Genomic DNA, 54,012 nt, shown 5'->3' on the forward strand with positions numbered 1-54,012 from the left:
GCCTCGCGGCCGAGGTCTTCCTTGCGCTTGCCGTCGGCCTTGAGCTGCTTCTCCAGGATCGTCTGCACGGCGATCGAGGCGTGGTCGGTGCCGGGCAGGCAGAGCACGTTTTTGCCCTGCAGCCGCTGGAAGCGGACGATCGTGTCGATCAGGGCCGTGTTGAAGGCGTGGCCCATGTGCAGGCTGCCGGTCACATTCGGCGGTGGAATCACCACCGAAAACGGCTCACCGGGGGCCTTGGGATCCGGGTGAAACGCGCCTTGGGTTTCCCAGGCCTGCTGCCACCGCGCCTCGGTGCCTACCGGGTCATAGGTCTTCGGCAGGGCGTCGGTCACGTCAACAGATCAGGCGATCGCCCCATGCTCGCAAAGGGCCGCCGGGGCCTCAGCCCGCCGCCAGGCGCTTGAGATAGGCCTCCCGGCTGCCGGCATTGATCCAGCCGGTGGCGATGGTCTTGCTCGCGCTCTGATTGACCCGGCCCCGGTGGATGTGGGAAGGCCCGGCCGGGAAGATCACGAGCTTGCCCCGCTGGGCCTCCTCGTGGTGCTCCTGCCAATGGAACTCCGTGCCGGCCTCCTCAACGCTGTTGCAATAGAGGATCCAGGCCAGAACGCGATGCACCGGTTCGGTGGCCTCATCGCTGATGGTCCAATCGCAGTGCCAGCGCTTGAAGCCCTCACCGGGGGCATAGCGCTGCAGGTTGAAGATCGGGTTCACGAAGAGCTCCTGATCCGGGCAGCAGTCCCGGAAGAGGGGACGCTCCTGCAGGTAGCGCTCCAGGCCGGCCGTCACCCCCCGCAGGATCACCTCCGCGAGCGCAAAGGCCTCGGGGTCGGAGCGATCGATCGCCACCAGGCTGATGTCAGTCGAAACCTTGGCGGGCTCAGCCCCATCGGGCCCAAACGCCACACCGGGACGCTGCAGGTCCTCGCGCCGCTCAAAGAAGGCCATCACCCCATCGGAGAGGGCCTCAAAGCCGGGGTTGCTGTAGCGCGCAATCAGCTCCATCAAGCCTGCTCCAGCCAGGGAATGGCCACAAGGGCGTCCAGACGCTGCCACCGTTCCTGATCAGCGGGCAAGCGCTCCGTCAGCCCAACGCGCTCCAGGGCGCGGGTGATGCGCCCTGGCTCCAGCACCTCATCGGCGGGGCCCTGGGGCAGCACCAGCACCTGCTGCTCCGCGGGATCGGCCATCAGTTGCAGCTCCAGATCCCCCAGCTCCCGCTCAAAGAACACCCGCCGCATCCGTCCGGTCTGAACCGCACCGAGGGCCTCAGCGAAGGTCTTCAGACCCTCCTCATCGCCGCTGCAGCCGCAGTTCAGGGCCATCCAGATCAGCAATTTCGCCCAGCTCTCACTGCTCCAGAGGGGCTGGAAGCTCTCTCGGTTTTGGCGCACCAACTCCGCCAGGGCGAAATCCACCAAGGTCGCCTGCAGGGCCAGTGGGTCAGGAGATGCAGTTGTCATGACATCCATCCTCCCCATCGGTGTGCAGACTGCGGTCAAGTGAACGCCGAGCCATGGCCCTCGACTTCAACGACGCCGATCTGGAGTTTGCCGATCTGGTCTACGCCTACCAGAGCTGGGTAATGGCGGTGATCAATGACGAGAAGCTCGGCGGCGAGAAGCTTCTGAGCGACGAGATCACCGATGACGCCCTGAGCGCCATGCGCTTCCTGCCCGGCGAGGTGACCGCTGCGATCGAGACCAGCCTGGCCCGCGTCTACGACGTGGATCCCGACGAACTCGCCTCCCTGCTCTTCCCCGAAGACTGAGCCGCGGGGCCATGGCCTCGGACTACGTCCTGGGGACCCACCAGAGCGAACTGGAACGCCTGCGCTTTCAGCACGAGCTCTGGTCTCCCATCAGCCAAGCCGCCTGGGCTCGGGCCGGCATCCACAGCGGGCAGCACCTGCTCGACCTCGGAGCCGGTCCAGGTTTTGCTGCAGCCGATCTCGCTGCCCTCGTCGGACCCAGCGGCCGTGTCCTGGGCCTGGAGCTCAGCGCTGACTACGTCGCCGAGGCCCAAGCCCTGGCGCGCCGAAGCGGCATCGATCAGCTGGAGGTCCGCCAACACGATCTGCTGAAGGATCCCTGGCCCCAAGAGCAGTTCGATCTCGCCTGGTGCCGCTGGCTGGCGATGTTCCTGCCGGACCTGGAACCGCTCCTGGCGGGCCTGGGGCAATGCATCCGCCCCGGCGGCCAGGTGCTGTTCCACGAGTACGTCCACTGGGACACCTTCGCCCTGCACCCCGGGGCCGAAGCGATTGCTCGCTTTGGCCAGGCCTGCCAGCGGAGTTTCCGCGCGGCCGGCGGTGATCCGGATGTGAACCGCAGGCTGCCGTCGCTGCTGACGGCGCGGGGCTGGAGCATCGAAGAGCTGCGCCCACTGCCCGTGCTCGGTCCCCAAGGTTCGATGGCGGCGCAGTGGCTGGAGCGCTTTGTTGCGGTCTACGGGCTGCAGCTGCAGCGCCTCGGGCTCTGGAGCGCTGCGGACCAAACCGCAGCACTCGGGCAGATCCAGGCGGCCGCCTCGGATCCCGGCAGTTTCTGGGTCGGACCCACGGTGCTGGAGCTGCGGGCGAGACGATTGGGGCCGTAGTGCCCCGCCCCGCCGTGCCCTGGACCGCCGCTGAGATTCCCGATCAACGGGGGCGGACCGCCCTGATCACCGGGGCCAACAGCGGCCTGGGACTGGAGAGCGCCCGGGCCCTCGCCGCCAAGGGGGCCCGCGTGCTGCTGGCCTGCCGCAGCCTGGAGAAAGCCAACGCCGCCGCCGCGGCCCTGCGCTCGGACACCGGCGGAGAGCTGATCCCGCTGGAACTGGACCTGGCGGACCTGGAGAGCGTGCGGCGGGCCGCCGCCCAGGTGGAGCAGCTGGACCTGCTGCTGAATAACGCCGGAGTGATGGCGCCGCCCCGGACCCTGAGCCGCCAGGGCTTCGAGCTGCAATTCGCGGTCAACCACCTGGGCCACGTCGCCTTGACCCAGGCCCTGCTGCCCCTGCTGAAGCAAAGCCCCAGTGGACGGGTGGTGCATGTGAGTTCCGGTGCGGCCTACTTCGGCCGGATCGCGTTCGATGACCTGCAGGGCGAGACGCGCTACAGGCCTTGGGATGCCTACGGCCAAAGCAAGCTCGCCAACGCCATGACGGCCCTGGAGCTGCAACGCCAGCTCGAGCAGGAGGGCTCCAGCGTGCTCTCGCTGGTGGCGCACCCGGGCCTGGCCCGCACCAACCTGCAGCCCACCTCCGTGGCCTCGAAAAACGCCAAGCTCGAGGGACTGGCCTACCGCCTGATGGACCCGCTCTTCCAGAGCGCCGCCATGGGGGCCCTGCCCCAGCTCTTTGCCGCGACCGCGCCGGAGGCCAAGGCCGGGGTGTTCTACGGACCAGGCGGCTTCGGGAACCTGCGGGGCTATCCCACCAGCTGCCGCATGCCCCCTCAAGCGCTGGACGCCGAGGCCTGCGCACGCCTCAGGTCGGTCAGTGCAGCACTGATAGGGTCGGCCCCAGCGGGCGGTTCCCTGTAGGGAACGCCAGACGACAGCCGCCGCCGATCCCTATGACTTTCGCCCTCAAAGAATGGTGGGGCAAACCCCATCGGGACATCCTCTCGGGCCTGGTGGTGGCCTTCGCGATGATCCCCGAGGCGATCGCCTTCTCCGGAATCGCCGGCGTGGATCCGCGGGTGGGTCTCTTTGGCGCCTTCATGCTCTCGGTGACCTTGGCGGTCTTCGGCGGGCGCACCGCGATGATCACCTCGGCCACGGGCTCCACCGCCCTGCTGATGACCGGGCTGGTGGAGCAGGGCAACGCCCTCGGCGAAGGCATGGGCCTGCAGTACCTGCTGGCGGCCGGGGTCCTGACGGGAGTCCTGCAGATCGCTTGGGGCTATCTACGGCTCGCCCACCAGATGCGCTTCGTGCCGCAACCGGTGATGGCGGGCTTCGTCAATGCCCTGGCAATCCTGATCTTCCTGGCCCAGCTTCCTCAGCTCGGCCTTGATTTCTTCCACCCCGAGAAGGTGGCGGTGACCGCGGGGCAGCTGCCGGCGGTCTGGGGCCTGATGGCCCTGACCCTGGTGATCATCTACGTGATGCCGCGCTTCACCAAGGTCGTGCCATCGGCCCTGGTGGCGATCCTGATCTCGACGGGGATCTCGATTCGCATGGGCCTGGATGTGCCCACGGTCAGCAGCCTCGGCACCCTGCCCAGCGGCCTTCCTCAATTCGGGATCCCGCAGGTTCCCTTCACCACGGGCACCCTGGGCCTGATCCTTCCGACCGCCCTGGCCATCTCCCTGGTGGGTCTGATGGAGACCTTCTTGACCCAGGACATCCTCGACGACGTCACCGACAGCTCGTCCCACAAAAACCAGGAAGCCCGCGGCCAGGGCATCGGCAACATCGTCAGTTCGTTCTTCGGCGGCATGGCCGGCTGCGCCCTGGTGGGCCAGTCGGTGATGAACGTGGGCTATGGCGGCCGCACCCGCCTCTCCACCCTGACCTCGGGCGTGAGCCTGCTGGCGATGATCCTGCTGGCCAGCCAATGGGTGAATCAGATCCCGATGGCCACCCTGGTGGGGGTGATGGTGATGATCGCCATCAACACCGCCAACTGGGATTCGATCCGCAGCATCCGCCGCATCCCCAAGAGCGACACCTCGGTGATGCTGCTGACGGTGGTGGTGACCGTGCTGACCCACAACCTGGCGGTGGGCCTGCTCTCCGGTGTGGCTCTGGCGGGGATCCTCTTCAGCCGCAAGGTCGCCAAGGTGATCGAGGTCAGCAGTGAGCAGAGCGGCAGCGAGCACCGCATCTACCGCGTCCGCGGTCAGCTGTTCTTCGTCAGCAGCATCTACTTCCGCCAGGGCTTTGAGCTGCACGAGCATCCCGCTCGCGTCACCATCGACATGGGTGAGGCCCACATCTGGGATCAAAGCGGCGTGACCGCCCTGGATCAGGTCATCCGCAAGCTCAAGCTCGGCGGCAGCCAGGTCGAGGTGATCAACCTCAACCAAGAGAGCACCGATCTCTTCGCCCGCATCGGTGTGGCGGAAGAGGCCGGCGGACGCGGCGGGGAGCTGTCCTCAGCCCACTAGTGCAGTGATGCCCGGTGCCGGGTTCGAACCAGCGACATCCTGCTTGTAAGGCAGGCGCTCTACCGCTGAGCTAACCGGGCGGTTACGGCATTCTGCAGGGCAGCATTCACCCCCAGCGATGGCCAGCGGCCAGCAACACGACCGCGCCACCTGCTGGCTGGCCCTGCCCTATGGGCTGCTCTGGTGGCCCTGGCTTGGACCTCTCGGAACGGTCGTCAGCGCCCTGGCCTTCCTGATCGGAGGCCTCTGGCTCTCCCCCGATCTCGACACCAACTCCCGGCCCTACCAACGCTGGGGGCCCCTGCGCTGGCTCTGGTGGCCCTACCGCAAGACCCTGCGCCATCGCTCGATCCTGTCCCACACGCCGGTGGTCGGAACCCTGGTGCGGGTGGGCTATGGCCTCGGCATTGTCCTGCTGCTGAGCGGCCTGCTGCACCCCTGGGGAGCCCCCTCGAGCAGCGAAGTTCTGATCTGGCTCAAGCAGCAGGAGCGGCTGCTCTGGGTGGCCCTGGTTGGCATCGAGGCCAGCGCCTGGCTGCACCTGCTCCAGGACGGTGATCCCATGCCACGGCTCTGGCGCCGTCGCTAAACAACGGGCAACGGCGAAGCCCCATGGCGCTCCTTGATTTCGATGGCGACTACGGCCGCCACTACGACCAGAGCATTCGCCGGCTGATCCCCGCCTACGACAGCCACTTCGAGCTCGCCGCTGCCGCACTCGGGGCCCTCGTGCCAACGGCCTCATCGGCGCTCGTGGTGGGCCCTGGGGCAGGGGAAGAACTGCCAAGCCTGCTGAGGGCCATGCCCGGCGCACACCTGCAGCTGGTGGAGCCGAGCGAGCAGATGCGGGGGTTCTGCGACGCCGTGATCGCCCGCGTCCAAGCGGGCAGTCGCATCGGCTGGGCCCCAAACGACCTCAAGGAGGTGCCAGGCCGTTTTGACGCGGTGATCTGCCACAACGTCCTGCACCTGCTTCCTCCGGCTGAGCAAGAGGACTGCCTCCAACAGCTCTGTGCCCGCGTCAGCCCTGGGGGCGTGCTGGTGATCAGCGGCTTCAGTGAGGAACCGGGGGCGGACATGGAGCTCTGGCAGGCGATCGCCCGGGCCCGCTTCCACGCCCAAGGCATGGACTCCGAAACGATCGAGCGCGTGATGGCCTCCCGCAATGCCGGGGTCTACTCCGTGGATGCAGATCGCCTGGCGGGGCAGTTGCATCGGGCGGGAATGGAGCCAGCGACACAACTGCTGCAGGCCCTGTTCAACCGGCTTTGGTTTAGCCGCCGGCCTGCAGCGCAATGAGATCGTGAGGAGCCAGCTGGCCCCCCTTCGATGAGCGACGCCCTGCAAGAGCTGATCGCGGTGGTCGCCAAGCTGCGCGATCCCGATGGGGGCTGCCCCTGGGACCTGGAGCAAACCCACCAGTCCCTCGTGCCCTATGTGCTCGAGGAGGCCCACGAGGTGGCCGACGCCATCCGCCATGGGGATGACGCCCACCTCAAAGAGGAACTCGGCGATCTACTGCTGCAGGTGGTCCTCCATGCCCAGATCGCCCAGGAGGAGCAGCGCTTCGATCTCGAGGCCATCGCCCAGGGAATCAGCGAGAAATTGATCCGCCGCCACCCCCACGTCTTTGGCGATGCCATCGCCAAAGACAGCGCCGCGGTCAAGGACACCTGGGAGGCCATCAAGGCCAGCGAAAAAGGAGAGGCTCCGCCCTCCGCCAGTCCCCTGAGCGATCGCCTGGCGGGCAAGGTGCGCGGCCAAGGCGCCCTGGCCGGAGCGATGACCATCTCCAAGAAAGCCGCCAAGGCGGGCTTCGAATGGGATGACATGAACGGTGTCTGGGAGAAGGTCCACGAGGAGCTCGATGAGCTCAAGGAAGCCGTGGCCTCAGGGGACAAGCGCCACGCCCAGGAGGAACTCGGTGATGTCCTCTTCACCCTGGTGAACGTGGCGCGCTGGTGCGGCATCGAACCCGAGGAGGGCCTCGCGGGCACCAACCGGCGCTTCCTCGATCGCTTCTCCCGCGTCGAAGCCGCCCTGGGGGGCGATCTTCAGGGCCGCAGCATCCGCGAACTCGAGGGTCTCTGGCAGCAGGCCAAGGCCCAGATCCGCCAGGAGCAGCAGGACGCGGTCTGATCGAAAAACCATTTCTAGTTTGAGGGGCCGGCACTGGAGCCCCCATGGGTTTTCGCTACCTCGATCGCCTGGCCAGCCCCGAGCAAATCCAGGGCTTTCTGGGCTTGATGGACCTGGCGGCTGGAGGAGGGGAGTCAGCCCAGAACGTCTTTGAGCTCTCCCACCGGCTGCGGGACTCCAACCCGATGAAGCTCTGCCGCAAGCGTCTGGCCCGCGATCCCGAAGCCGAGCGGCTGATCCAAACCCGGCAGCTCAGCGGGCCCTACGACCCAGCGGCCCTGAAAGCCCTGCCCAAAGGCAGCCTGGGTCACACCTACGCCACGGTGCTCGGGGCGCTGGGCTACGACATCAACTTCTTCCCCGAGCCCAGCTTCTTCAGCAATCTCGAGACCGACGCCGACTACATCAACTACCGGGTCTACGCGACCCACGACCTACACCACATCCTCACCGGCTTCAGCCTGGACAACTTCGGCGAATTGGGGGTGATCAGCGTCAGCGTCGCCCAGTTCTCCCACCCAGGATTGGCCTTCACCGACCTGATGTCCCTGCTGCTGAATTGGTTCAGGGATGACACCCCGATCGATGAGCTGGAAAGCCACGCCGACAAGGCCCACACCACGGCCTATGCCTTTGGCCGCATCAGTGAAGGGCTGGAGATGGGTGCCAACGCCCAACCCCTCTTTGCCCAGCCCTGGGAAGCTCTGATGCCCCGCAACCTGGAGGACCTGCGCCGGGAGCTGCAGATCGACGCCGTCACCAGCGGCCCCTGGAGCTGGCACAGCCGCCCTGAGCTCATCGAGGCCCTCAAGGCCTAGGGAGGGCGGTGCGCAAATCTGGAGAGATCTCCCCGCGCCCCTGCGATGGCCGACAGTGCCGCTCCCGCTCCAACCCCCGGCTGGGTGGACGAGATCTTTGATGGTGTCCGCTACGGACTGGCCGGGCGGGTGATCGCCGAAGAGCAATCCCCCTTCCAGACGGTCACCATCATCGAGAGCGAGCGCTACGGCAAGGGCCTGCTGCTCGACGGCTGCTGGATGACCGCCGAGCGCCAGGAGCGGCACTACCACGAATCGATCGTGCACCCGGCGCTCTGCAGCGCCGCAGCGGTGGAGCGGGTGCTGGTGATTGGCGGTGGCGACGGCGGCACCGCCCGCGAGTGCCTGCGCCACACCGGCGTGCAGCACCTGGACATGGTCGAGATCGACGGACTGGTGGTGGAGTGGAGCCAGCAGCACCTGCCCTCCATCGGCGGAGGCTGCTGGAGCGATCCCCGCTTCCACCTGACCGTGGGCGACGGCATCGCCTGGGCCGCCAATGCCGCTGACGCCAGTTACGACGTGGTGATCGTCGATGGATCCGATCCCGCTGGCCCCGCCGAAGGCCTGTTCAACCGGGCCTTCTTCGAGCAGTGCCGCCGCATCCTCAAGCCCGGTGGCGTCTTCGCCACCCAGAGCGAATCCCCCGAGGCCTTCCGTCAGGTCCACATCGACACCGTCCAGGTGATCCGCGAGGTCTTTGGCCATGCCGATCCGATGTACGGCTGGGTGCCGATGTACCCGAGCGGCTGGTGGAGTTGGACCTTCGCCGCCATCGACGGCCGCCGCTATCTGGAGCCGGATCCCTCCCGCGCCGCGGCCGTGGTCGATGGCTGCCAGATCTGGAGTCCCCGCTGGCAGCGCGGCGCCTTTGACGCCATCCCCGCCGCCATCGAACGCGCGATCAACGCATGAACGACCTCTTTGACAGCGACGGCGCCATCTACATGGGCAGCCAGCGGGATCCCGCCGGCTGCCGGGTGGGCCTATTCGGCGTGCCCTACGACGGCACCACCTCCTTCCGGCCTGGCACCCGCTTTGGCCCAGCGGCGATCCGCGAGGTCAGCCCGGGCCTCGAGAGCTACTGCCCCCAGCTCGATCGGGATCTCGAGGAACTGGCCATTGCCGACCTGGGCGCCGTGGACATCCCCTTCGGCGCCCCAGAGCCGGTGGTGGCCGCGGTGAAGCAGGCGACGCAGGCGGTGCTGGGGCTGGGCCTCAAGCCGCTGATGCTGGGCGGTGAGCACTCCATCAGCTCAGGAGCAGTGGCCGCCGTCGCCGAGCAGCATCCCGAACTGGTGCTGGTGCAACTCGATGCCCACGCCGACCTGCGCCATGAGTGGCTCGGCGCCAACCACAGCCATGCCTGCGCCATGCGCCGCTGCCTGGAGGTCCTGCCCAGCCAACAGCTGCTGCAGATCGCCATCCGCAGTGGCACCCGCGAGGAATTCAGCGAACTGCGCCAAACCGGACGCCTGGTCGCGATCGAGCGGATGGCCGAGGCGCTCAAGCCACTCCGGGGCAAGCCGCTCTATCTCACGGTTGATCTGGACTGGTTTGACCCGGCGGTGATGGCCGGTACGGGCACCCCGGAGCCGGGGGGGTTCCTCTGGCGGGACTTCGCCGCCCTGGTGGATGAACTGCGCCACCACAACCTGGTGGCCGCCGATGTGGTGGAACTGGCGCCCATGCTCGACCCCAGCGGGGTCAGCAGCGTGCTGGCCGCCAAGGTGGTGCGCAGCCTGCTCTTCCTGCTGGATCGCTGATTCAGTAGGAGCAGGTGCCGCTGGCGCGCTGCTCACGCAGGCGCTCGTGCTGCTGGGCGATCAACTGCACCGCCAGGGTCGGGTGGTTATGCAGCAGGTTCAGGAAGCGCAGGCGATCGAGCTTGACCAACTCCACCGGCGTGCGGGCGATGGCGTCATTGCGGTAGACGCCGTCCTTCCAAACGATGTCCTGGTAGCTGAACAACTCACCCGGCCTGCAGCAGAGCTTGTCGCCGTTGGCATCAATCACCTCGACGATGCCGCGGCGCACGCCGTAAATGGCGTTAGCCGTCTGGCCACTGCTGAAGATCGCAGCACCGGTGGGGAACGAGAGGGTCTCGCTGTCCACCTGGGCGGACATCAGCTCAATCGGGGTCGCGATGGTGGACGTGAGCATGCGTCTCTGACCTCCCGTACCCCAAAACCTGATCGGCTCAGCTTGACACCTACAGCCCGGCAATCCAGGACGCCCAGACAACAAAACAGAAGAGATCAGAAATCTTCGGTTTTGCTTCAGCTTTCAAGCACGTCGGTGAGGGCGAGCTGGCGGTCGCGCATCGCTGGCTGCAGGCCATCCCCTTGACCGACAACGGGCAGACGCGGCGGCCGAGCCGTCCAGTGATGGCACCACAACTCCCCCGCCAGCTCCGGATGAATCGGCAGCTTGCGCAGACGGCACCAACCCAACTCCACCCCCTTGGGGGAGGCGCAGTGGCGGCAACTTCTGCAGCAGGGACGCGGGCCTATCGCTTTGGAGGCTTGGGCTGCCAACCGTAATCAGGCCGTCCCGTGGCGGCCATAGGAAGCGGCAAAGCTCCGGGTTCTCTTCCCCTTGTTGAACAAGATCCATAGGATCCGCCTGAGCATTGGACTGCCATGGCCGCCTCGCCTTCCCTCCAGCGCACGCCGCTCTTCGATGCGGCGCGGGAGGCCGGCGGACGGATGGTCCCGTTTGCCGGCTGGGAGATGGCCGTGCAATTCAGCGGCCTGATCGACGAGCACCAAGCCGTCCGTGAGCACTGCGGCCTGTTTGACATCTCCCATATGGGCGTCCTGCGCCTGCGGGGAGCCAACGTCAAGGACGCCATGCAGGGCCTGGTGCCCAGCGACCTCTTTCGGATTGGGCCTGGCGAGGCCTGCTATTCGGTCCTGCTCAATGCCGAAGGGGGCATCCGGGACGACCTGATCATTTACGACCGGGGCTGGCTGGAGAACGAGCAGGTCCACGAACTGGTGCTGGTGATCAACGCCGCCTGTGCCGAGAGCGACACGGCCTGGATGCGCAGCCAGCTGGAGCCCGCCGGCATCGAGCTGATCGACCTGAAGGGCTCCGGCACGCTGCTGGCCCTACAGGGACCGGAGGCCGCACAGCTCCTGGAGGAGTTGGCGGGCTGCTCCCTCGCTGGGCTGCCGCGCTTTGGCCACCGGGAGCTGACGCTGCCTGGCCTGGGTGAGGCGTTCGTTGGACGGACCGGATACACCGGTGAGGACGGCTTTGAGCTGCTGCTCTCCGCCGATGCCGGCCAACGCTTCTGGACCACCTGCCTGGAGCGGGGCGTCAAACCCTGCGGCCTGGGTGCCCGCGACACCCTCCGACTGGAGGCGGGCATGCATCTCTATGGCAGTGACATGGATGCCAGCACCTCGCCCTTGGAGGCCGGTCTGGGCTGGCTGGTGCACCTGGAGATGCCCAAGGACTTCATCGGCCGCCCGGTCCTCGAGCAGCAAACCGCGGACGGGCTGAAACGGCGCCTGGTTGGGCTGAAGCTCCAGGGCCGCGCCATCCCCCGCCATGGCTACCCGGTTCTCCAGAACGGAGAGGTGGTTGGAACCGTCACCAGCGGCACCTGGTCCCCGAGCCTGCAGGCCGGGATTGCCCTGGCCAGCGTGGCCACCGGCGCCGCCAAGCTCGGCACCAGCCTGGCCGTCGAAATCCGGGGCAAAGCCGAAGCCGCCGAGGTGGTCAGGCGCCCCTTCTACCGGCGCTGAGCCCACTCCAAGTGGGACAATCGCCGATCACCCACTTGTTTCCACATGCGCAGCCACGGATGCGGCGACCTGCGTCAGAGCGCCACCGGCCAGGCTGTGCAGCTGTGCGGCTGGGTCGACCGCAGCCGTGACCACGGCGGTGTGATCTTCATCGATCTGCGCGACCGCAGCGGCACCGTTCAAATCACCGTCGACCCCGACAACGGCGCCGAGATGTTCGCCGTGGCGGAACACCTGCGCAACGAAACGGTGATCCAGGTGGAGGGCAAGGTGCGCGAGCGCCCCGCCGATGCCATTAACGACAAGCTCTCCACCGGTCAGATCGAGGTGCTGGCCAGCTCCATCCGCGTGCTGAACAGCGTCAAGGGCAACCTGCCCTTTGCCGTCTCGGTGCACGACGAGGAGAACACCCGCGAGGAGCTGCGGCTGCGCCACCGCTACCTCGACCTGCGCCGCGAGCGCATGAACAGCAACCTGCGCCTGCGCGCCCAGACGATTCAGGCCGCGCGCCGCTTCCTCGAAGAGCAGGGCTTCATCGAGGTCGAGACGCCTGTGCTGACGCGCTCGACCCCCGAAGGCGCCCGCGACTACATCCTCCCCAGCCGGGTCTGCGGCGGCGAGTGGTTTGCCCTGCCCCAATCCCCCCAGCTGTTCAAGCAGCTGCTGATGGTGGGCGGCATCGAGCGCTACTACCAAGTGGCCCGCTGCTTCCGCGACGAGGACCTGCGGGCCGACCGCCAGCCGGAATTCACCCAGCTGGACATGGAGATGAGCTTCATGGATCAGGAGCAGATCCTGGAGCTCAATGAATCCCTGATCGCCGCCATCTGGAAGAGCGTCAAAGGCATCGAGTTGCCCCGACCCTTCCCGCGCCTGACCTGGCACGAGGCCATGGAGCGCTACGGCACCGATCGCCCCGACACCCGCTACGGCATGGAGCTGGTCAACGTCAGCGACCTGGTGGCTGACATGGGCTTCAAGGTCTTCAGCGGCGCCGTGGCCTCCGGGGGCTCGGTCAAATGCATCGCCGTCCCCGGCGGCAACGACGCCGTCTCCAACGTCCGCATCAAACCCGGCGGCGATGTCTTCAGCGAAGCCCAAAAAGCCGGCGCCGGCGGCCTGGCCTTCATCCGCGTCCGCGAAGGCGGTGAGATCGACACGATCGGCGCCATCAAGGACAACCTCAGCGACGAGAAGAAGGCGGAGCTGCTCAAGCGCACTGGCGCCGAGCCCGGCACCTTGATCCTCTTCGGGGCCGGCGACACCGCAACGGTCAACAAGGCCCTGGACCGCGTCCGTCAGTACCTGGCCCGGGAACTGGGCATGGTCAAAGCCGACGGCGAGAACGACAGCTGGAACTTCCTCTGGGTGGTGGATTTCCCGATGTTCGAGTTCAACGCCGACGAGAACCGCTACGAGGCGCTGCACCACCCCTTCTGCGCCCCGAACACCGACGACCTCGGCAGCGACCCGGCCGCCTGGGCCGAGACCCTGCCCGGCGCCCGCGCCCAGGCCTACGACCTGGTGCTCAACGGCCTAGAGCTCGGTGGCGGCTCCCTGCGCATCCACGATTCGGCCCTGCAGCGCCAGGTGCTGGAGACCGTGGGCCTGCCCCTGGAGGAGGCCAATGCCCAGTTCGGCTTCCTGATGGAAGCCCTCGACATGGGCGCCCCGCCACACGGCGGCCTGGCCTTCGGTGTCGACCGGATGGTGATGCTGCTGGCGGGCGAGGAATCGATCCGCGACACCATCGCCTTCCCAAAAACCCAGCAGGCCCGCTGCCTGATGACCAGCGCCCCCGGCGGTGTGGCCGAGAAGCAGCTCGAGGAGCTGCATGTGGCCAGCACCTGGGTGGACGAGGAGGACTGATCCTTCCCGGCAGAACCCGAATACAAACAAAGGCTTTAGGGCACTGTCTCAGTTGAGACCTGAAGCTTGATGGTGGCAATCGCCATCGGCCTATGGCCAAAGGTCCTCCCCGTCCACCAGCAAACTCCGGCAAAAAGCGCGGCAGCAGTGACCTGGTGCGCCTGTACCTGCAGGACATCGGTCGCGTTGACCTGCTCAGCCATGAGGAGGAACTCACCCTGGCCCGGCTGGTCCAGCGTCGCGAACGACTGCTGCAGGAACGCCGCAAACTCGCCCAACAATCGCCTGAAGTCCAGGTCCTGGAGGAGCTGGAGCACAGCCGCCAACAGTTGGCCTCCCATCTGGGGCACTGGCCCAGCCTTCAGCTCTGGTCCGAACACCAGCAGCGCAGCGGCGCCGAGCTCAAAGAGTCCCTCAAGGCAGGCCATGAAGCCTGGGCCACCCTCTCGGAGCTGAGCATCGCCGAACTCAAGCAGGCGCTCCACCAGGGGCGCCGGGCCCGAGATCGGATGATCCAGGCCAACCTGCGCCTGGTGGTGGCCGTCGCCAAGAAATACCAGCAACGGGGCATGGAGCTGCTGGACCTGGTGCAGGAGGGCACCCTGGGCCTCGAGCGGGCGGTGGAGAAGTACGACCCCACCCGCGGCTTCCGCTTCAGCACCTACGCCTACTGGTGGATCCGCCAGGGGATTACCCGGGCCATCGCCACCCAAAGCCGCACGATCCGCCTGCCGGTTCACGTCACCGAGAAGCTCAACCGGATCAAAAAAGCGCAGCGCCAGATCGCCAGCGAACACGGACGTCTGGCCTCCGTGGCCGACCTCGCCAAGGAACTGGGCCTCAGCGAAGAGGTGATTCGCCTCACCCTGATGCGGGTGCCGCGCTCGGTCTCCCTGGACACCCGGGTGGGCCGCGACCAAGACACGGAGCTGGGGGATCTGCTGGAGGACGGCCACGCCACCCCGGAGCAGGCCCTGACCAAGACCCAACTCCACGACGACCTCGAAGCCCTCCTCGAGGAGCTGAGCGGCCGCGAGGCCGAGGTCATCCGCCTGCGCTTCGGCTTGGAGAACGACACCCCGCAAACCCTCTCCCAGATCGGCGAAGACCTGCACCTCTCCCGTGAGCGCGTCCGCCAGATCGAAACCCGCGCCCTGCTCAAACTGCGGCAACCCCAGCGCCGCTGCCGGGTGCACGACTACTTGCTGAACATCGACGGAGACAGCGCTCCCAGCGGCTGAAAATCCAGCTATCAATCGGGCAGCAGCGCGCCCGAGAGATGGCCAATTCCATGCCCAGCATCGACATCGGCATCCCCGAGGCCCAGCGCCAGGAGATCGCCCAGGGCCTCAGCCGCCTACTGGCGGACACCTATGTCCTCTACGGCAACACCCACGGGTTCCACTGGAACGTCACGGGGCCGATGTTCAACACGCTCCATCTGATGTTCATGGACCAGTACACGGAGCTCTGGACCGCCCTGGACGTCATCGCCGAACGCATCCGCGCCCTCGGGGTCGTCGCCCCCCATGGCGGCAGCAGCCTGGCCAAGCTCGCCTCCATTCAGGAAGCCCCCCAGCAACCCGCCGCCCTGGAGATGGTTCGGCTGCTGGTCAGCGGCCATGAGTCCGTGGCCCGCACCGCCCGCAGCATCTTCCCCCTGGCCGATGCCGCCAGCGATGAGCCCACGGCCGATCTGCTCACCCAACGGCTGCAGATCCACGAAAAAACCGCCTGGATGCTCCGCAGCCTGCTGGATCAATAGGCCTTCGCGGCGAGGGCCCCTAGATCAGGCCGGTACATTGAAGGGTCGCTTCAGGAGCCATGGCCAAATTCGTCTTCGTGACCGGTGGCGTGGTGTCCAGCATCGGCAAAGGGATCGTGGCGGCCAGCCTGGGGCGCCTGCTCAAGAGCCGCGGCTACAGCGTCTCGATCCTGAAGCTCGACCCCTACTTAAACGTGGACCCGGGCACGATGAGCCCGTTCCAGCACGGTGAGGTCTTCGTCACCGAAGACGGCGCCGAGACCGACCTGGACCTGGGGCACTACGAGCGCTTCACCGACACCGCCATGTCGCGCCTGAACAGCGTGACCACCGGTTCGATCTATCAATCGGTCATCAACAAGGAGCGCCGCGGCGACTACAACGGCGGCACCGTGCAGGTGATCCCCCACATCACCGGTGAGATCCGCGAGCGCATCCACCGCGTCGCCGCCAACAGTGGTGCTGATGTGGTGATCACCGAGATCGGCGGCACGGTCGGTGACATCGAGTCCCTGCCCTTCCTCGAAGCCATCCGCGAATTCCGGGGGGATGTGGGCCGCAACGACCTGGCCTACGTGCACGTGACCCTGCTGCCCTACATCGGCACCTCAGGCGAACTCAAGACCAAGCCCACCCAGCACTCGGTCAAGGAGCTCCGCTCCATTGGCATCCAGCCCGACGTCCTGGTCTGCCGCAGCGACCGCGAGATCAATGAGGAGCTGAAGGGCAAGATCGGCGGCTTCTGCGGCGTCCCCACCCGGGCGGTGATCCCCGCCCTGGATGCCGACAGCATCTACGCCGTTCCGATCACCCTCGAGAAGGAGGGGCTCTGCCGCGAGGTGCTCGATCTGTTGGGCCTGACGGACCACGAGTCCGACATGCAGCGCTGGGAGCAGATGGTCGCCAAGCTGCGCAACCCCGGCCCCGCCGTGAAGGTGGCCCTGGTGGGCAAGTACGTGCAGCTCAACGACGCCTACCTCTCGGTGGTCGAAGCCCTGCGCCATGCCTGCATCGACCGCGATGCCGCCCTGGATCTGCATTGGATCTGTGCCGAGCAAATCGAAGAGCAAGGGCCGGAGGCCCTGCTGCGCGGCATGGATGCCGTGGTCGTCCCCGGTGGCTTTGGCAACCGCGGCGTCGACGGCAAGGTGGCGGCCATCCGCTGGGCCCGGGAGCAGCGGGTCCCCTTCCTGGGCCTCTGCCTGGGGATGCAATGTGCCGTGATCGAGTGGGCCCGCAACCAGGCCGGACTGACGGGAGCCACCAGCGCCGAACTGAACGCCGACAGCCCGCACCCGGTGATTCACCTGCTGCCCGAGCAACAGGATGTGGTCGATCTGGGCGGAACGATGCGCCTCGGGGTCTACCCCTGCCGCGTCGCGCCCGGCACCCTGGCCCACCGCCTCTATGGCGATGAGGTGGTCTACGAGCGCCACCGCCACCGCTACGAGTTCAACAACGCCTACCGCAACCTCTTCCTGGAGTCGGGCTACGAGATCAGCGGCACCTCCCCCGATGGCCGCCTGGTGGAGCTGATCGAGCTGAAGAACCACCCCTTCTTCACCGCCTGCCAGTACCACCCGGAATTCCTCTCCCGCCCGGGCCAACCCCACCCGCTCTTCCGGGGTCTGATCGAAGCGGCGCAACAGCGCCTGCCCTCCAGCCCCAGTGAAGCGATTGCCCAAGGGGCGAACATCTCGGCGGCATGAGTGAGCAGGAGCCATTGGGCTCCAGCGGCCTACCCGTCGTGGAGACCTTCCACTCCCTGCAGGGGGAGGGCCTCCATGCCGGCCGCAGCGCCTTTTTCATTCGCCTGGGGGGCTGCAGGGTCGGTTGCAGCTGGTGCGACACCAAGCACTCCTGGCCCGCCGAGGTGCACCCGCAGCAGACCCTCGAGGCCCTGGCCCTGGCCTGCGCAGAGGCGGCCTCAGCGGGCGCGGCCTTCGTTGTACTCACGGGCGGCGAACCGCTGCACCACAACCTCGACGCGCTCAGCGCGGCCATCCGCCAGCACTGCTCGCTGCCCATTCACCTGGAAACCAGCGGCGTGGATCCCCTGACGGGATCTCCCGACTGGATCAGCCTCTCCCCCAAGCGCCATCAACCTCCCAGGGCCGAGCTGCTGCAACGCTGCGATGAGCTGAAGGTCGTGGTGCATGAGGCTGCCGATCTGCTTTTTGCCGAGGTCAGCGCCAGCCAGGCCCCCCAGGCGACCTGGCTGCTGCAACCGGGCTGGGACTGCCGCGAAGGACAGGCCCTGGCCCTGGAGTTTGTGCAGGCCCAGCCCCGCTGGCGCCTGAGCCTGCAATCCCACAAGTGGCTGGGGGTGCGCTGAGGCGAGTGGGCATCATGGAGTCGGTGCCCTCCACCGAAACCTTGCCCACTGCGATCGCCCTGCTCTCCGGAGGGCTGGATTCCGCCACCGCCGCCGCCCTCGCCCAAGCGGAGGGCTACCGCGTGATCGGCCTCTCCTTCGACTACGGCCAGCGCCACCGGCGCGAGCTGCAGGCCGCCGCGGCCGTCGCCCAGACCCTGGGCCTCGCCGAGCACCAGAGCATTCACGTCAACCTGGCCGCCTGGGGCGGCTCCGCCCTGACCGACACCGCCATGGATGTGCCCAACGAGGGGGTGCAGGAGGGCGTCATCCCCAGCACCTATGTCCCGGGGCGGAACACGGTCTTCATCGCCATCGGCCTGAGCCTGGCGGAAGCGCGCGGGGCCGAGCGGCTGGTCCTGGGGGTCAATGCCGTCGATTACTCCGGCTACCCCGACTGCCGTCCGGATTACCTCGATGCCTTCCAGACCCTGGCCGACCTGGCCAGCAAGGCCGGCCGCGAGGGCCATGGCACCCAGCTCTGGGCCCCCCTGGTGGAGTGGAGCAAGACCAAGATCGTCGAAGAGGCCCTGCGCTTGGGGGTCCCGATTGATCAAACCTGGAGCTGCTACAGCGGCGGCGAGCAGCCCTGCGGCGTCTGCGACAGCTGCCGCATTCGTGATGCGGCCCTGATCGAGGCCGGGCGCCCCGATCTGGCGAGCCGCTGAGTGATGGCCAGAGCGCCGCTGCCCTGGATCGAACCCGCTGATCTAGCCCGCCACCTCGCCGCCCGTTTTGGACCAGAGGGGCTGATCTGGCTGGATGGGGACGGCAGCGACTTGGGGCGCTGGGCCAGCCTGGCCGCAGACCCGCTCGAGCAGATCGTCTGCCGCGGCCTCCCCGGGGAAACCGAAAGCCGCGATCCGTTTGCGGCCTTGCGGGAGCTCGGGGAAGGGCACTGGTGCGGCTGGCTGAGCTACGAGGCGGCGGCCTGGGTGGAACCCGCGGCGCACTGGAAGCCCGATGCGATGGCGACCCTCTGGATGGCGCGCCACGACCCCATCTTTCGCTTTGACCTGCAGGAGCGCACCCTCTGGCTGGAGGGAGTCGATCCAGGGCGCCTCGAAGCCATGGCCACCTGGGCCTCAGGACTGGCAACCAGCAGCCCCGGCCCAGCAGCGGCGGCGGCCATTGCGGACTGGCAGTGGCAGACCAGCCCAGAGCAGTTCAGCGATGGGGTCCAGCAGATCCGCGAACGGATCGCCAGCGGAGACATCTTTCAGGCCAACCTCACCGCCTGCTGCTCCACTGAGCTGCCCGCTCCCGCCGACCCGCTGCAGCTGTTTGAGCGGCTGCGGCGGCGCTGCCCCGCCCCCTTCGCCGGCCTGGTCGTGGCCCCCGGAGAAGCGGTGATCTCCGCCTCACCGGAGCGCTTTCTGCAGGTCAGCCCCAGCGGCCTGGTGGAGACCAGGCCGATCAAAGGCACCCGGCCGCGGAGATCCGATCCGGAGCAGGACGCCGACCAGGCGGCGGACTTGGTCTGCAGCAGCAAAGACCGCGCCGAGAACGTGATGATCGTGGACCTGCTGCGCAACGACCTGGGCCGGGTCTGCCAAAGCGGCTCGATCCAAGTCCCGCAACTGGTGGGACTGGAGAGTTACGCGCAGGTCCACCACCTCACCTCTGTGGTGACCGGGCAACTGCAAGCCGGAGCCGACTGGGTGGACCTGCTCGAGGCCTGCTGGCCGGGGGGCTCGATCACAGGGGCGCCCAAGTTGCGGGCCTGCCAGCGCATCGCTGAACTCGAGCCCGTGGCCCGCGGGCCCTACTGCGGCTCCTTGCTGCGGCGGGATTGGGATGGCAGCTTCGACAGCAGCATCTTGATCCGCACCGTGCTGCAACACGGCACCACCCTGCGCTGCCATGCGGGCTGCGGCATCGTGGCCGACTCCGATCCCAAAGCTGAAGCCGAGGAGCTGGGTTGGAAGCTGAACCCGCTGCTGGAGGCCCTGGCATGACAGGCCACAGCCTGGTCTGGAGCGATGGGCGCTGGGGCGAAGCCAACGCCCTACAACTCCCCCTGAACGACCGCGGCCTGCTGCTCGCCGATGGCCTGTTCGAAACGGTGCTGGTGCTGGACGGACGTGCCCGTCTACTGGAGCCCCACCTTGAGCGCTGGCGCAGTAGTGCGGCGCTGCTGGGCCTGCCCGAACCGCCCCAAACGGCCGTGGTCCAACCACTGGTGGAGGAAGCGATTGCGCGTTGCAACCTGCCTGCAGGCCAGGGCGCCCTGCGGCTGAACTGGAGTGCCGGCAGCGGCGGCCGCGGTCTGGATCGCCCAGACACCCTAGATCCGCGTTTCTGGCTGCAGCTCAGCGCCCACACCCCGACGTTTGCGCCGGTTCAGGTCATCGTCAGTCGCCATGAGCGGCGCAATGGCTCCAGCCGCCTGAGCCATTGCAAGACCTTTGCCTACGGGCAGGCGGTGCAAGCCCGCCGCGAGGCCCGCGGCGCCGGAGCCGAAGACGCCCTACTGCTGAGCACCAGCGGTGAACTCTGCTGCGGGACCGCCGCCAACCTGCTGGTGCAGCGTCAAGGGCAATGGCTCACGCCCGCGCTCAGCAGCGGCTGTCTCCCCGGGGTCATGCGGGGGCAACTGCTTGAGCGTGGCCTAGCCACAGAATCGCAGTTGGATGCCACACCCCAAGACGGCGACCGTTGGCTGCTGATCAACAGCCTTAGCTGCAGGCCCATCACCAGCGTGGATGGAGCCGCTCTGACTCCCCTCAGCTTGGAAGAGGTCAGAGCGCTCTTTGATCCACTCCTGGCGGACTGAGCTCAGACGCTGAGGAAGCGATTGACCACGTCCTGACTGAGCTCACCGGTGGGACCGCTGGCCACGATGCCCCCCCGTTGCATCGCGTAGTAGCGATCCGCCTGGCGAACGAAGTGCAGGTGCTGCTCGACGAGCAGAACACCGATGCCGGTCTCAGCAATGATCCGGCGCACCGCGGACTCAATGTCCTGCACGATGTTGGGCTGAATCCCTTCGGTGGGCTCGTCCAACAGCAGGAGCTTGGGCTGACCCAGCAGGGCACGGGCAATCGCCAACTGCTGCTGTTGACCGCCGCTCAGGTCCCCGCCCTTGCGGGGTAAAAACTCCCTCAGGATCGGGAACAACTCATAGACGAAGGGATCAATGCGGCGATGGCGGGCCAATCCTCCGGGGAGGGCCTCCATGCCGAGCATCAGGTTCTCCTCAACCGTCAGCTGCGGAATGATCTCGCGCCCCTGGGGGACGTAGCCCACACCAGCGCGGGCCCGTTGGTGGGGCGCCTGGCGGTCCAGGGCCGCACCGTTGAACACGATCGTGCCCTGACGGGCCCGCAGCAAACCGATCAGGGACTTCAGCAGGGTGGTTTTTCCCACCCCATTGCGGCCAATCAGGCAGACCATCTCCCCGGCATTCACGGTGAGATCGACATCGCGCAGGATGTGGCTCTCGCCGTAATAGGTGTTCAGCCCGCGGATCTCCAGCAGGGCGGTCATGGGTGTTCCTCCTCTGATGTTCCGAGATAGACCTCAATCACCCGGGGATCGGCCTGCACCTGATCCATCGTTCCCTCGCAGAGGACGTGGCCCTGGTGCAGCACCGTCACGGGACTCTCCAAGCGGCGGATGAACTCCATGTCGTGCTCGATCACCAGCACGGTGTGATCACCAGCGAGGGACTTGAGCAAATCGGCCGTCAGGTCGGTCTCCTCATCGGTCAGGCCCGCCACCGGTTCATCCACCAGCAGCAGATCGGGGTCCTGTCCCACCAGCATCGCGATCTCCAGCCATTGCTTCTGGCCATGGGAAAGCGCCCCGGCCTGCCAATCGGCGCGGCTCTGCAGGTTGACGATGCCCATCAGGTGTTGAACCCGATCGCGCTCCCCTGAACCGAGACCGCCAAACAGCAGGGGCCAGGGCTGCTTCGGCCGGCTGACCGCTAAGGCCAGATTCTCCTGAACGCTGAGCTTCTCAAACACCCGCGGGCTTTGGAACTTGCGACCAATCCCCAACCGGGCAATGCGGTGCTCCGCGCGGCCCACCAAGGAGCGGCCCTTGAAGACCACATCCCCCTCCGTCGGAGCGGTCTTGCCGGTGATCACATCCAAGAAGGTGGTCTTGCCAGCCCCATTCGGGCCGATCACCGCCCGCAGCTCCCCGGGCTGGAGGCTGAGATTCAGATCGCGCAGGGCCAGAAAGCCGTCAAAGCTGACGGTGATCTGGCTCAGCTCAAGCAACGGTGCACTCATGGCTGAACCTCCTCTTGTCCTTCCAGTTCCAGTTGCGGGTAGGTCCCCATGCGCCGGGCGACGCCCAGGCGCGAGAGCAGGTTGCGGGGGCCGTCGCTACGCCACCAACCGATCACACCCTCCGGCAGGGCGGTGACCACCAGGATGAACAGACCGCCCTGGATGAACAGCCAGCTCTGGGGCATGGCTTCACTCACGAGGCTCTTGGCGTAGTTGATCGCCACGGCACCCAAGATCGCCCCCACCAAGGTTCCCCGTCCGCCAACGGCGACCCAAATCACCATCTCGATCGAGAAGGGAACGGTCATGTACTGAGGCGAGACAATCCCGGATTGCACCGTGTAGAGCGCTCCGCCGATGCCGGCCAAACCACCGGCAATCGCGAAGACGATCGTCTTGAACAAGGTGGGATTGAATCCCGCAAAGCGCAGCCGCGGCTCGTCATCGCGAATGGCGATCAACACATCGCCGAAGCGGCCGCGGACCACCCAGCGCACAAAGGCCCAGGCCGCAATCACCATCAGGGCGGTGAACCAGAAGAAGCCGCGCTGCATCTCTGGTGAACCCACCATCTGACCAAACAGCTGGGTCACATCGGTCTTGAGACCGTTGGTGCCGTTGATCAATTTCTGCTGGCCGTTAAAGAAGTTGAAAAAGACCAGCAGGGCCGCCTGGGTCAGGATCGAGAAGTAGACCCCTTTGATCCGGTTACGGAAGACCAGGTTCCCCAGAACAGCGGCCAACACCGCGGGGATGAGCCAGATCGCCACCAGGGTGAACAGGGGCGAATGGAACGGAACCCAGAACGCCGGGAGTTGCTTCACGCCGTAGAGACCGAAGAACTCCGGAATCCCATTGGGGAAACCCGCTGAACTATTCAGCTGCAGATACATGGCGGCCGCATAGCCCCCCAAGGCAAAGAAGATGCCCTGCCCAAGGCTGAGCAACCCCGTGAAGCCCCAAATCAGATCGATGCCCAGGGCGACGATCGCCAAGGAGAGAAAGCGTCCCAGCAGGTTGAGACGAAAGACGGGAAGAACCGCCGGAGCCGCGACGATCGCAGCGATGATCACCACCCAAAGCAGCAGCTTTGGCCAGCGGGACTGTTGAAGGCGTCCAAACATTGGTTCAGGCCTCCACCATGCGTCCCTTCTGCGGGAACAAGCCCGCGGGACGGAATTGCAGGAAGAGCACGATCAGGGCGAAGACCATCACCTGGGCCATGCTCGTGGTCGCAAAAAACTTCACCGTGGCGGCCAGCGGCGACGGCATGGCCGGCCAGAGGCTGAGCAGACGGCCGGCGCCGATCAGATCGGTCAGCCAACCAATCGCGAAGGACGCCAGAACGGCGCCAAAGAGGTTGCCGACGCCGCCCAGCACCACAACCATGAAGCAGCCCACGATGTAAGAACCACCGACGTTCGGCCCCACCGAACCCAACAACGAGACAGCCACACCAGCGATTCCCGCCAGTCCAGAACCGATGCCAAAGGTCAGGACATCGACCGTGTCGGTGGGAATACCCAGGCAGTCGCTCATCGTGCGGTTCTGGGTCACCGCGCGTATGCGTGTTCCCCAAACGCTGCGGTTGAGGAACAGGGTGACGCCCAGAACAGAAACCACCGTCATCGCGATGATCACCAACCGGGGCACCGGCAGGGTGAGATCGGCCCACTCCAGGCCGCCGCGCATCCATTGGGGCGCAGTCACATCAACGTTGCGGGAGGTCGCCCGGGCAATCCGCGAGATCTGGGAGGCCAGTCCACCGGCCAACAGCACCCCGGCAAGCGCCGAGGTGGCCCAGCAGCCGGCACGCACCAGCCGCGCCCGCGGGCCTTCGAGCAGGGGGGCCGGCAAGAGCAGCGGCAAGCTGAAGCCCACCACCAAGGCGAGAACCACTCCAGCAGCCGTCGCCAGCGGAACACTGCGCACAAACTGCTGGAGGATCAGGCTCACGCCCCAGGTCGCCAGCAGGGTCTCCAGGGGATTGCCGTAGAGACGGCGAATGACCGTGCGCTCCAGCAGGATTCCGACAACGCCGCTCACCACGAAGGCCAGCGGAATCGCCACCAAGACATAGAGGTTGTAGACGGGCTCAAAGGCCGGCAGCTTGAAGATCAGCTGCACGACGTAGGTCGTGTAGGCGCCGAGCATGATCAGCTCGCCATGGGCGAGGTTGATCACCCCCATCAAGCCGAACACAATCGCCAATCCAAGGGCGGCCATCAGCAAGACCGAGCCGATGGCCACTCCGTTGAAGAGGCTTTCAAACAGCAATTGCACGGAAATCCGAAGCGGGGCAGCAAGGGAGAAAGCAGAAAAAGAGGAGCCCCCGGAAGGACTCCTCCATCAGTCAGAGCAACCGGAAAGGGCGATCAGAGCTTGTAGCGCTCACCCTTCTTGGCGTCCGTCCAGTCGCAGGCGTAGCCCTTGGAGCTGGGCTCGTACTGGTTCCAGGCCTGGGGAGCCACAGGACCATTGGTGGACTGGAGGATCTTGAACTGACCGTCCTTGGTGATCTCACCGATGCGCACGGTCTGGGAGAGGTGGTGGTTCGGCATCACCTTGACCTTGCCCTGGGGCGCATCGAATTCGATACCAATCAGGGCTTCGCGCACCTTGTCGTCATCGAAGCTGTTGGCCTTCTCAACGGCGGCCTTCCAGAGGTAGACCATGTTGTAAGCCGACTCCTGCGGGTCAGCGACCATGCGATTGCTGCCGTACTTCTTCTTGAAGTCAGCGGCGAACTTCTTCGATGCCGGGGTATCGATCGACATCATGTAGTTCCAGGCGCCGTAGTGGCCCTCAAGGAACTCAGGTCCAATGGTGCTGATCTCTTCTTCCGCGATGGAGTAGCTCATCACGTAGTAGCCATTCGCCGGGGTCAGACCGGCGTCCTGGATCTGCTTGAAGAAGGCAACGTTCTGGTCACCATTCAGGGTGTTGATGATCACACCGCCGTTGGGCATCGCCTTTTTGATCTTGGCGATGATCGGAGCCACCTCGGTGTTACCCAGGGGCAGGTAGTCCTCGCCAACCACCTTGCCGCCCAGGGACTTGAGCTGCTGCTTGGTGATGGTGTTGGAGGTGCGGGGGAAGACGTAGTCGGATCCCACCAGGAAGAAGGGCTTGCCAGCGGCAGGCGACTTCTTGAACATGAACTCAGTTGCAGGCTCCGACTGCTGGTTCGGAGTTGCACCGGTGTAGAAGATGTTCTTGGAACACTCCTGACCTTCGTACTGAATCGGGTAGTAGAGGAACGCGTCCTTCGACTCGTAGACCGGCAGCATCGCCTTTCGGCTTGCTGACGTCCAACCACCGAAGACCACAGGCACCTTGTCCTGATCGATCAGCTTTTTGGACTTCTCAGCGAAGGTCGGCCAGTCGGAAGCGCCGTCTTCAACGATGTATTCAATCTTGTATTTCTTGCCATCAACGGTGACACCACCGGCGGCATTAATCTCATCAATAGCCATCTTCTCAGTGTCCACCAGGGTGGACTCCGAGATCGCCATTGTGCCGGTCAAGGAGTGAAGAATCCCGACCTTGACCGTGTCGTCGTACTGAACATTGGAGGCAGAATCACCACCACCACAAGCCACCAGACTCACAGAGGTGGCGAGAGCCGTTGCACCGGTCAGCAGACGCAACGAAGACTTTCGCATCAAAGGAGATGCCATAACTTTGAATCAATGAAGGCCGCCGCCGTCGTTCAGCGGTTCAAGGAATGTATTGATCGAGGCAGGCGCTCACGGGTAGCAATAAGCACCAAATCGGCAATTGCGAGACTGATCAGACTCGCGGCAATTCTCCCGAGGATTCACCACCCTTTGCGCCGTATCAACGGCCACCAATCGGCGGCTACTTCGGTAGCTGTTGCAACAAAAACGCCTCGACCTGCTCGAGGCCCTCGCCGCTGTGGAGGTTGGTGAAGCACCAGCTCCGGCCCGAGCGCATCCGCTCGGTGTCACGCTCCATGACCTCCAGGCTGGCCCCCACCATCGGAGCCAAATCGATCTTGTTGATCACCAGCAGGTCCGAGCGGGTGATGCCGGGCCCTCCCTTGCGCGGAATCTTGTCGCCGGCGGCCACGTCAATGACGTAGATGCAGAGGTCCACCAACTCCGGACTGAAACTCGCCGCCAAGTTGTCGCCGCCGCTCTCGACCAACACCAGATCGAGATTCGGGTAGGCCGCCTCGAGGTCCGCGACGGCAGCTCGATTGATCGAGCAGTCCTCCCGGATCGCCGTGTGGGGACAGCCCCCGGTTTCCACACCGCGAATGCGGCCGGGCTCCAGAGCGCCAGCGCGGGTCAGGAACTGGGCGTCCTCCTGGGTATAGATGTCGTTGGTGACCACCGCCAGCTCCAACCGATCGCGAAGGCGCCGGCAGAGGGCCTCGACGAGGGCGGTCTTACCCGAACCCACGGGCCCAGCCACACCAACCCGCAGACGACTGGTGGTCATCTCCTTCGCCAATTCATTCTCAGCATTGTGCTCAGCTCAACTGCGGAACAGGCGGGAGTAGAGCTCTGCGTGGCGCAGCTGGGCCAGCCCCGCACCGACGCCGCCATTCCACTGCTGCTCTGGATCCATCGACGCCAGCTCCTGAGCCCGCTGAGCGAGAAGCGGAGCGAGCCTCAACTGCAGCCGCTGGGCCTGGGTTGGCCCAAGAGGCACCAAGCGCACCGCTGCACTGAGCTGGTTGGCGACCCAGGAATAGAGGTAGGCCTCCTCCACCTCCGGGGAGTCCAACTCCAAAACCGCGCAGGCCCAGGCATAGGCCGCCGGCCAGGCCAACAACGTTCCGGCTCGGGGCAAGGGCCAGCCCAGATCCGCCAACAACTGCAGGAGCGAACGCCCCATCTGCCGCTGCTGAGCCCGCAGCTCCGCTGATTCCCGCTGCACCAGCAACCACTGATCAAGGCTGCGCAGCTCCTGCTCCGCCTGCGGCTCACCGTCTTTCCAGGCGCGCATGAACGCCATCAAGGGCGCGAGCGCTGCGGCCTCAATCGCCACCCCACCACGCCGCAACTCAGCGCTGAGCCAATCCTCCATCGCCTGCTCGGAGGTGACCTGACCGGCCTGAACCAAGACCTCAAGACCCTCGGAATAACTGAAGGCCCCCACCGGCAAGGCCGGACTCACCAGTTGATAGAGCCTGAGCCGCGCCAGTTGCCGATCAGCCATGGGAGTGGGCATGGGGAACGCCCGCATAGGCACCGGCCTCCGGCTGAAAGGGAGCATCCAGGCAGTCCACCTGCAGCTGCCTTTGGCGCAGTAGCTCCGCCAACACGCTGTCCTGCAACAGAACCAAGCGGTCGGGATGCAGCTCCATCGCCACGTGGCGATTACCCAGGTGATAAGCAGCCTGCAGCAGAGCCAGGGGCTCAGCGCTGCGCACCTGCATCACCGGCTCCGGTGCCGCCTCCACCAGAACCTGCCAACAGCCGTCGTCACTCAGCAGCTGATCACCGGGCTGCAGGGCAGCACCACGGGGAAGCTGCAGCACCAGATCCCGCCCGCAGCGACTGCGGCGATGGCCCCGCAGGCTGGTGCGCTCATCCGCCGTCAACGCCAAGGTCAACGCCTGGGGTCCAGGCTCCGGCAGCACGCCCTTGGGGCGGCGCTCCACCAACACGATCGCTGAACCCTGCTCCACCTGAGGCGACCCGAGGGCCATCACCCTGACGAGCCACCGCACTGGACCTTTGTGGCGATTGTTACCAAAGCTGGACCGGTGGGACCGGAGTATGCGGCCATGGCTGAGTCGCAATCCACCTGGAGGGGACGTGTCGCGCTCCAGTTCGAGCGAAGAGGCTCGGCGGGGGGCGAACGAACCATTCACCAAGGACAGGCCAGCTCCCCGCTCAAATTGCAGCGCGCCCAGTGGCAGAGCAGTGGCCACTGCGAGCTGCCGATCCTGCACACCGCCGGGGGCTTGGTCGGTGGTGACGAACTCGAGATCAGCGCCCAGCTCGCACCCCAGAGCCAGGCCCTACTCACCAGCGTCGCAGCCCAGAAGGTCTACGGAAGCGTTGGACGCTCCCGCCAACAACCGCAGGGACGCTGGTCTCGGCAAGCCTTGAGGTTTGAACTCAAACAGGGCAGCCAACTCGAATGGCTTCCGCAGGAGCTGGTGCTCTACGCCAATGGCCTGTTCGAGCAGACCTGCCGTATCGAGCTGGAACCGGGTGCCAGCTTCCTCGGAGCGGAGGTCGTGCGCCTGGGGCGAACCGCCGCGGGGGAGTCCCTCGAGCAGGGCTGCTGGCGTTCCGCCCTGGAGATCCACCGCAGCGGAGCCAACGGCGGACGCTGGGAATTGGTCGATCGCCTGGAGCTCAAGGATGCAGCTCTGACGGGGGAACACGGCATGGCAGCCCAGCCGGTCTTCGGCTCCCTGACCTGGATCGCCGGGGACCCACTCCCCCCAGCTGTCATCGAAGAATTACTCCAAGCCTGCCGCCAGCAGCGCGCTGGTCTCGAAGGAACCATGGCCTGCGGCGCCCTCGAGCAGGGCCTGGTGGCCCGCTATCGCGGCCCCTCCAGCCAAGCCGCCCGGTTCTGGTTCTGCCGCATCTGGGCCTTACTTCGCTCCATCCAAGGGCAATCCCCGCCGGAGCTTCCCCGGGTCTGGCCCTTTCAGGAAAACCCCTTGGAGCAGGCGGCTGAGTGTTCAGCCTGAACAGAGGACGGTCCAGCGCGCAACCAGAGTGAAGGCTTCTGATCAACTGGATCAGGCTCCTGCCCCGCCATGCATCTGACCCCTCAGGAGAAGGACAAGCTCCTGATCGTCACCGCGGCCCTCTTGGCCGAACGCCGGTTGAACCGCGGCCTCAAGCTCAACCATCCCGAGGCGGTGGCCTGGCTGAGCTTCCTGGTGCTCGAAGGAGCACGGGACGGAAAAACCGTGGCGGAACTCATGGCCGAGGGGACCACCTGGCTGAGCCGAGATCAGGTGATGGAGGGCATCCCTGAGCTGGTCCACGAAGTCCAGATCGAGGCGGTGTTTCCCGACGGCACCAAGCTCGTGACCCTGCATGACCCCATTCGCTGATCGGCCATGGCTGCACTCATTCCCGGCGAACTGATTCCCGAACCAGGGGAGCTGGAGCTCAACAGCGGACGCCCCATCACCACGGTGCTGGTGGCGAACACCGGAGATCGCCCCGTTCAGGTGGGCTCCCACTTCCACTTCTTTGAGGCCAATGCCGCCCTGCAGTTCGACCGCGAGGCCACCCGGGGACAACGGCTCGACATTCCTGCGGGCACGGCGATCCGCTTTGAGCCTGGCGACAGCCGCGAAGTGCAGCTGATTCCCTTCGCAGGCGGACGACGCGTCTTTGGCTTCAACGGCCTGATCAACGGCCCCCTCGACTGAACGGACACCCCATGCCCTACCGGATTTCCCGCCGTCAGTACGCCGAGACCTACGGCCCCACCACCGGCGATCGCCTGCGCCTGGCGGACACAGAGCTGATCCTTGAGGTGGAACGGGACCTCACCGTCTACGGCGATGAAGTGAAATTCGGCGGCGGCAAGGTCATCCGCGATGGCATGGGGCAAGCCCAGACCACGCGGGCAGCCGGAGCGGTGGACACCGTGATCACCAATGCCCTGATCCTCGACTGGTGGGGCATCGTCAAAGCCGACATCGGCATCCGCGATGGCCGCATCTGCGGCATTGGCAAAGCGGGCAACCCGGATACCCAGGCAGGGGTCGACATCGTCGTGGGCCCAGGCACCGAAGCCATCGCCGGGGAGGGACACATCCTCACCGCGGGCTCGATCGACACCCACATTCACTTCATCTGCCCCCAGCAGATCGAAACGGCCCTGGCCAGTGGGGTGACCACCTTGCTCGGCGGCGGTACCGGCCCGGCGACGGGAACCAACGCCACCACCTGCACCCCCGGGGCCTTCCACATCAGCCGGATGTTGCAGGCCGCTGAGGGGCTGCCGGTCAACCTGGGCTTCTTTGGCAAGGGCAACGCCTCCACCCCAGAGGCGATTGAGGAGCAGGTCCAGGCCGGCGCTTGCGGGCTCAAGCTGCATGAGGACTGGGGCACCACTCCGGCGGCCATCGACTGCTGCTTGAGCGTTGCCGATCGGATGGATGTGCAGGTCTGCATCCACAGCGACACCCTCAATGAAGCGGGCTTTGTCGAGGACACGATCCGAGCCATCGGCGGCCGCACGATCCACACCTTCCACACCGAAGGGGCCGGTGGTGGTCACGCCCCCGACATCATCAAAATCTGCGGCGAAGCCAACGTCCTGCCGAGCAGCACGAACCCGACGCGCCCCTACACCCGCAACACGCTCGAGGAGCACCTCGACATGCTGATGGTGTGCCACCACCTCGATCCGAAGATTCCGGAGGATGTGGCCTTCGCCGAGTCGCGCATCCGCCGCGAGACCATCGCCGCCGAGGACATCCTTCACGACATCGGCGCCTTCTCAATCATCGCCAGCGACTCCCAGGCCATGGGCCGCGTCGGTGAGGTGATCACCCGCACCTTCCAGACGGCCCACAAGATGAAGGTGCAACGGGGCGCACTCCCCGAGGACAGCGGCCGCAACGACAACACCCGCCTGAAGCGCTACATCGCCAAGACCACCATCAACCCTGCCATCGCCCATGGCCTCGATCAGCAGGTGGGCTCTGTGGAAGTGGGCAAGTTGGCGGATCTGGTGCTGTGGAAGCCCGGCTTCTTTGGGGTGAAACCAGAACTCGTGATCAAGGGGGGCTCCATCGTCTGGGCCCAGATGGGCGACGCCAACGCCTCCATCCCCACCCCTGGCCCCGTCCATGGACGGCCCATGTTTGCCGCCTTCGGGAAAGCCTTGGCCCCCAGTTGCCTCACCTTCGTGAGTCAAGCGGCCCTGGACAACGACGTACCCCGGAGACTGGGACTGGAACGCTCCTGCGTCCCGGTGCTCAATACCCGCAGTGGGATCAGCAAGGCGGCGATGAAAAACAACACCGCCCTGCCCAAGGTGGAGGTGGACCCCCAGACCTACGAGGTCTTTGCCAACGGCGAACTACTCAGCTGCGAACCCGCCGAGGTGCTGCCGATGGCGCAGCGCTACTTCCTGCTCTAATTGCAGCCCTGGACGGAGATCCGGTAGGTGAAGCCCGTGGCCGCCTGATCGCCGCTGGCGCCGATCTTGAAGTTCACCTGGTTCACCGTTTTGCCGGGAACAGCACGAACGGTCCACTGACGGCCGGTGCCGACATTGGGGGCATAGGAGTCATTGACGACCTGGAGATTGGAGCCATCGGTGAACTTCAGGTAGGCCTGAATCGGATACGTCGCGCTCACCGAGGAGTTGGCGGTGAAGAACAGCTTGTAGCTGCTGTAGGGCTGGTTAACGAAGAAATCGGTGTTCCAGTTCGGGCGGCTGAAGGGCAAGGGGCTGCCCAGGCTGATGGTCTTGGTGACGATGTTGCTCTGGCCATTACCGCCCACGGGGGCGAGGAACTGACAGGAGGCCAAAGCCGGGGCAGACGCCATGAGGGCACCAGCGCCGATCAAGGCGGTGACTCCAGCACGCATGAAAGCCGACATCGAAAAGAACGATCACTGGTTTCGCTCTAGCCAGAGCTGACCAGGATGGAAAGCACTGCAGGAAACACCCCAAATGGCCCTGTCGCGCAGCCTCGGCCTGCGCAGCCTGACCCTGGCGGTGGTGAGCGGCACCATCGGCTCGGGCTGGCTGTTCGCACCCTTCTATGCCGCCCGCAGCGCCGGGGCTGCGAGCCTGATCGCTTGGCTCCTGGGCGGAGTGCTGGCCTTTGGCCTGGCCATGGTCTTCGCCGAACTCGGGGCACTGGTACCCAGCTCCGGCGCCCTGGCGCAAATCCCAATGCTCAGCCATGGCCGCCTGGCCGGGTTCATCGGCGGATGGTGCGCCTGGGTGGCCTACCTGGCCCTTCCCACCATTGAGGTGCTGGCGATGATCGAGTACCTGGCCAGCGACCTGCCCTGGCTCACCCTCGATGGCGGCCAAGGCCAGGTGCTCAGTCCCTGGGGCATGGCCTTCGCCGCTCTGCTGCTGGTGCTGATGACCTGGGTGAACTTGGCGGGGGTGCGCACCCTGGCCCGCTGGATTGACACCCTGACCAGCTGGAAGCTGGTCATTCCCCTCCTGATTTCGGCCGTCCTGATGCTCAGCGCATCGGACTGGAGCAATCTGCTGGTGACCGTGGGAGCACCCGGCGCAGGGGAGAACTGGCTGCCCGGCATTGTTCATGCCATCAGCAGTGGCGGCATCCTCTTCAGCCTGCTGGGATTTCGCACCGCCATGGATTTGGCGGGCGAAGCCAGAGACCCCCAACGCACCGTGCCCCTGGCCATGGGCCTTGGACTGGGGCTCTCCATCGCCATCTATCTGGCGCTGCAGCTGGCCTTTCTCGTGGCGGTGCCCCACAGCAGCCTGGGCGCGGGCTGGGGAGCGCTGCAGCTGAGCGCCCACGGCGGCCCCCTGGCGGCGATCGCCATGGGACTCGGTCTGAGCTGGGTCGTGGGGTTGCTGCTGAGTGATGCGGTGATCTCCCCGGGAGCGACCGCCATGACCTACTTGGGGCTCTCCGGCCGGGTGGCCTGGATGATGGGCAGCCTGCGTCTGCTGCCCAGACGGCTGGAGCACCTCAACCGCCAAGCCGTGCCCAGCACAGCACTCATCCTGAGCTTGGTGATTGGCGTTGTGATGCTGCTGCTTGGCCCCAGCTGGCAGCAGATCGTGAGCTTCCTGACCGCCTGCTTGGTGATTGCCTTGGCCGTTGGGCCCGTCAGCCTGCTGGCCCTCCGTCAGCAGCTCCCGACTGCCCATCGCGCCTTTGCGCTTCCTGCTGCCGCACTGGTCTGTCCGCTGACCTTCATGGCCGCCAGCTGGGCTGTGCTCTGGTGCGGACGCACAGCCGTTGAAGGCGCCATCGCCCTCGTCCTGGTTCCGGCCCTGATCTTTACGGGAGTCAACCGATGGCAAGGCCGACCGCTCGATGGGACGCATGGCCGTTGGTGGTTTGGCTACTTAATCGGCCTGCTGCTGATTGCCGAGCTGAGCGGCTCCAATCGCCTGATTCCCGGCGGCGAACTGACACAGATCGCTCTGGCCAGCGCCTTCTCCTTGGCCGTTTTCCCCTTCGCTGTGCGATCCCGCCTGCCGCAGGTCTCGAGCGAAGCCCAGGTCCAAATCAATTAATCGACCGCCGCTGTCGATGGCCAGTTGCTGACATGGGTCGCGACCGGGGATCACTGGCGAACGGCTCAGGCACACCATGAACTAGGCACATTCACCTACAAAAACTAGAAATCAAGGCGCAATCAGGGGCGATCCCAAAGAAAACGTGAAGGGCTTTTTTGTTTGCCTTCCAAAGGCTCACGTTTGATTGCGTGGGGAAACGAACACAGAGCTGGGAGACATTCACCGGCCTTAGAAATCACCCAGTCAGCAGTCGGATTCATGGGCGACCATCTGCATCTCGTCGGACTCACCGGTGATGGCTGCCGGATCGCCCGTGACGGGGGCGGCGGCTATGTCGTGAACCACAACGACAGCGACGGAAGCTGGGAGCGGGTCGCCAACCTCCCCGCGGCCTATGCCGTTTGCGAGCGCTTCAGCCAACGGGACGCCCTCGGGCTGCCCAATTGGCGCGCCGAGGCCTAACGACCAGAAGGCAACTGGCCCAACCCTGATTAGCGTTAGTCCAACCCTTGGAAGGTTGTGATGACAGCCCCCTCCAGCAGCTGCACTGACCGCCCGGGCCGCGCCGGGATCAGCAGTGACAGCTTTTCTGCCCGCAAAGAACAGGCCCTGGTGATCTTGCTGGCCCAGTCCCTCGCCGAGGCACAGATCGGCCGGGCCGATGCCCAGGCCAGCCAAGGCCTCTGGAATGAGGTGGCGGAACTGGAGCTTGACCCAGATCGGATCATCAACCTGCTCTACGGCGGCGAAGACCTAAGCGATCGAGCAGCCCTCAAGGAACGGGATCAGCAGTGGCTCTCCGCCCAGGTGCGCCGAGCACCTCGCGGATGGTCCCTGCGAACCCTGCACCTGGGACGGCCTCAGCCCTATTTGAGCGGAATCGGCATCTCCACGAGGGCCGGCTCAGGGGCGCAGCTTTCAACGCGCTGACTGACGACATCGCCAATCACCACGATGGACGGGGAGGCCAGCTCCGCCTCCTGAACGGCTGCAGCCAAACCACCCAAGGTGGAGACCACCACCTTCTGCCCCCGCACCGTGCCTTGCTGCACCGCCGCAGCAGGGGTTGAGGCGTCCAGGCCGCCGGCAATCAACTCCTCACAGATATGGGGCAGGTTGTGCAGGCCCATGTAGATCACCAGGCCATCACTGCTGCGGGCTAAGCCGCGCCAGTCCACCCCAGGACGACGCTTATCAATCTCCTCGTGACCGGTCACGAAGGTGACGGAACTGCCCGCACGGCGATGGGTCACGGGAATGCCGACATAGGCAGGGGCGGCGATCCCAGCCGTCACCCCGGGAACCACCTCGACGGCGATCCCATGACGCTCGAGGTGGGCCGCCTCCTCACCGCCACGACCAAAGAGAAAGGGATCCCCACCCTTCAGACGCACCACGCAGCGATGGCGCTTGGCCATCTCCACCAGCACGGCATTGGTGCTGGGTTGGGGCACAGAGTGATGGCCCCGGCGCTTCCCAACGAAGTGCTGCTCGGCACCGTCCGGCACCAAGGCCAAGACCTCGCGCGGCACCAGTGAGTCATAGACCAGGGCATCGCACTGGCTAAGCAAACGCTGGGCCTTGACCGTCAGGAGGTCGGGGTCACCGGGACCAGCCCCCACCAGATACACCTTGCCGGCAACGTCAGCGGTCATGGCAGATCGAGCAGGAGGTTGAACAAGAACTGACGGGTGGCCGGACGCTCCAGCAGCGCCAGACAGGGGGAGACGTCCGTCCGTAGGTGGGCCGTCATCCGATTGGGCGCAAGGGCCAAGGGCAATGCCGCCGCATCGCTCGGGGCGCTTCGGTCTGCACTTAAGCAGGGCACCCCCAGGTAGCGGCTCAGGGCCGAGAGGTAGCGATCCGCCACCCCTGGCCGAAGGGGATGGTGCAACACAGCCGGAGCATTCAGCGCGCGCAAATGCTCCAACCAGGGGCCCCAGGCCCCGAGGAAAGGAAGCGTGCACACCTGATGCCCTTCTCGGCGCAGCCGATCACGGATCCCCGGGACATCACTGCGGGCATGGCTGCCGGGCGTCAGCAGCAGGGGCACCAACAGCAGCGATTGCCCCTGGGGCAGCTCCAGAGGATCAGCCGTGAGGGCTTGCAACCAAACCGGAGCCTGACGGGCCTGGGCGAGATCGTTCAGCAGCTCAGTGATGACCTGGGGAATCTGCCCACCGGCGTGGCCGTGGACCACCAAGAACAAGGGCGACTGCCCAGCAGCGGAGGGCTTCGGTAGCAACGGCCACCGCCAGCACCCCGGGCCTGCTGATGGAGTCACATCCACCGGATTCATAGGAACACGATGCCAGCCGCCCGCCCCTTGCCCAGCTCCCGCCGCAGGCCCCAGAGCAGCTACGGACGCCCCCGCTACCGGGAGATGCAGCCCACCCCGCAGTGGAGGCGCGAACTCGATGCCGACTTCGCCGCCATGGGCAAGGTCTGGCAAATGATTCGCAGTGGAGCGACGCGAATGCTGGGCGAAATCGGACGCCAATACTGAGCTGCGCGGGGCCGAAGAGCGTGACCATCAACCCGGAAGATGGGGCCCCTTTAGGTATCCGTTGACACCCTTTTCACCACTCCCCTTGGACGGCGTCGATCCGTAACAACGGCGACAAAGCAGTGCAGAGGGCGAATGATTTGATTCCCCCCACTAGTCGTTCTTTGTTTTGGAAACGGCTCAGTTGCTGACTTCATCTGAACCGATTTCCCATGGTGGCGACGCCAACGATGTCCAACGCAAACGAGATACCCAGCGCACTACCGAGCTGGCTCGAAGGTAAGAAGCTCAATAAGATTGAGCAGAACAAAGCTGACAAAGACGGCCTACTCGTCGGCAGCGAAATCGAGACGTTCGCCAAACTTGGATGGGAGAACGTCGATGAGACGGATCTTCAGCTGCGACTGAAGTGGTACGGAATGTTCTGGAGACCCAAAACTCCAGGGCTGTTCATGATGCGCCTGCGGGTTCCCAACGGGGTGATCTCCGCAGAGCAGCTTCGGGTCGTCGGCAACATCGTGGCTCGCTACGGCAGCAACGGAAGCGCTGACATCACCACGCGCCAAAACATCCAAATGCGCGGCATCCTCCTGGAGGACCTGCCCGAGATTCTGGGTCAACTCAAAGCGGTTGGCCTGACCACCATCCAATCGGCCTTCGACAACCCCAGGAACGTCACCGGAAATCCCATTGCCGGCATTGACCCCCTGGAGATTGTCGACACTCGCCCGTACACCCAGGAGCTCGAAAACTTCCTCACGAGCAACCACCAGGGCAACCCCGAGTTCTCCAACCTTCCGCGGAAGTGGAATACGGCTGTCGCTGGTGCACGCGACAACTTCCTGCTCCACAACGACATCGCCTTCCACCCCGTTGAGCGCAACGGCGAGATGGGCTTCGGCGTCTGGATCGGCGGCATCCTCTCCTCCCAGATGAATGCCTATGCCATTCCCTTGAATGCTTGGGTCAAGCCAGATCAAATCTGTGCGATCACCGAAGCCGTGATCAAGATCTGGAGGGACAACGGCGAGCGGGACAAGCGCCCTAAGGGTCGCTTCCGCCTGTACCTCGACGAGGTTGGCCTGGAGGCTTTCCGGGCCATGGTGGAAGAACGCTTTGGTCCGCTGACCCCAGATCCAGGTTCAGTCTTCGACGCTGAACCCCGCTCCCACTACGGCATCCACCCGCAGAAGCAGCAGGACCTGCACTACGCCGGTGTCCATGTTCCCGTCGGACGCCTGCTGGCCGAAGACTTCCAAGACATTGCCGCCCTTGCCGAGCGCCATGGCGACGGCAGCGTGCGCCTGACGGAAGATCAAAACGTGATCTTTACCGGCATCAGCAGCGCTCAACTCCAGGCCTTTGAAACGGAACCACTGCTGCAGCGCTTCAGCCTGAACCCCAGCCACATTGCCGCTGGCACCGTCAGCTGCACCGGCAACAGCTACTGCAGCTTTGCCCTCACCAACACCAAGGATCAAGCCCTCGCTGCTGCTGAAGCGCTGGATCGTGAATTGGTCCTTCCGGAGGAACTGAAGATCCACTGGACGGGCTGCCCCAACACCTGCGGCCAGGCCTACATGGGCGCCATTGGTCTCACCGGAACCAAAACCAAACAGCCCGATGGCGGCATGGGCGAGGGCTACAACATCACCATTGGCGGCTCCCAAGGTGCCAACCCTCAAATCGGCGAGATGCACCGCAAAGGAGTTCCCGCCAGTGAAATCCAAGCGGTGCTGAAAGAGGTTCTCATTGAACAGTTTGGCGCCAAGCCCAGGACGTAAAAAGCCGCAGTCCGCACTACACATTTACCGGCATTTTTGAGACCAGGTGCTCCTTTCTTCTGAAGCCTGTCCTCAATCAGATCGCACCGTCTCACCCTCAACTTCGGACGCATGTCTTCATCAACGACGCAACAAAAGAGAGATGTCTTCTCTCGGTTTGTGAATTGGCTGAGCAGCAGTGGCACTGACAAAGCTGCCGTCAACAGGCCCCAAGGCAGCCAAGACATCATTTCTCGCTTGATGAACCGCATTAGCGGTTAATTCCTTTCCTCACACATCACTTGCAGAGCAAAACATGAGCGCGACAGCTTCACAGATGGACTATGTCCTACCCAACGAATTAGTCGACGGCATGATTGCTGCCGGCGGCAAAAAAGCAACCGTCAGCGTCAAGAACCTGCTGATCCGCGGTTTCTATTCCGGAGCCATCCTCGGTCTCGCCGTGATCCTGGCCCTGACCGTGGCCGCCCAGAGCAAGATGCCCTTCCTGGGCTCGCTGCTCTTCCCCTTCGGCTTCGCCAGCATCGTCCTCTTCGGCATGGAGCTGGTCACCGGCAACTTCGCCCTGCTGCCCATGAGCGTCTGGGCCGGCAAGGCGAGCTGGAGCGCCACCTTCCGCAACTGGGCCTGGGTCTGGATTGGCAACTTCATCGGCACCGCCGTTGTTGCCCTGATCATGTGGGCCAGCCTGACCAGCGCCGGCACCGTTGAGCCCCTGGCCGCTGCCGACGGCGGTAAGGGCTGGCAGGTCGTGGCCGCCACGATCATCAAGCTCAACAAGCTGAATGTGGTCACCAAGTACGAAGCCCTTGGCAGCACTGGCTTCTTCCTGGCCTTCCTGCGGGGCATGGTCGCCAACTGGCTGGTCTGCCTGGGCGTGACCATGGCCCTGGTGAGCAAGAGCGTTCCCGGCAAGCTGCTGGCCTGCTGGCTGCCGATCACGGCCTTCCAAACGATGGGCATGGAGCACATCGTGGTGAACCAGTTCCTGCATACCGCCGGCCCCCTGCTGGGCTCCGGTGTGTCCTTCGGCAAGGTGATCGTCTGGAACTTCATCCCCGTCACCCTCGGCAACATCGTGGGCGGGATGGTCTTCATCGGGATGCTCTTCTACAGCACCCACCGCACCAAGATGCCCAACGTTCTCCCCAGTGAGCACGACGACAAGCTGGAGCGGGAACTGGCCGCCGAGCTGGGGGCTCGCTGATCAATGGGACTCGCTGTCGCCCCTGCCTCTGACCTTCTTCAGCCCCATGAGGAAGCTGCTCTGAGCGAGCGGCTCGGACGCTGGCGGCGGCAGCCCCTCACCCCTGAAGAACTGAGCGCTCTGCTGCCTCGGGTCTCCGATCCCACCCTTGCCCTCAGCCTGGCTGAGCGGCTGGGGATGGCCGGACCCGAGGCCATTGCCTTGATCCTTCCCCTCTGCCAATCGCAGGGCATTTCTCTGCCCCTCATTCGCGCCCTGGGAATCTGTCATCACCCCCAGGCCTGCACCCAACTCCTGGCCTGGCTGCCAGAGGCCGGACCCCTGGAGCCCGATGTGCTCGAAGCCCTCGGCTGCTGGGGCAATCTGATCGATTTCAGGATCATCGAATCAGCGCTGAGCGCACCTGGCCAGAGCCATCGCCTGGCAGGCCTCAGCCTGCTGACCTTCCGCAATCGCAGCCTGACGGCCGAGGAGGTCCTACGCCTGACGACGCCTCTGCTGCAGGACTTTCGCGCCGATGTGGTGATTGCCACGATCAAGCTGCTGCAACGGCGCAACGAACCCAGCGTCTTAGCTGCCATTCGCGGCTGCATCAGCACCGAAGCTCTGCCCCGCGTCGCTGAAGCGGCACTCCAGGCCCTCGGTTGCATCGGCAGCCTGGAATGCTGCCAGCAGCTGCTGGAGCTTCGAGGCGAATTGGCTGGCACAGCCTTAGAAGAGCCGCTGCGGCGTCAACTCAAGGCTCAGGTCAGGCATCAAGCCCTGGTCGAGCAGGCCTTGGCATAACTATTCATTTCTACAATTCGCCACAAAAAAAGCCCACCGTTGGTGGGCTTTTGCTTTGGGAGCCGAAGCTCACCATTTCTTATAAGGAAGGAACTTGCCGCACATGGTGACCTTCACTCGGTTACCAGCAGGGTCTTCAACTTTGTCCACATCCAAGGTGAAATCAATGGCGCTCATAATGCCATCACCAAACTTCTCTTGGATCACGTCCTTCAGGGGCATTCCGTACACCTGCATGATCTCGTAGAAGCGATAGATCAGCGGATCAGTCGGGATCACAGGATCCAGACCGCCCTTGGTCGGGAACGACTGCAGTGCCTCGGTAATGGCATGGTCAAGGCTGAGCAGTTCAGCCAGCTTTTGGGCTTCTTCAGCCGAAGCGGTGGACTGGCAGTAGAACAGCGAAGCGATCCACACTTCATCGCGACCCAGGGCGGCCTCCAGATCAGCGAAGCTCAGCCCTTTGGCCTTCTTCGCCGCCATCAACGTCGCCGTGATTGTGGCGGGAGAGGGAGCTGCCAACGAGGGCATTGAAACAGGAGTAACCGTCATGGAGACAGGCCAGAATTGATGAGAGGAGTGAACAGAATGAAGCGCAATCTGCGTTCTGCTCGCATGTCAGATTCGCTGCAGATGGGGATCAACTTCGCAGCCTTTGTTACCGAGCCTGAAACAACTTGGTAGCTGCTGCTACCAGATCGGGCCTTGTCGGCACGGAGAATCCAGTGAGAACGAGCTCTTCTGTCGGCTTGACCTACGCCGCTCCCCCAACCGACGGCCCGCCGAATGGCCGTGAGCTGTTCAAGGCCTATCTGCGCAAAGTCGGCAGTGGCGAGCACACCAGTAGTGGACTGACGCGCGAAGAAGCCGCCCACGCTCTGGAACTGATGCTCGATGGGGCCGCTAGCCCGGCCCAAATCGGCGCCTTCCTGATCGCCCACCGCATCCGCCGGCCTGAGCCTCAGGAGCTCACCGGGATGCTGGATGTGTACCGAAAGCGGGGCCCGCAGCTGACAACCGGCAAGCCAGCCATCAGCTTCGGCATGCCCTTTGACGGGCGCACGCGCACCGCTCCGATCTACCCCCTAACCGCCCTGGTGCTCTCGAGTGCCGGACTCCCCGTGGTGCTGCAAGGGGCCGGCCGCATCCCCGTGAAATACGGGATCACGGCCCAGGAGCTGTTCGCCTGCTTGGGCCTGCAGCTCGCCGGCCGAAGCGTCGAGTGGGTCCAGGCCAAGCTCAACGCTTGCGATCTGGCGTTGGTCCATCAACCGGACCACCTCCCGGATGCCGAAACCCTGATCCCTTACCGCGAGGATCTCGGCAAGCGGCCACCGCTGGCCAGCCTCGAGTTGCTCTGGACTGCGCACCAGGGCGAGCACCTGCTGGTCAGTGGCTTTGTCCACCCGCCAACCGAAGCGCGGGCCTGGAAGGCACTGGACTTAGCGGGGGAAACCAACGTGCTGACCGTCAAAGGCCTCGAGGGGAGCACCGATCTGCCGATCAGTCGGGCCTGCGTGACGGGTCGTCCAACCCGAGAGGAGGACGGGCGCCAGATTCTCCACCCCCGCGACAACGGTTGCTACGGAGCCGACCCGCTTTGGGACGGGCTGGAGACCTGGGGGAACCAAGCGGCCGCCGCCCTAGGCGGGCAAGGGGAACTCGCGACCGCCTTGATCTGGAATGCAGGCACCTACCTCTGGCAGGCCGGACTGGAGGCGAACCTCACCGACGGCCTCGAGCGCTGCCGGGACCTGCTGAGCTCGGGGGTGGTGATGGCCCACCTCCAGCGTCTGCGCCAGGAGATGGGCTGAGAGCAACCAATCAGCGCTCGCCCAGCACCTGCCACATCGCCGCTTGGCCAGCAATCACGGGCTGCACCGACGCGGGTGCGGAAGCCGAGATGGAGGCACTACGGATGAGTTGGACGCCCAAGGAGGCGACAACAAAGGCTCCAAGGAAACCTGTGGCGATCGTCAGGGGATGGCGGCCCTGAACCGCAACTCCAGTTTTGGTTGCCATGACGGCATGGGGGATTCAACCCATCCACTATGGAGACGTCAGCCAACCCTCGCCAGCTGAACCGGTCCAAAACGTTGTGGACGCCGCCGGCGCCATGGACCAGGCGGCCGCCCCTGCGAGAAGTCGATCGCTGCTCACCCAGCCGTGGGAACTGCCCAGCAGAACCCCAAGAGCAACGGCCAAACGCATGGTGAACGGAAGAATTGAAGGGAGTTTGAAGAGACCAACGCACCGATTTGGCCGCCGTTGACACCAAACCCATCCGCCGGGAGCAAGCAATCCTCAGAAGCGTCAAAATCACTACCAGAACGACGTCTGGCCGTGACAACTGAGGCCCCCTCAGCAAGCCATTGCTTTGACTTTGAAAGCGATTTCATCGGCAACTGGCGCTGCATTCCCCTCTGCGTGCGCCGCAAGCTGGACCTCTGCGGCATCAAGCTCAAGCTCAACCATTGGCTCGCCCTCAACCAAGACGAGCGGCAAACACTTGTCGACTGGCTCGACACCCAAGACGCGCTTGAGCAACTGGGGGAGCACCTCTTGAGTCGCACGGAGGCCATGGCCGACGGTCAGGCCAAAACGCTGCCGATCGCCAGCGGCGAGCCCTGGCAAAACCCGCAGCAGATTCCCGAGGTCTTGATCGAGGCCGCGCAACTCCGCGGCATCCCCCTGCAAACAGAGCAATGGGTCGCGCTCAACGAATTAGAGCGGTTTGCCCTGTGCAAGCTGGCCAGGCCAGGGCATGACCACCACAACTTGGAGGCCGCCTTTAGCGAAGTGCTGGGCTGAACCAGCGCCGCAGGGCCTCCAGGCGCCCCGCCTCCTGCTCCACCGGTTTGACCACCGACACCGCCGGGGCAACGATGACCGCGCAGGCCTTGAGTTCAGGCTGCTTGGAGACGGGACAGGCCTGATCGTGCATCAAGGTATTGGCCTCGCAGGCCTTCTCCTGGGTAAACCCCCAATGCATCGGAAGAAACACCGACCCCCGGCGGATGCGATCGGTGACTTTGACGTTGGCGGTGATGTGTCCGCGGCGTGAACTCACAGCCGCCAACTCCCCATCCCGCAGCTTGAGCTCAAGGGCATCTTGGGGGTGAATCTCAAGCAGCGGCTCGGGATGCATGGTCTGCAGCCGATCGACCTTTCCCGTGCGGGTCATGGTGTGCCATTGACCGAGATACCGGCCCACGGTGAGCACCAGCGGATAGGTCTCGCAGGGAGGTTCCGCTAATCCCAGGGGTTGGTCGATGCAGAAGCGAGCGCGCCCCGAGGGTGTCGCGAATTGATGGTCGCTGTAGAGCCGCTTGGCCTCGGTGGTGGCTGAACTGCCCGCCGGGAAGGGCCACTGCTGGGGGCCGGCCTCCTCCAACAGGGCATGACTCAAGCCAGAGACATCACAGAGACGCCCGGCCGTGAGCTGACTGAATTCCGCGTACACCTCAGCCGCGGAGTCGTAGCTGAACTGCTCCTCAAAGCCCAGGCGCCGACCCACCTCCGCGAACACCTCCCAGTCGGGCCGGCTCTCTCCGTGGCGAGGGCGATAGGCCGGGCAATAGGTGACCCTCCGCTCGGAATTGGTCATCGCACCGGCCTTCTCGCTCCACTGGGCCGCCGGCAAGACCAGGTGGGCGTAGTGAGCCGTTTCCGTGTCGGCGTAGGCATCGCTCACCACCACCAGAGGGCAGCGCCGCATCGCAGCTTTGACGCGATCGAGGTCCGGCAGGCTCACCAGGGGATTCGTTGCGGCCACCCACCAGAGATCCAGCTCGCCGCGCTCCATGGCCTCCACCTGCTGCCAGGCCGCCAAGCCCGGCGTCGCCGCGATGCTGCCGGCGGGAAGTCCCCAGGCCTGCTCAACCTCCTGACGGTGTTCGGCGTTGGTCACCAGGCGGTACCCCGGCAACAGATGGGACAGGCCCCCGGCCTCCCGGCCACCCATGGCGTTGGGCTGCCCCGTCAATGAAAAGGGTCCCGCTCCCTCTTTGCCGATCTGACCGGTGAGCAGGTGAAGGTTGATCAGGCCGCCGACCACCGCGGTGCCCTCGCGCCGCTGATTGACCCCCATCGACCAGAGACTGAGGACCCGCTCACGCCGGTGAAACAGCTCCGCCACCTCCCGCAGCCGTTTTTCTGGGATGTTGCAAAAGCGGGCGACCTTTCGGGGCGTCCAACGGGCCGCGACATCAAAAAAAGCGTCGTAGTTCTCGGTGTGGTCGTCGATGAACGCCGGGTCTTGACCGTTCTCCCTCAGCACCAGATGGGCCAGACCGTGGAGCAGCGCCAGATCAGTGCCCGGGGCGATGGGCAGATGAATGTCAGCGGCCTTGGCGGTGTCCGTTGAGCGGGGATCGACCACCACGATCGTGACGCTGCCTGGATTGCGTTTTTTGCGCTTCAACAGACGCTGGAACAGGACCGGGTGGCACTCCGCGGTGTTGGTTCCAATCAGGAAAGCCACCGAGCAGTGGTCCAGATCCTCGTAACAGGCAGGGGGGCCATCGGAGCCGAGGCTGCGGGTATAGCCCGCCACCGCGGAGCTCATGCAAAGCCGGGAATTGGCATCGAAGTTGTTGGTGCCCAACGCACCCTTCAACAACTTCTGGGCCAGGTAATAGTCCTCGGTGTGGAACTGGCCAGAGCCGTACATGGCAATGGCGTCAGCCCCCTTGGTGGCCAAGGTGCTGCGGATCCGGCCCACCAGCAGGTCCATCGCCTGCTCCCACCGGATGGGTTGAAACGGGTCGTCCAGGCTGGAGCGATAGAGCGGCTCCCGGAGACGCCCACGGTCCAAGGTCTCGCCGACGGTCGCACCCTTGATGCAGACCTGGCCCAGGCTTGAGGGGTGCTGGCGATCGCCCCGCGCGGTCCAGATCGGATTGCCCTCGGCGTCGCGCTTGACCGCCTGACCGGGCAAAGCCGGCGGAATCAGCTCAAGCCCACAACCAACACCGCAATAGGGGCATTGGCTACGCACGTTGCCGGAAGCGGACTGGGCCATGACCAGGAACGAAACAAGGTCGAAAGAAAAAGGGGCGGCTCGTGATGGCCGCCCCCTGAGAACCCCAGCGACGGGGAGGATTAGGCGTTAACGAGAGCCTTCTCGTCCGCATGCTCTTCAGCGAAGGAGCCCTTGGGCTCTTTCAGGAAGAAGAAGCAGAGGAAAGCGACGATCAATCCCGCAGTACCGAGGATTTGGAAGAAGGCGCTGTTGGAGGAGGCAATGATCTCCGCAGAGGGATCTTTGCCACCACCCATCCACATCGGCAGCAGGCTGAAGATCGTCAGGTAAGCAACCGCACCAACGTTGCCGTAGGCGCCCACAAGACCTGCGATCTGCCCCGTCACACGCTTCTTGACCAGCGGCACCATCGCGAAGGTCGCACCTTCACCGGCCTGAACGAAGAACGAGGCCAGCATCGTGATCAACACCGCGACGGTGATGCCCAGGGAGCCGGAGAACGCGCCGGGCTTGATCATGCTCATGATCAAGTAACCAATGCCCAAGCCGCCGGTCAGGAAGGCCATGGTGTTTTTGCGGCTGCCGAGCTTGTCGGAAATCAGACCGCCACCGGGACGAGCCACCAAGTTCACAAAGGCAAAACAGGACGCCAGGATGCCGGCTGTTGCCTTCGGCAGATCAAACGTGGTCTCAAAGAAGGTCGGCAGCATGGAGACAACCGCCAACTCAGATCCGAAGTTCACGATGTAGGTGAGCTCCAGAATGGCGACCTGCTTGAACTCGTAGCGGTCTTCCTTGGGATATTGCTTAACGCCGTTGATCAGATCGCGGTTGGTGCGAATAATGCCCCAGGTCTGGAAGCCGAACCAAACCAGAACTGCCAGGAGCGCCAGGGGATAGGTGCCGGCGTTCAGGAAGCCAACTTTTTGCAGGCGCCAGCAGAGCACGCAGAGAATGGCCGCAAAGGGAACATTCATGCCCAGCAGGCCCCAGAAATCCCGCATGGAAGTCACCTCAAGACCAGCAGACTTGGCCGGCTTTTGGTAGGCCTTACCGGGGGGAGTATCAGTGACGTTAAAGAAGTAGATCACCCCATAGACGGCCGAAATAATGCCGGTCAGAGCAATCGCACCACGCCAATTCAAGATGGCGCCCGTGGGCAGCTCGAAGCCACCTGAGAAAGACAGGAAGCCAGCCAGGGCTACAAGGGTCAGCGCAGAGAAGGCCGAGCCAAAGTTGCCCCAACCGCCGTAGATCCCTTCCGCCAGGCCGATTTCCTTGGGCGGGAACCATTCGGCCACCATGCGGATACCGATCACAAAGCCGGCACCAACGATGGAGAGCAGCAGGCGAGCAACCACCAGCTGATTGAAGTCCTGCGCTGATGCAAACAGCAGGCAGGGGATCACCGAGAAGACAAGAATCGCCGAGTAGGTCTTACGGGGACCGAACTTATCCAGCAGCATGCCGATGAGCACGCGAGCAGGAATTGTGAGGGCAACGTTGCAGATCGCAACGGTACGGATTTGACCAAGGTCGAGGCCAAGATCAGCCTTAACCGTTGTAGCCAGTGGAGCCAGGTTGAACCAGACGACAAACGTCAGGAAGAAGGCGAACCAGGTGAGATGAAGAGTGCGATATCTCCCCTGGAGCGACCAAAGATCGCCAAGCATGGAGGACAGGGACAGTGGAGTAAGCCCAGGCCTTCAAAAAGCAGCGACCGGGGGAATCGCGCATCAAGCGCTGACGGAATTGGACCACCCGAGAGCCACCCCAACGGGTAACGACAGCTACCAAAGATCAATCCAGGCCCCGGACCGGACGCGGGCTAATCAATGCAATCAACCAGGCTTATCGCCTGTCCGAGCAACAAGGCCCAGGGATTTGTTTGGTAGCAACAGCGACATTAAGAGCGGTTCCCAGCGCTACATCGTGCAGGCATGACTCCAGTGCGGATCCATGGCGCCGTGCTCTGCGGCGGTGCGAGCCGGCGCATGGGCCAAGACAAGGCAGCACTCCCCCACCCCGATGGCGGGAGCTGGCTTTCACGCACTGCGGAGCTCCTCAGTCGAGTCTGTGAATCGGTCGCGGTTTGCAGCCAACACCCAAGCCATGCGGCATTGGTGGCCGGGCTCGAGCGGGTCCACCTCACCCTGGAGCCCCCGCCTGCCCAAGGCCCCCTCAGGGCCCTTGCACAGGTGCTTTCCAGCACAGGCGACAGCGCTGTGCTGATCGCTCCGGTGGACATGCCCCGCCTGAGCCAAGAGACGCTGGAGTCGCTGATCACCCAGTGGGAGCTCGCGCCAGGCCAGGCTGCGGTGGCCCATGACGGCCAACAGCTGCAGCCCCTGCTGGGGATCTACCCGGGTGGAGCCAAGCAGCGCAGCACCCTCGCCCAGGCGCTAGAGGCGGGGGAGCGGCGCTGGCAGGGCTGGCTCGCCACCATCCCCCATCAAGCTGTGGTGCTTCCTGCCCAGCAACTCCTCAATGCGAACACGCCTGCGGAGCGCGCCAGGCTGATGCCATGAGCCCAGGACCGGCCACCGATCAACTCCAGCGTCCCCTTGGGGTCCTGCGGCTCTCTTTGACCGCGCGCTGCAACTTGGCTTGCCCCTACTGCCAACCGGACGGGGAAGAAGCACCAGACCGACTGACAACGGAGCAGCGTCTGCGGGTGATCGAAGCGGCCTGCAGCCTGGGGGTCAGCAGCCTGCGCCTAACCGGTGGGGAACCGCTGCTGACGCCTGATCTGGAGGAATTACTGGAGGCCATCGGCCTCGCGCGGAGGCACACCAACAGCCCCCTGCGGGACTTGAGCGACACCGCTTTAACGACCAATGGCCTGCTGCTCAGCCCTGAGCGAGCCCAGCGGCTGCGGCGAGCAGGGTTGCAGCGCATCACCATCAGCCTTGATGCCGTCGCGCCTGAGCGTGTCGGGGAGATGAGCGGCCGGCCGCACCAGGGAGCACAGCTCCTGCAGCAGGTCTTGGCGGCCATCGCCGCGGCCAAGGCCGCTGGATTTGATCCCGCCGTTGGCGCGCTGAAGCTCAACAGCGTGATCCAGCGGGGACGCAACGACGATCAATTGCTACCTCTCGCCGCCCTCGCCCGCGACCAGGGCCTGGAGTTGCGGCTGATCGAAACCATGGATGTGGGCAACCGCAACGGCTGGTCCCCCGAGCAGGTCGTGCCCGCTGCCGAAATGATCGAGCGCCTGGGCAGCCGATGGCCCCTGGAGCCCCTGGGACGCCCTACCCATGGCACCGCCAGCCGCTGGCGTTACCGGGATGGCCGCGGGGCCGTTGCCGTCGTGGCCTCCATCACGCAACCGTTCTGCGGCGACTGCAACCGGCTACGGGTCACAGCCAATGGCATGGCCTACACCTGCCTGTTTGCCTCGCAGGGCCAAGACCTCAAGCCTTGGCTACAGACCCCGGAAAGCCTTCGCCAAGCGATCGGCCAGCTCTGGAGCCACCGCCGAGATCGCTACAGCGAAGAACGTGCCTCGCGCCTGGCGCAGCCCAAAGCCGAGATGGCCTATCTGGGGGGCTAGAGCCAAGCCAACAGACCCGACAACTTGAGGCTGGCCAACAGCAGCACCAACGCCAGCAGTCGACGAATCCAGACCTCTTGAAACCGCCGGCTGCCGCACCAGCTCCCCAAGGCTCCTGCCAAGGCCACCAGGGGCAACGGGGCCAGCAGAACTGGCACGGGCGGCAGGGCAGAAGCGCCGTAGCTCAGCAGCCAACCACTGAGGCCCGCCAGGGAGTTGCACCAGATAAAGGCCGCTGAGACTCCGGCCGCCAGGCGGATGGGAAGCCAACCCGCCAGCAGCACGAGGGGAGTCAAGAAGATCCCTCCCCCGGTTCCACTCAACCCAGCCAACAGACCCAGCAGGGCTCCGGTGAACAAGACCCAGGGGAGTGGAGGCAGGGCCAAGGCCGCCGCCCCAGGCCCCGCCGTCGGCCGCCAAAGCCGCAGGGCCGAAAAGAGCAACACCACCGCCAAAAACAGGCTCAAGCCATCGCTCGGGAGCTGCCAACTCCCACCCAGCAGCGCCGCGGGAATCGAGCAGGAGAGCAGGGGCAGCAGGAAACGGCGCTGGACGACAACCGGCAGGTGGCCATCGCGGTAGAAACGCCAACTGGCCAGGCTCGCCACCACCAGATTCATCACCAAGGCCATCGGCCGAATCCACTCCAGCGGCACGGCGAAGAGGGCCAGGCTGGCGATGTAGCCAGAGGCGCCCGCATGGCCAACGCAGGCATACAAAAAGGCGATGAGCCCCAGGGCTAAGAGCAGCCCGGGCTCCAGCGCAGTCATGGGGCCTCGGTCAGGCGCGGCAGCAACTGCACCAAGTTGCACGGACGGGTCGCCCCATCCAACTGAGCGGAGATCAGGCGATCCCAAGCCGTTTCCACCGCATCCAGGGAACCCGGCAGAACAAACACGACCGTGCCATTGGCCACACCCGCCAAACAGCGGCTCTGGAGACTGCTGGTGCCGATGGTTTCAAACGACAGCACCCGAAAGAGCTCGCCAAACCCCTCAATGCGTTTATCGAGCAAGGGCTCCACGGCCTCCGGAGTCCCGTCCCGCCCGGTCAAACCGGTCCCGCCACTGGTGATCACCACCTGCACCGCCTCATCGGCGATCCAACGGCTGAGTTCGGCGCGGATGCGGTAGCGGTTGTCCGGCACCAGGCGACGCTCCTGCAGAACATGGCCCGCCGCCTCCAGCCGCTGCTGCAGGGCATCGCCAGAGCGATCCTCGGCCAGGGTCCGCGTATCGGAGACGGTCAGCAGCGCAATCGAAAGGCCCACGCGCGGGATCAAGGGGTCCGTTGATGCTGCCAAACCCCGATCGTCCGCTGGGTAGCGTTTGAGCCATGGGCTCCAGCGCACCCGGCTCGATTCGCATCCGCCTGTTCGCCAGCCTGCGGGAGCAGGCGGGTTGGGCGGAGCGTCAATGGCCGCTCGAGCAGCCCACCACCGCCGAAGAGCTCTGGCGGACGCTGGAGTTGCCCGGGGCCATGGACGCGGTCCGGGTGGCCATCAATCAACGCTTTGCCAGCGCCGAGACGCCTCTGCAGAACGGAGACGAGTTGGCCTTTCTGCCACCGATCTCTGGGGGCTAATGGAGCAGCCCATCGCGATTCAGATTCGACTGCACCTGGAGCGGTTTGAGCCACTGGTCTCCCTACAGCAGTGGGAACAACAGCTGCTCGAGGCGGGCCTGCAACGGGCGGCGGCCTGCAGTTCGTTCATCGGCCGTGTGCGCGCCGGCAACGCCAATGCCAGCAACGCCAGTGCCGTTATCGCCCTCGAGCTTGAGCACTACCCCGGGATGACCGAGGCGGAACTCCAACGCATTGCCGAATCCGTCGGCAAGCGCCATGGCGCCTTGGCCTGCCTGATCGAACACCGCGTCGGCCGCATCGCGGTGAACGACGCCATCGTCTGTGTCGCGGTCTTGGCCGACCGACGCGGGCCAGCCCAACGCTGCTGCCAAGAGCTGCTCGAGGAGCTCAAGCACAACGCCCCCTTTTGGAAGCGGGAATGGAGCGCCGATGGATCCAGCCAGTGGATCGAGGGCAACACCCCGCTCTAGGGCTTCAAAAAATCGGCAGCCGCAGGAGCTGGGCCCAGAGCTCCGCACCCGCCTCCAAGCTCCCCAGCTCCGCGGGAATCTCCAAGAGCAAATCCGCCTGCGCCAGGGAGCCAATCCGGGAGGACGCCTGGGACCCCGCGACCCGGGCCAACAAGCGACCGTCATCGGCCACCACCAAGGACGCCCGGGCCAATTCTGGGCGCCCCGAACCGCGCCGCAGGGGCTGCTCCAACTGAACCCGCAGACGCGGCAGCAGCGCAACCTCAGCCCCCTCCAGCCGTTGCAGCGCCGGCCAGAGCAACTGCAGGGCCGTCACGGCGGCGGCCACGGGATTGCCCGGCAGGCCGAAGAAGGGCCTCCCAGCCACCGTTCCCCAGGCCAAGGGACGACCGGGTTTGAGGAACAACTTCCAGAACCGCACCTCCCCCAGTTCCGCCACCAAGGGCCGGATCCAATCGGTATCCCCCGCAGACACGCCGCCGGTGCTCACCACCACATCAGCGTTCGCCGCCAGCTCGAGCAGGGCCTGACGCAACGGCTCGGGCTGGTCGCCAACCACCCTCTGCACGGCAACCCCGTAGCCCAGGCGTTGCAACAGGGCGCAAAGCAACGTCGAGTTGCTTTCCCAGATCTCCCCCAACTGCCGGGGCTCACCGGGGGGAAGTAACTCATCGCCACTAATCAGCAGACCCACGCGCGGCCGTGACCAAACCCGGCACTGCTGCACGCCACAACTGGCCAGGCGCGCCAACTCCGCTACACCCAAGCGATCCCCGGCCTGGGCCAAGACCCCGCCCGCAGCCGCCTCTTCATCCATGGCGCGGATCCAGGGGTTGACCCCGCAGGCCTTCAGCAAACGGAGCTGGCCATCACAGGCCTCCACCAATTCCTGGGGCAACACCCAACCGCTTCCCTCAGGGACGACAGCCCCCGTCAGGACACGCACGGCCTGTCCCGGCTGCAGGCTCTCGCGAAACGGTGCCCCCGCGGCGGAGCGTCCCATCAGCTGCCAGGAGTCCCCCGGCTCAGGCGGCTCAGAGCCGGCGATGGCATAGCCATCCATGATCGAAGCGCGGAAACCTGGCACGGCTTCCGCCGCATGAAGCGTTTCCGCCAGGGTGCGGCCCAGACAGTCCGCCAGGGGCAAGGACTCCGAGAGCCCCAAGGGTTGCAGCGCCTCCAAGACCAGGGCCCGGGCCTGATCCAGGGGAAGCCCTTCGCGGGGATAGGGCTCAGTCATCACGCTGCCAATCGCCACGCCGCCCGCCGGTCTTGCTCAGGAGGCGCACGGGACCAATCGTCATGGCGGGATCGACCGCTTTAACCATGTCGTAGAGGGTGAGCAGGCCCACCTGCACGGCGGTCAGCGCTTCCATCTCCACACCGGTCACACCGGTGGTGCGGGCCGAGGCCTCGATGCGCAACCCATCCGCCACCGGCTCAATCGCCACGGAGACCCCGCTTAAGGGCAGGGGATGGCACAGGGGAATGAGTTCCCAGGTCCGCTTCGCCCCCTGAATCGCCGCGACCCGAGCAACGGCCAGAACATCCCCTTTGGCCGCACGCCCCTCCACCACCAGGGCCAGAGCCTCCGCCGAGAGCTGAATAAACCCCTCCGCAACGGCCACACGATCACTCACGGCGCGGCCACCCACATCCACCATGTGGGCCTCCCCGCTGGCATTGAGGTGACTCAGACCAGAAGGAGTGGAACTCACCGTGAATCGATCGCGCGAACCATCACGATGCATCCTGCCCGGAGCGAATCCAAAACCTAAAAACGTTCACTTCTGACGAGCGCAATCGAGACAGGGGGCATATCTTTCGCGCACCCAGCGGTTCATCTCATGCTTGTCAAAGGCGGGACTGGATCCTTTTCGATGGTGGGTGGCCTGGTGATGAGTTCACCGCAGCGCCAGTACCCCCGATCCGCACAGTCCTTTTCCCTGCGTCAGTTCATCCTGAAGCTGATCCGACGGATCCACTAAGGAGCGCTCAAGCCTCCATGGGAAGGTGAGGCAAACACTGGGGACAGCCCTGTGAGCTGGAAACGGCCCTCCACCTCTCTCTGCGCGTTCCTCACGCTGCTGAACGATCGGCTCGGGGAAAGCATTGTTTTCCCCTTGCTGCCGTTCCTGCTGGCGAGCTTCACGGACAACGGCCGCACCCTGGGACTGCTGGCCGGGAGTTACGCGATCGCCCAATTCGCCGTCACCCCCCTGATTGGCTCCCTGAGCGATCGCTTTGGCCGCAAACCCGTCATCGGCATTTGTGTGGCGGGCTCGGTGCTCGGCTTGAGCCTCTTTGCGATCACGGTCAGCATTGATTGGCAGGCCATTCCCTGGGCCGCCGGGACGAGCCTTCCCCTGATCCTGCTGTTTACCGCCCGACTCATTGATGGGGTGAGCGGCGGCACCGCCGCCACGGCAGGGGCAGTGCTCGCGGATATCTCGACCCCAGAAAACCGTGCCAAGGCTTTTGGTCTGATTGGCGTGGCCTTCGGCCTGGGCTTCATCCTGGGCCCCGCCTTTGGCGGCCTGCTCTCCCAGACCAACGTCACCCTGCCGGTGTGGGCCGCCGCGGCCTTCGCCCTGATCAACCTGGTGCTGGTGCTGCTGCTGTTGCCAGAAACCCACCCGCCCGAGGCGCGGCTGGCGATGCCACGCAAACGGGACCTCAATCCCTTGATCGCCCTGCAGAAGGTGTTCACCAACCCCCAGGTGCGCCGCTTGTGTGGGGCGTTCTTTCTCTTTTTTCTCGCCTTCAACGGCTTCACAGCCGTGCTGGTCCTCTATTTCAAACAGGCCTTTGATTGGGGACCGGGCTTAGCCGCTAATGCCTTCTTGGTGGTCGGCATCGTGGCGACGGTCGTCCAGGGGGGCTTGATCGGACCTCTGGTGAAACGCTTTGGCGAATGGCGACTGACCCTGGCTGGCTTGGGCTTCGTGATCGCCGGCTGCCTGCTGGTGCCGATGGCCACCGCCGACAACGCCACCCGTGTCGTCTTCCCCGCCGTTGCGATCCTGGCGCTCGGTACCGGCCTGGTCACCCCCTGCCTTCGGGCCCTGGTCTCCAGGCGCCTGGATGACTCCGGCCAGGGGGCAGCCCTGGGAAGCCTTCAGGGCCTCCAGAGCCTGGGCAGTTTTATCGGCCCTCCCCTCGCCGGCCTGGCCTACGACGTGGTGGGACAACGCAGTCCCTTCTGGCTGGGCATCACGGTGCTCGCGGGGGTCGCAGCCCTGGTGGCTGGAGGCCTGCCGCGTCGCGAGCAACACGCCTGAGATCCCTTCTGATTGCTACGTTGATCAGCAGAAAGTGATGGGTCATCCATGGCTGATCCAGTGGTTGCTCCGGAGCTCTACATCAATCGGGAGCTCAGCTGGATCGCCTTCAACCAGAGGGTGCTGGCCCAAGCCCTGAGCGAGCACACGCCGCTGCTGGAGCAGGCCAAATTCAGCGCGATCTTCAGCAATAACCTCGACGAATTTTTCATGGTCCGTGTGGCTTCACTGAAGTCACAGGTGGAAGCGGGCGTTCAGACCCTGAGCGACGACGGACTAACCCCCACCCAACAGCTGGCGCTGGTGCGCAAAGAACTCGCACCGCTGCTGCAGCAACAACAGGCCCACTACCGCCACTACCTGAAGCACCAGCTGGCCGAGGCCGGCGTCCATCTTCTCGACTACCGGGGACTGAATCAGAAGCAGAAGGCCTGGGTCAACGACTACTTCCAGCGCGCCATCTTCCCGGTGCTCACGCCCCTGGCGGTGGACCCGGCGCACCCCTTCCCCTTCATCAGCAACCTGAGCTTGAACATCGCGGCCTTAATCCGCGATCCCGATAGCGGCGTTCAACAATTCGC

General features: G+C 64.9%; 62 protein-coding genes and 1 tRNA gene (1 of these 63 only partly in view). 38 read left to right on the forward strand and 25 right to left on the reverse strand.

Going from position 1 to position 54,012, the window contains the following annotated elements:
- The 3 genes from QZ189_RS00920 to QZ189_RS00930 form a co-directional block, all read right to left on the reverse strand.
- Positions 1 to 335 (reverse strand): class I tRNA ligase family protein (locus tag QZ189_RS00920; RefSeq protein WP_296420553.1); only part of this gene is annotated, 335 nt, incomplete at its 3' end.
- A 49-nt stretch (positions 336 to 384) separates the two neighbouring features.
- Positions 385 to 1,008 (reverse strand): 2OG-Fe(II) oxygenase, encoded by a 624-nt coding sequence (locus tag QZ189_RS00925; RefSeq protein WP_247476733.1) that lies wholly within the window; start codon positions 1,006 to 1,008, stop codon positions 385 to 387.
- On the reverse strand, positions 1,008 to 1,466 hold the full coding sequence (locus QZ189_RS00930) for a protein phosphatase (RefSeq protein WP_156797743.1): 459 nt from the start codon (positions 1,464 to 1,466) through the stop codon (positions 1,008 to 1,010). The genes QZ189_RS00925 and QZ189_RS00930 overlap by 1 nt, the downstream gene beginning before the upstream one ends.
- A 53-nt stretch (positions 1,467 to 1,519) precedes the next feature.
- Here QZ189_RS00930 and QZ189_RS00935 point away from each other — a divergent pair, with 53 nt between their 5' ends.
- Genes QZ189_RS00935 through QZ189_RS00950 form a run of 4 tightly spaced genes read left to right on the forward strand, consistent with a single transcriptional unit; the run spans position 1,520 to position 5,101 of the window.
- Complete coding sequence (locus QZ189_RS00935) at positions 1,520 to 1,774, forward strand: hypothetical protein (protein ID WP_010313641.1); 255 nt, start codon at positions 1,520 to 1,522, stop codon at positions 1,772 to 1,774.
- 11 nt (positions 1,775 to 1,785) lie between these two features.
- Complete coding sequence (locus QZ189_RS00940; RefSeq protein ID WP_296420555.1) at positions 1,786 to 2,601, forward strand: methyltransferase domain-containing protein; 816 nt, start codon at positions 1,786 to 1,788, stop codon at positions 2,599 to 2,601.
- A gap of 14 nt (positions 2,602 to 2,615) precedes the next feature.
- Positions 2,616 to 3,530, forward strand: coding sequence for an oxidoreductase (locus tag QZ189_RS00945; protein WP_296420609.1), 915 nt, complete (start codon positions 2,616 to 2,618; stop codon positions 3,528 to 3,530).
- 32 nt (positions 3,531 to 3,562) lie between these two features.
- Complete coding sequence (locus tag QZ189_RS00950; RefSeq protein WP_247476731.1) at positions 3,563 to 5,101, forward strand: SulP family inorganic anion transporter; 1,539 nt, start codon at positions 3,563 to 3,565, stop codon at positions 5,099 to 5,101.
- A gap of 8 nt (positions 5,102 to 5,109) precedes the next feature.
- Here QZ189_RS00950 and QZ189_RS00955 read toward each other — a convergent pair.
- Positions 5,110 to 5,181: transfer RNA gene (locus QZ189_RS00955), tRNA-Val, on the reverse strand.
- 38 nt (positions 5,182 to 5,219) lie between these two features.
- Here QZ189_RS00955 and QZ189_RS00960 point away from each other — a divergent pair.
- From QZ189_RS00960 to speB, 6 genes are read left to right on the forward strand one after another with little or no spacing between them, the layout of a single operon-like run.
- A complete protein-coding gene (locus tag QZ189_RS00960) occupies positions 5,220 to 5,690 on the forward strand; it encodes a metal-binding protein (RefSeq protein WP_296420557.1) in 471 nt (156 codons plus the stop codon).
- Positions 5,691 to 5,713: 23 nt separating this feature from the next.
- Positions 5,714 to 6,400 carry a class I SAM-dependent methyltransferase gene (locus QZ189_RS00965; protein ID WP_296416128.1) on the forward strand — a complete coding sequence of 229 codons (687 nt, stop codon included), beginning with the start codon at positions 5,714 to 5,716 and terminating at the stop codon, positions 6,398 to 6,400.
- A gap of 30 nt (positions 6,401 to 6,430) precedes the next feature.
- Positions 6,431 to 7,240, forward strand: a complete 810-nt coding sequence (mazG, locus tag QZ189_RS00970) for a nucleoside triphosphate pyrophosphohydrolase (RefSeq protein WP_296418631.1) — start codon at positions 6,431 to 6,433, stop codon at positions 7,238 to 7,240.
- 44 nt (positions 7,241 to 7,284) lie between these two features.
- Positions 7,285 to 8,058, forward strand: coding sequence for a Coq4 family protein (locus QZ189_RS00975; RefSeq protein ID WP_296420560.1), 774 nt, complete (start codon positions 7,285 to 7,287; stop codon positions 8,056 to 8,058).
- A 45-nt stretch (positions 8,059 to 8,103) separates the two neighbouring features.
- Positions 8,104 to 8,973 carry a polyamine aminopropyltransferase gene (gene speE / locus QZ189_RS00980; RefSeq protein WP_247476725.1) on the forward strand — a complete coding sequence of 290 codons (870 nt, stop codon included), beginning with the start codon at positions 8,104 to 8,106 and terminating at the stop codon, positions 8,971 to 8,973.
- Positions 8,970 to 9,824 carry an agmatinase gene (gene speB, locus QZ189_RS00985; RefSeq protein ID WP_247476723.1) on the forward strand — a complete coding sequence of 285 codons (855 nt, stop codon included), beginning with the start codon at positions 8,970 to 8,972 and terminating at the stop codon, positions 9,822 to 9,824. Before speE ends, speB begins: the two co-directional genes overlap by 4 nt.
- 1 nt (position 9,825) lies before the next feature.
- Here speB and QZ189_RS00990 read toward each other — a convergent pair whose 3' ends face one another.
- On the reverse strand, positions 9,826 to 10,221 hold the full coding sequence (locus QZ189_RS00990; RefSeq protein ID WP_247476722.1) for a cyclic nucleotide-binding domain-containing protein: 396 nt from the start codon (positions 10,219 to 10,221) through the stop codon (positions 9,826 to 9,828).
- Positions 10,222 to 10,337: 116 nt separating this feature from the next.
- A complete protein-coding gene (locus QZ189_RS00995) occupies positions 10,338 to 10,517 on the reverse strand; it encodes a hypothetical protein (protein ID WP_296420562.1) in 180 nt (59 codons plus the stop codon).
- Between the two features lie 183 nt (positions 10,518 to 10,700).
- Here QZ189_RS00995 and gcvT point away from each other — a divergent pair, with 183 nt between their 5' ends.
- The 9 genes from gcvT (at position 10,701) to QZ189_RS01040 (ending at position 20,597) form a co-directional block, all read left to right on the forward strand.
- A complete protein-coding gene (gene gcvT, locus QZ189_RS01000; RefSeq protein WP_296420564.1) occupies positions 10,701 to 11,813 on the forward strand; it encodes a glycine cleavage system aminomethyltransferase GcvT in 1,113 nt (370 codons plus the stop codon).
- Between the two features lie 45 nt (positions 11,814 to 11,858).
- Entirely contained in the window at positions 11,859 to 13,682 is a 1,824-nt protein-coding gene (gene aspS / locus QZ189_RS01005; RefSeq protein ID WP_296416124.1) for an aspartate--tRNA ligase, read from the forward strand.
- A gap of 92 nt (positions 13,683 to 13,774) precedes the next feature.
- Positions 13,775 to 14,923 carry an RNA polymerase sigma factor, RpoD/SigA family gene (locus tag QZ189_RS01010; RefSeq protein ID WP_247476716.1) on the forward strand — a complete coding sequence of 383 codons (1,149 nt, stop codon included), beginning with the start codon at positions 13,775 to 13,777 and terminating at the stop codon, positions 14,921 to 14,923.
- 38 nt (positions 14,924 to 14,961) lie between these two features.
- Complete coding sequence (locus QZ189_RS01015) at positions 14,962 to 15,447, forward strand: Dps family protein (RefSeq protein WP_010313715.1); 486 nt, start codon at positions 14,962 to 14,964, stop codon at positions 15,445 to 15,447.
- Between the two features lie 59 nt (positions 15,448 to 15,506).
- Positions 15,507 to 17,156 (forward strand): CTP synthase, encoded by a 1,650-nt coding sequence (locus QZ189_RS01020; RefSeq protein WP_247476715.1) that lies wholly within the window; start codon positions 15,507 to 15,509, stop codon positions 17,154 to 17,156.
- Complete coding sequence (locus QZ189_RS01025; protein ID WP_296420568.1) at positions 17,153 to 17,782, forward strand: 7-carboxy-7-deazaguanine synthase QueE; 630 nt, start codon at positions 17,153 to 17,155, stop codon at positions 17,780 to 17,782. Before QZ189_RS01020 ends, QZ189_RS01025 begins: the two co-directional genes overlap by 4 nt.
- Before the next feature lie 14 nt (positions 17,783 to 17,796).
- On the forward strand, positions 17,797 to 18,489 hold the full coding sequence (gene queC, locus QZ189_RS01030) for a 7-cyano-7-deazaguanine synthase QueC (RefSeq protein WP_296420570.1): 693 nt from the start codon (positions 17,797 to 17,799) through the stop codon (positions 18,487 to 18,489).
- 3 nt (positions 18,490 to 18,492) lie between these two features.
- A complete protein-coding gene (locus tag QZ189_RS01035) occupies positions 18,493 to 19,779 on the forward strand; it encodes an anthranilate synthase component I family protein (protein ID WP_296420572.1) in 1,287 nt (428 codons plus the stop codon).
- On the forward strand, positions 19,776 to 20,597 hold the full coding sequence (locus QZ189_RS01040) for an aminotransferase class IV (RefSeq protein WP_296420573.1): 822 nt from the start codon (positions 19,776 to 19,778) through the stop codon (positions 20,595 to 20,597). The genes QZ189_RS01035 and QZ189_RS01040 overlap by 4 nt, the downstream gene beginning before the upstream one ends.
- A gap of 2 nt (positions 20,598 to 20,599) precedes the next feature.
- Here the strand turns inward: QZ189_RS01040 and urtE are convergent, their stop codons facing one another.
- The 8 genes from urtE to ureE form a co-directional block, all read right to left on the reverse strand.
- The gene (gene urtE, locus QZ189_RS01045; RefSeq protein WP_010313728.1) at positions 20,600 to 21,310 is read right to left on the reverse strand and encodes an urea ABC transporter ATP-binding subunit UrtE; all 711 of its coding nucleotides are present in this window, start codon (positions 21,308 to 21,310) and stop codon (positions 20,600 to 20,602) included.
- On the reverse strand, positions 21,307 to 22,062 hold the full coding sequence (gene urtD / locus QZ189_RS01050) for an urea ABC transporter ATP-binding protein UrtD (RefSeq protein WP_296416830.1): 756 nt from the start codon (positions 22,060 to 22,062) through the stop codon (positions 21,307 to 21,309). Before urtD ends, urtE begins: the two co-directional genes overlap by 4 nt.
- Positions 22,059 to 23,186 carry an urea ABC transporter permease subunit UrtC gene (gene urtC, locus QZ189_RS01055; protein ID WP_296416828.1) on the reverse strand — a complete coding sequence of 376 codons (1,128 nt, stop codon included), beginning with the start codon at positions 23,184 to 23,186 and terminating at the stop codon, positions 22,059 to 22,061. The genes urtD and urtC overlap by 4 nt, the downstream gene beginning before the upstream one ends.
- 4 nt (positions 23,187 to 23,190) lie before the next feature.
- A complete protein-coding gene (locus tag QZ189_RS01060; protein WP_247476711.1) occupies positions 23,191 to 24,345 on the reverse strand; it encodes a branched-chain amino acid ABC transporter permease in 1,155 nt (384 codons plus the stop codon).
- Positions 24,346 to 24,437: 92 nt separating this feature from the next.
- Positions 24,438 to 25,727: an urea ABC transporter substrate-binding protein gene (urtA, locus tag QZ189_RS01065; RefSeq protein ID WP_247476710.1), complete on the reverse strand. Its 1,290-nt coding sequence runs from the start codon at positions 25,725 to 25,727 to the stop codon at positions 24,438 to 24,440.
- Positions 25,728 to 25,923: 196 nt separating this feature from the next.
- Positions 25,924 to 26,529, reverse strand: a complete 606-nt coding sequence (gene ureG / locus QZ189_RS01070) for an urease accessory protein UreG (RefSeq protein ID WP_029626041.1) — start codon at positions 26,527 to 26,529, stop codon at positions 25,924 to 25,926.
- A gap of 36 nt (positions 26,530 to 26,565) precedes the next feature.
- Complete coding sequence (locus tag QZ189_RS01075; protein WP_043705227.1) at positions 26,566 to 27,252, reverse strand: urease accessory UreF family protein; 687 nt, start codon at positions 27,250 to 27,252, stop codon at positions 26,566 to 26,568.
- The gene (ureE, locus tag QZ189_RS01080; protein WP_296416862.1) at positions 27,245 to 27,745 is read right to left on the reverse strand and encodes an urease accessory protein UreE; all 501 of its coding nucleotides are present in this window, start codon (positions 27,743 to 27,745) and stop codon (positions 27,245 to 27,247) included. Before ureE ends, QZ189_RS01075 begins: the two co-directional genes overlap by 8 nt.
- Positions 27,746 to 27,823: 78 nt before the next feature.
- Here ureE and QZ189_RS01085 point away from each other — a divergent pair, with 78 nt between their 5' ends.
- The 4 genes from QZ189_RS01085 (at position 27,824) to ureC (ending at position 31,167) form a co-directional block, all read left to right on the forward strand.
- Positions 27,824 to 28,747 carry an urease accessory protein UreD gene (locus tag QZ189_RS01085; protein WP_296420575.1) on the forward strand — a complete coding sequence of 308 codons (924 nt, stop codon included), beginning with the start codon at positions 27,824 to 27,826 and terminating at the stop codon, positions 28,745 to 28,747.
- 69 nt (positions 28,748 to 28,816) lie between these two features.
- A complete protein-coding gene (locus QZ189_RS01090; RefSeq protein ID WP_010313747.1) occupies positions 28,817 to 29,119 on the forward strand; it encodes an urease subunit gamma in 303 nt (100 codons plus the stop codon).
- A gap of 6 nt (positions 29,120 to 29,125) precedes the next feature.
- Positions 29,126 to 29,443 carry an urease subunit beta gene (locus QZ189_RS01095; protein WP_247476706.1) on the forward strand — a complete coding sequence of 106 codons (318 nt, stop codon included), beginning with the start codon at positions 29,126 to 29,128 and terminating at the stop codon, positions 29,441 to 29,443.
- Between the two features lie 11 nt (positions 29,444 to 29,454).
- Complete coding sequence (ureC, locus tag QZ189_RS01100; protein ID WP_296420578.1) at positions 29,455 to 31,167, forward strand: urease subunit alpha; 1,713 nt, start codon at positions 29,455 to 29,457, stop codon at positions 31,165 to 31,167.
- On the opposite strand, the gene QZ189_RS01105 is transcribed toward ureC, so the two are convergent.
- A complete protein-coding gene (locus QZ189_RS01105) occupies positions 31,164 to 31,634 on the reverse strand; it encodes a hypothetical protein (protein WP_010313754.1) in 471 nt (156 codons plus the stop codon). The genes ureC and QZ189_RS01105 overlap by 4 nt on opposite strands.
- A gap of 73 nt (positions 31,635 to 31,707) precedes the next feature.
- Between QZ189_RS01105 and QZ189_RS01110 the strand changes: the two genes are divergently transcribed.
- The 3 genes from QZ189_RS01110 (at position 31,708) to QZ189_RS01120 (ending at position 34,203) form a co-directional block, all read left to right on the forward strand.
- Positions 31,708 to 33,270: an APC family permease gene (locus QZ189_RS01110; RefSeq protein ID WP_010313756.1), complete on the forward strand. Its 1,563-nt coding sequence runs from the start codon at positions 31,708 to 31,710 to the stop codon at positions 33,268 to 33,270.
- Between the two features lie 261 nt (positions 33,271 to 33,531).
- A complete protein-coding gene (locus QZ189_RS01115; RefSeq protein WP_296416712.1) occupies positions 33,532 to 33,735 on the forward strand; it encodes a hypothetical protein in 204 nt (67 codons plus the stop codon).
- A 60-nt stretch (positions 33,736 to 33,795) separates the two neighbouring features.
- Positions 33,796 to 34,203, forward strand: coding sequence for a hypothetical protein (locus QZ189_RS01120; RefSeq protein WP_296416713.1), 408 nt, complete (start codon positions 33,796 to 33,798; stop codon positions 34,201 to 34,203).
- On the opposite strand, the gene cobA is transcribed toward QZ189_RS01120, so the two are convergent.
- Entirely contained in the window at positions 34,140 to 34,928 is a 789-nt protein-coding gene (cobA, locus tag QZ189_RS01125) for a uroporphyrinogen-III C-methyltransferase (protein WP_010313761.1), read from the reverse strand. The two genes, QZ189_RS01120 and cobA, sit on opposite strands and share 64 nt — an antisense overlap.
- Positions 34,925 to 35,473 (reverse strand): hypothetical protein, encoded by a 549-nt coding sequence (locus tag QZ189_RS01130; RefSeq protein ID WP_363155132.1) that lies wholly within the window; start codon positions 35,471 to 35,473, stop codon positions 34,925 to 34,927. The genes cobA and QZ189_RS01130 overlap by 4 nt, the downstream gene beginning before the upstream one ends.
- A gap of 108 nt (positions 35,474 to 35,581) precedes the next feature.
- Between QZ189_RS01130 and QZ189_RS01135 the strand changes: the two genes are divergently transcribed.
- The 4 genes from QZ189_RS01135 to QZ189_RS01150 all read left to right on the forward strand — a co-directional run bounded on the left by QZ189_RS01135 (position 35,582) and on the right by QZ189_RS01150 (position 39,556).
- Positions 35,582 to 35,779: a hypothetical protein gene (locus tag QZ189_RS01135; protein WP_247476696.1), complete on the forward strand. Its 198-nt coding sequence runs from the start codon at positions 35,582 to 35,584 to the stop codon at positions 35,777 to 35,779.
- A gap of 230 nt (positions 35,780 to 36,009) precedes the next feature.
- On the forward strand, positions 36,010 to 37,563 hold the full coding sequence (locus QZ189_RS01140) for a ferredoxin--nitrite reductase (protein ID WP_232197219.1): 1,554 nt from the start codon (positions 36,010 to 36,012) through the stop codon (positions 37,561 to 37,563).
- 316 nt (positions 37,564 to 37,879) lie between these two features.
- Entirely contained in the window at positions 37,880 to 38,770 is an 891-nt protein-coding gene (locus QZ189_RS01145) for a formate/nitrite transporter family protein (RefSeq protein ID WP_010313770.1), read from the forward strand.
- 3 nt (positions 38,771 to 38,773) lie between these two features.
- The gene (locus QZ189_RS01150) at positions 38,774 to 39,556 is read left to right on the forward strand and encodes a hypothetical protein (RefSeq protein ID WP_296420581.1); all 783 of its coding nucleotides are present in this window, start codon (positions 38,774 to 38,776) and stop codon (positions 39,554 to 39,556) included.
- A 69-nt stretch (positions 39,557 to 39,625) separates the two neighbouring features.
- Here the strand turns inward: QZ189_RS01150 and cynS are convergent, their stop codons facing one another.
- Positions 39,626 to 40,087, reverse strand: a complete 462-nt coding sequence (cynS, locus tag QZ189_RS01155) for a cyanase (RefSeq protein ID WP_071777923.1) — start codon at positions 40,085 to 40,087, stop codon at positions 39,626 to 39,628.
- Positions 40,088 to 40,305: 218 nt separating this feature from the next.
- On the opposite strand from cynS, the gene QZ189_RS01160 reads away from it, so the two are divergent.
- Positions 40,306 to 41,370, forward strand: coding sequence for an anthranilate phosphoribosyltransferase family protein (locus QZ189_RS01160; protein WP_296420583.1), 1,065 nt, complete (start codon positions 40,306 to 40,308; stop codon positions 41,368 to 41,370).
- Positions 41,371 to 41,380: 10 nt separating this feature from the next.
- On the opposite strand, the gene QZ189_RS01165 is transcribed toward QZ189_RS01160, so the two are convergent.
- Complete coding sequence (locus QZ189_RS01165) at positions 41,381 to 41,578, reverse strand: hypothetical protein (RefSeq protein ID WP_296420585.1); 198 nt, start codon at positions 41,576 to 41,578, stop codon at positions 41,381 to 41,383.
- 321 nt (positions 41,579 to 41,899) lie between these two features.
- On the opposite strand from QZ189_RS01165, the gene QZ189_RS01170 reads away from it, so the two are divergent.
- Positions 41,900 to 42,367 (forward strand): nitrate reductase associated protein, encoded by a 468-nt coding sequence (locus tag QZ189_RS01170; RefSeq protein ID WP_247476690.1) that lies wholly within the window; start codon positions 41,900 to 41,902, stop codon positions 42,365 to 42,367.
- Here the strand turns inward: QZ189_RS01170 and QZ189_RS01175 are convergent.
- Positions 42,348 to 44,579, reverse strand: a complete 2,232-nt coding sequence (locus QZ189_RS01175) for a nitrate reductase (protein WP_247476689.1) — start codon at positions 44,577 to 44,579, stop codon at positions 42,348 to 42,350. The two genes, QZ189_RS01170 and QZ189_RS01175, sit on opposite strands and share 20 nt — an antisense overlap.
- Before the next feature lie 80 nt (positions 44,580 to 44,659).
- Positions 44,660 to 46,213 carry a NarK family nitrate/nitrite MFS transporter gene (locus tag QZ189_RS01180; protein WP_296420590.1) on the reverse strand — a complete coding sequence of 518 codons (1,554 nt, stop codon included), beginning with the start codon at positions 46,211 to 46,213 and terminating at the stop codon, positions 44,660 to 44,662.
- A 267-nt stretch (positions 46,214 to 46,480) separates the two neighbouring features.
- On the opposite strand from QZ189_RS01180, the gene QZ189_RS01185 reads away from it, so the two are divergent.
- Together QZ189_RS01185 and QZ189_RS01190 are read left to right on the forward strand one after the other, a co-directional pair.
- A complete protein-coding gene (locus QZ189_RS01185) occupies positions 46,481 to 47,068 on the forward strand; it encodes a molybdenum cofactor guanylyltransferase (protein ID WP_029626049.1) in 588 nt (195 codons plus the stop codon).
- A complete protein-coding gene (locus QZ189_RS01190) occupies positions 47,065 to 48,093 on the forward strand; it encodes a radical SAM protein (protein WP_247476687.1) in 1,029 nt (342 codons plus the stop codon). Before QZ189_RS01185 ends, QZ189_RS01190 begins: the two co-directional genes overlap by 4 nt.
- Here the strand turns inward: QZ189_RS01190 and QZ189_RS01195 are convergent.
- Together QZ189_RS01195 and moaB are read right to left on the reverse strand one after the other, a co-directional pair.
- Positions 48,090 to 48,863, reverse strand: coding sequence for a sulfite exporter TauE/SafE family protein (locus QZ189_RS01195; RefSeq protein WP_010313790.1), 774 nt, complete (start codon positions 48,861 to 48,863; stop codon positions 48,090 to 48,092). The two genes, QZ189_RS01190 and QZ189_RS01195, sit on opposite strands and share 4 nt — an antisense overlap.
- Positions 48,860 to 49,363 (reverse strand): molybdenum cofactor biosynthesis protein B, encoded by a 504-nt coding sequence (gene moaB / locus QZ189_RS01200; RefSeq protein ID WP_029626050.1) that lies wholly within the window; start codon positions 49,361 to 49,363, stop codon positions 48,860 to 48,862. Before moaB ends, QZ189_RS01195 begins: the two co-directional genes overlap by 4 nt.
- Positions 49,364 to 49,428: 65 nt before the next feature.
- On the opposite strand from moaB, the gene moaD reads away from it, so the two are divergent.
- Positions 49,429 to 49,677, forward strand: coding sequence for a molybdopterin converting factor subunit 1 (gene moaD, locus QZ189_RS01205; protein ID WP_247476684.1), 249 nt, complete (start codon positions 49,429 to 49,431; stop codon positions 49,675 to 49,677).
- Complete coding sequence (locus QZ189_RS01210; protein WP_296420599.1) at positions 49,677 to 50,150, forward strand: molybdenum cofactor biosynthesis protein MoaE; 474 nt, start codon at positions 49,677 to 49,679, stop codon at positions 50,148 to 50,150. The genes moaD and QZ189_RS01210 overlap by 1 nt, the downstream gene beginning before the upstream one ends.
- 4 nt (positions 50,151 to 50,154) lie before the next feature.
- Here the strand turns inward: QZ189_RS01210 and QZ189_RS01215 are convergent, their stop codons facing one another.
- Together QZ189_RS01215 and moaC are read right to left on the reverse strand one after the other, a co-directional pair.
- Positions 50,155 to 51,390, reverse strand: a complete 1,236-nt coding sequence (locus QZ189_RS01215; RefSeq protein WP_296420601.1) for a molybdopterin molybdotransferase MoeA — start codon at positions 51,388 to 51,390, stop codon at positions 50,155 to 50,157.
- Positions 51,383 to 51,814, reverse strand: coding sequence for a cyclic pyranopterin monophosphate synthase MoaC (gene moaC / locus QZ189_RS01220; RefSeq protein WP_232197220.1), 432 nt, complete (start codon positions 51,812 to 51,814; stop codon positions 51,383 to 51,385). The genes QZ189_RS01215 and moaC overlap by 8 nt, the downstream gene beginning before the upstream one ends.
- 375 nt (positions 51,815 to 52,189) lie before the next feature.
- Between moaC and QZ189_RS01225 the strand changes: the two genes are divergently transcribed.
- Both QZ189_RS01225 and ppk1 read left to right on the forward strand, forming a co-directional pair.
- Positions 52,190 to 53,431, forward strand: a complete 1,242-nt coding sequence (locus QZ189_RS01225; RefSeq protein ID WP_010313804.1) for a tetracycline resistance MFS efflux pump — start codon at positions 52,190 to 52,192, stop codon at positions 53,429 to 53,431.
- A 48-nt stretch (positions 53,432 to 53,479) separates the two neighbouring features.
- Positions 53,480 to 54,012: the start of a polyphosphate kinase 1 gene (gene ppk1 / locus QZ189_RS01230; RefSeq protein ID WP_296420603.1), read on the forward strand. 1,612 nt of this gene lie beyond the right edge of the window; only the first 533 of its 2,145 coding nucleotides appear in the window; its start codon is at positions 53,480 to 53,482; the stop codon falls past the right edge of the window.

This window comes from Vulcanococcus sp. CPBay_Sum15L08_68, assembly GCF_017855895.1.
Taxonomy (GTDB): Bacteria; Cyanobacteriota; Cyanobacteriia; order PCC-6307; family Cyanobiaceae; genus Vulcanococcus.

Coding starts and splice junctions, on each gene's coding strand:
- urtC (WP_296416828.1), bottom strand. CDS start 23,186: ATGTTTGGACGCCTTCAACAGTCCCGCTGGCCAAAGCTGCTGCTTTGG.
- QZ189_RS01165 (WP_296420585.1), bottom strand. CDS start 41,578: ATGGCAACCAAAACTGGAGTTGCGGTTCAGGGCCGCCATCCCCTGACG.
- QZ189_RS00940 (WP_296420555.1), top strand. CDS start 1,786: ATGGCCTCGGACTACGTCCTGGGGACCCACCAGAGCGAACTGGAACGC.
- QZ189_RS00950 (WP_247476731.1), top strand. CDS start 3,563: ATGACTTTCGCCCTCAAAGAATGGTGGGGCAAACCCCATCGGGACATC.
- QZ189_RS01210 (WP_296420599.1), top strand. CDS start 49,677: ATGGAGCAGCCCATCGCGATTCAGATTCGACTGCACCTGGAGCGGTTT.
- QZ189_RS01145 (WP_010313770.1), top strand. CDS start 37,880: ATGGACTATGTCCTACCCAACGAATTAGTCGACGGCATGATTGCTGCC.
- moaD (WP_247476684.1), top strand. CDS start 49,429: ATGGGCTCCAGCGCACCCGGCTCGATTCGCATCCGCCTGTTCGCCAGC.
- QZ189_RS01120 (WP_296416713.1), top strand. CDS start 33,796: ATGACAGCCCCCTCCAGCAGCTGCACTGACCGCCCGGGCCGCGCCGGG.
- QZ189_RS01215 (WP_296420601.1), bottom strand. CDS start 51,390: ATGACTGAGCCCTATCCCCGCGAAGGGCTTCCCCTGGATCAGGCCCGG.
- aspS (WP_296416124.1), top strand. CDS start 11,859: ATGCGCAGCCACGGATGCGGCGACCTGCGTCAGAGCGCCACCGGCCAG.
- QZ189_RS01185 (WP_029626049.1), top strand. CDS start 46,481: ATGACTCCAGTGCGGATCCATGGCGCCGTGCTCTGCGGCGGTGCGAGC.
- ureC (WP_296420578.1), top strand. CDS start 29,455: ATGCCCTACCGGATTTCCCGCCGTCAGTACGCCGAGACCTACGGCCCC.
- QZ189_RS01025 (WP_296420568.1), top strand. CDS start 17,153: ATGAGTGAGCAGGAGCCATTGGGCTCCAGCGGCCTACCCGTCGTGGAG.
- QZ189_RS01085 (WP_296420575.1), top strand. CDS start 27,824: ATGGCTGAGTCGCAATCCACCTGGAGGGGACGTGTCGCGCTCCAGTTC.
- QZ189_RS01010 (WP_247476716.1), top strand. CDS start 13,775: ATGGCCAAAGGTCCTCCCCGTCCACCAGCAAACTCCGGCAAAAAGCGC.
- speE (WP_247476725.1), top strand. CDS start 8,104: ATGGCCGACAGTGCCGCTCCCGCTCCAACCCCCGGCTGGGTGGACGAG.
- urtA (WP_247476710.1), bottom strand. CDS start 25,727: ATGCGAAAGTCTTCGTTGCGTCTGCTGACCGGTGCAACGGCTCTCGCC.
- mazG (WP_296418631.1), top strand. CDS start 6,431: ATGAGCGACGCCCTGCAAGAGCTGATCGCGGTGGTCGCCAAGCTGCGC.
- QZ189_RS01175 (WP_247476689.1), bottom strand. CDS start 44,579: ATGGCCCAGTCCGCTTCCGGCAACGTGCGTAGCCAATGCCCCTATTGC.
- QZ189_RS00925 (WP_247476733.1), bottom strand. CDS start 1,008: ATGGAGCTGATTGCGCGCTACAGCAACCCCGGCTTTGAGGCCCTCTCC.
- ureE (WP_296416862.1), bottom strand. CDS start 27,745: ATGGCCCTCGGGTCGCCTCAGGTGGAGCAGGGTTCAGCGATCGTGTTG.
- QZ189_RS01040 (WP_296420573.1), top strand. CDS start 19,776: ATGACAGGCCACAGCCTGGTCTGGAGCGATGGGCGCTGGGGCGAAGCC.
- QZ189_RS01180 (WP_296420590.1), bottom strand. CDS start 46,213: ATGCTTGGCGATCTTTGGTCGCTCCAGGGGAGATATCGCACTCTTCAT.
- QZ189_RS01075 (WP_043705227.1), bottom strand. CDS start 27,252: ATGGCTGATCGGCAACTGGCGCGGCTCAGGCTCTATCAACTGGTGAGT.
- QZ189_RS01150 (WP_296420581.1), top strand. CDS start 38,774: ATGGGACTCGCTGTCGCCCCTGCCTCTGACCTTCTTCAGCCCCATGAG.
- QZ189_RS01015 (WP_010313715.1), top strand. CDS start 14,962: ATGGCCAATTCCATGCCCAGCATCGACATCGGCATCCCCGAGGCCCAG.
- queC (WP_296420570.1), top strand. CDS start 17,797: ATGGAGTCGGTGCCCTCCACCGAAACCTTGCCCACTGCGATCGCCCTG.
- QZ189_RS01020 (WP_247476715.1), top strand. CDS start 15,507: ATGGCCAAATTCGTCTTCGTGACCGGTGGCGTGGTGTCCAGCATCGGC.
- QZ189_RS00960 (WP_296420557.1), top strand. CDS start 5,220: ATGGCCAGCGGCCAGCAACACGACCGCGCCACCTGCTGGCTGGCCCTG.
- QZ189_RS01105 (WP_010313754.1), bottom strand. CDS start 31,634: ATGTCGGCTTTCATGCGTGCTGGAGTCACCGCCTTGATCGGCGCTGGT.
- QZ189_RS01095 (WP_247476706.1), top strand. CDS start 29,126: ATGGCTGCACTCATTCCCGGCGAACTGATTCCCGAACCAGGGGAGCTG.
- QZ189_RS01135 (WP_247476696.1), top strand. CDS start 35,582: ATGCCAGCCGCCCGCCCCTTGCCCAGCTCCCGCCGCAGGCCCCAGAGC.
- ureG (WP_029626041.1), bottom strand. CDS start 26,529: ATGACCACCAGTCGTCTGCGGGTTGGTGTGGCTGGGCCCGTGGGTTCG.
- QZ189_RS00975 (WP_296420560.1), top strand. CDS start 7,285: ATGGGTTTTCGCTACCTCGATCGCCTGGCCAGCCCCGAGCAAATCCAG.
- gcvT (WP_296420564.1), top strand. CDS start 10,701: ATGGCCGCCTCGCCTTCCCTCCAGCGCACGCCGCTCTTCGATGCGGCG.
- moaC (WP_232197220.1), bottom strand. CDS start 51,814: ATGGTGGATGTGGGTGGCCGCGCCGTGAGTGATCGTGTGGCCGTTGCG.
- urtE (WP_010313728.1), bottom strand. CDS start 21,310: ATGACCGCCCTGCTGGAGATCCGCGGGCTGAACACCTATTACGGCGAG.
- QZ189_RS01115 (WP_296416712.1), top strand. CDS start 33,532: ATGGGCGACCATCTGCATCTCGTCGGACTCACCGGTGATGGCTGCCGG.
- QZ189_RS01140 (WP_232197219.1), top strand. CDS start 36,010: ATGTCCAACGCAAACGAGATACCCAGCGCACTACCGAGCTGGCTCGAA.
- speB (WP_247476723.1), top strand. CDS start 8,970: ATGAACGACCTCTTTGACAGCGACGGCGCCATCTACATGGGCAGCCAG.
- QZ189_RS01110 (WP_010313756.1), top strand. CDS start 31,708: ATGGCCCTGTCGCGCAGCCTCGGCCTGCGCAGCCTGACCCTGGCGGTG.
- QZ189_RS00965 (WP_296416128.1), top strand. CDS start 5,714: ATGGCGCTCCTTGATTTCGATGGCGACTACGGCCGCCACTACGACCAG.
- QZ189_RS01035 (WP_296420572.1), top strand. CDS start 18,493: ATGGCCAGAGCGCCGCTGCCCTGGATCGAACCCGCTGATCTAGCCCGC.
- QZ189_RS00935 (WP_010313641.1), top strand. CDS start 1,520: ATGGCCCTCGACTTCAACGACGCCGATCTGGAGTTTGCCGATCTGGTC.
- QZ189_RS00990 (WP_247476722.1), bottom strand. CDS start 10,221: ATGCTCACGTCCACCATCGCGACCCCGATTGAGCTGATGTCCGCCCAG.
- QZ189_RS01190 (WP_247476687.1), top strand. CDS start 47,065: ATGAGCCCAGGACCGGCCACCGATCAACTCCAGCGTCCCCTTGGGGTC.
- urtD (WP_296416830.1), bottom strand. CDS start 22,062: ATGAGTGCACCGTTGCTTGAGCTGAGCCAGATCACCGTCAGCTTTGAC.
- QZ189_RS00930 (WP_156797743.1), bottom strand. CDS start 1,466: ATGACAACTGCATCTCCTGACCCACTGGCCCTGCAGGCGACCTTGGTG.
- QZ189_RS01090 (WP_010313747.1), top strand. CDS start 28,817: ATGCATCTGACCCCTCAGGAGAAGGACAAGCTCCTGATCGTCACCGCG.
- cobA (WP_010313761.1), bottom strand. CDS start 34,928: ATGACCGCTGACGTTGCCGGCAAGGTGTATCTGGTGGGGGCTGGTCCC.
- cynS (WP_071777923.1), bottom strand. CDS start 40,087: ATGCCCTCGTTGGCAGCTCCCTCTCCCGCCACAATCACGGCGACGTTG.
- QZ189_RS01195 (WP_010313790.1), bottom strand. CDS start 48,863: ATGACTGCGCTGGAGCCCGGGCTGCTCTTAGCCCTGGGGCTCATCGCC.